49 protein-coding genes, 2 tRNA genes and 1 pseudogene (1 of these 52 cut by a window edge) are annotated in these 55,543 nt (G+C 74.8%); 22 read left to right on the top strand and 30 right to left on the bottom strand.

What is annotated here, in order from left to right; all coding sequences use genetic code 11:
* Positions 1-685, top strand: the 3' portion of a protein-coding gene (locus ACIQBJ_RS10530; RefSeq protein ID WP_400706849.1) for a DUF3152 domain-containing protein. Its footprint begins 245 nt before the window's first position; only the last 685 of its 930 coding nucleotides appear in the window; its start codon lies beyond the left edge, outside the window; it ends in the stop codon at positions 683-685.
* A gap of 73 nt (positions 686-758) precedes the next feature.
* Here the strand turns inward: ACIQBJ_RS10530 and ACIQBJ_RS10525 are convergent, their stop codons facing one another.
* Together ACIQBJ_RS10525 and ACIQBJ_RS10520 are read right to left on the bottom strand one after the other, a co-directional pair.
* Positions 759-1,463, bottom strand: coding sequence for a maleylpyruvate isomerase N-terminal domain-containing protein (locus tag ACIQBJ_RS10525; protein ID WP_400706846.1), 705 nt, complete (start codon positions 1,461-1,463; stop codon positions 759-761).
* Between the two features lie 79 nt (positions 1,464-1,542).
* Entirely contained in the window at positions 1,543-3,270 is a 1,728-nt protein-coding gene (locus ACIQBJ_RS10520; RefSeq protein ID WP_400706843.1) for a WD40 repeat domain-containing protein, read from the bottom strand.
* A gap of 135 nt (positions 3,271-3,405) precedes the next feature.
* Here ACIQBJ_RS10520 and ACIQBJ_RS10515 point away from each other — a divergent pair, with 135 nt between their 5' ends.
* From ACIQBJ_RS10515 to ACIQBJ_RS10495, 5 genes are read left to right on the top strand one after another with little or no spacing between them, the layout of a single operon-like run.
* A complete protein-coding gene (locus ACIQBJ_RS10515; RefSeq protein ID WP_400706840.1) occupies positions 3,406-4,215 on the top strand; it encodes a hypothetical protein in 810 nt (269 codons plus the stop codon).
* On the top strand, positions 4,212-5,159 hold the full coding sequence (locus tag ACIQBJ_RS10510; RefSeq protein ID WP_400706837.1) for a nucleic acid/nucleotide deaminase domain-containing protein: 948 nt from the start codon (positions 4,212-4,214) through the stop codon (positions 5,157-5,159). Before ACIQBJ_RS10515 ends, ACIQBJ_RS10510 begins: the two co-directional genes overlap by 4 nt.
* A gap of 37 nt (positions 5,160-5,196) precedes the next feature.
* Positions 5,197-5,889 (top strand): SUKH-4 family immunity protein, encoded by a 693-nt coding sequence (locus tag ACIQBJ_RS10505; RefSeq protein WP_400706833.1) that lies wholly within the window; start codon positions 5,197-5,199, stop codon positions 5,887-5,889.
* 4 nt (positions 5,890-5,893) lie between these two features.
* On the top strand, positions 5,894-6,568 hold the full coding sequence (locus ACIQBJ_RS10500) for an SUKH-4 family immunity protein (RefSeq protein ID WP_400706830.1): 675 nt from the start codon (positions 5,894-5,896) through the stop codon (positions 6,566-6,568).
* Positions 6,569-6,585: 17 nt separating this feature from the next.
* On the top strand, positions 6,586-7,452 hold the full coding sequence (locus tag ACIQBJ_RS10495; RefSeq protein ID WP_400706827.1) for a nucleic acid/nucleotide deaminase domain-containing protein: 867 nt from the start codon (positions 6,586-6,588) through the stop codon (positions 7,450-7,452).
* 3 nt (positions 7,453-7,455) lie between these two features.
* Here ACIQBJ_RS10495 and ACIQBJ_RS10490 read toward each other — a convergent pair whose 3' ends face one another.
* From ACIQBJ_RS10490 to purS, 4 genes are all read right to left on the bottom strand, one after another.
* Entirely contained in the window at positions 7,456-8,268 is an 813-nt protein-coding gene (locus ACIQBJ_RS10490) for a sterol carrier family protein (protein WP_400706824.1), read from the bottom strand.
* A gap of 78 nt (positions 8,269-8,346) precedes the next feature.
* Complete coding sequence (gene purL, locus ACIQBJ_RS10485; RefSeq protein ID WP_400706821.1) at positions 8,347-10,602, bottom strand: phosphoribosylformylglycinamidine synthase subunit PurL; 2,256 nt, start codon at positions 10,600-10,602, stop codon at positions 8,347-8,349.
* Positions 10,602-11,279: a phosphoribosylformylglycinamidine synthase subunit PurQ gene (purQ, locus tag ACIQBJ_RS10480; protein WP_400706818.1), complete on the bottom strand. Its 678-nt coding sequence runs from the start codon at positions 11,277-11,279 to the stop codon at positions 10,602-10,604. Before purQ ends, purL begins: the two co-directional genes overlap by 1 nt.
* Positions 11,276-11,530: a phosphoribosylformylglycinamidine synthase subunit PurS gene (purS, locus tag ACIQBJ_RS10475; RefSeq protein WP_033250393.1), complete on the bottom strand. Its 255-nt coding sequence runs from the start codon at positions 11,528-11,530 to the stop codon at positions 11,276-11,278. Before purS ends, purQ begins: the two co-directional genes overlap by 4 nt.
* A gap of 421 nt (positions 11,531-11,951) precedes the next feature.
* Between purS and ACIQBJ_RS10470 the strand changes: the two genes are divergently transcribed.
* The 7 genes from ACIQBJ_RS10470 to ACIQBJ_RS10440 all read left to right on the top strand — a co-directional run bounded on the left by ACIQBJ_RS10470 (position 11,952) and on the right by ACIQBJ_RS10440 (position 16,531).
* Positions 11,952-12,269 (top strand): Lsr2 family protein, encoded by a 318-nt coding sequence (locus ACIQBJ_RS10470; protein ID WP_033214256.1) that lies wholly within the window; start codon positions 11,952-11,954, stop codon positions 12,267-12,269.
* Between the two features lie 151 nt (positions 12,270-12,420).
* Positions 12,421-12,493: transfer RNA gene (locus ACIQBJ_RS10465), tRNA-Gly, on the top strand.
* Between the two features lie 43 nt (positions 12,494-12,536).
* Positions 12,537-12,612 (top strand) — tRNA-Gly (locus tag ACIQBJ_RS10460).
* Between the two features lie 202 nt (positions 12,613-12,814).
* Positions 12,815-13,816, top strand: a complete 1,002-nt coding sequence (locus ACIQBJ_RS10455; protein WP_400706814.1) for an ABC transporter ATP-binding protein — start codon at positions 12,815-12,817, stop codon at positions 13,814-13,816.
* Positions 13,813-14,634, top strand: a complete 822-nt coding sequence (locus ACIQBJ_RS10450; protein WP_400706811.1) for an ABC transporter permease — start codon at positions 13,813-13,815, stop codon at positions 14,632-14,634. The genes ACIQBJ_RS10455 and ACIQBJ_RS10450 overlap by 4 nt, the downstream gene beginning before the upstream one ends.
* A 41-nt stretch (positions 14,635-14,675) precedes the next feature.
* Complete coding sequence (locus tag ACIQBJ_RS10445) at positions 14,676-15,920, top strand: sensor histidine kinase (RefSeq protein WP_400706808.1); 1,245 nt, start codon at positions 14,676-14,678, stop codon at positions 15,918-15,920.
* Positions 15,917-16,531 (top strand): response regulator, encoded by a 615-nt coding sequence (locus tag ACIQBJ_RS10440; RefSeq protein ID WP_400706805.1) that lies wholly within the window; start codon positions 15,917-15,919, stop codon positions 16,529-16,531. Before ACIQBJ_RS10445 ends, ACIQBJ_RS10440 begins: the two co-directional genes overlap by 4 nt.
* Positions 16,532-16,572: 41 nt before the next feature.
* Here ACIQBJ_RS10440 and ACIQBJ_RS10435 read toward each other — a convergent pair whose 3' ends face one another.
* From ACIQBJ_RS10435 to purD, 4 genes are all read right to left on the bottom strand, one after another.
* Positions 16,573-17,472, bottom strand: coding sequence for a phosphoribosylaminoimidazolesuccinocarboxamide synthase (locus tag ACIQBJ_RS10435; RefSeq protein WP_400706802.1), 900 nt, complete (start codon positions 17,470-17,472; stop codon positions 16,573-16,575).
* Positions 17,473-17,532: 60 nt separating this feature from the next.
* A complete protein-coding gene (locus ACIQBJ_RS10430; RefSeq protein ID WP_400706799.1) occupies positions 17,533-19,071 on the bottom strand; it encodes a N,N-dimethylformamidase beta subunit family domain-containing protein in 1,539 nt (512 codons plus the stop codon).
* Between the two features lie 152 nt (positions 19,072-19,223).
* Positions 19,224-20,708, bottom strand: coding sequence for a hypothetical protein (locus ACIQBJ_RS10425; RefSeq protein ID WP_400706796.1), 1,485 nt, complete (start codon positions 20,706-20,708; stop codon positions 19,224-19,226).
* Between the two features lie 437 nt (positions 20,709-21,145).
* A complete protein-coding gene (gene purD / locus ACIQBJ_RS10420; RefSeq protein ID WP_400706793.1) occupies positions 21,146-22,420 on the bottom strand; it encodes a phosphoribosylamine--glycine ligase in 1,275 nt (424 codons plus the stop codon).
* Between the two features lie 448 nt (positions 22,421-22,868).
* On the opposite strand from purD, the gene ACIQBJ_RS10415 reads away from it, so the two are divergent.
* A complete protein-coding gene (locus ACIQBJ_RS10415; protein ID WP_400706790.1) occupies positions 22,869-23,654 on the top strand; it encodes an SLATT domain-containing protein in 786 nt (261 codons plus the stop codon).
* Between the two features lie 48 nt (positions 23,655-23,702).
* Here ACIQBJ_RS10415 and ACIQBJ_RS10410 read toward each other — a convergent pair whose 3' ends face one another.
* The 3 genes from ACIQBJ_RS10410 to ACIQBJ_RS10400 form a co-directional block, all read right to left on the bottom strand.
* Positions 23,703-24,350 carry a hypothetical protein gene (locus ACIQBJ_RS10410; RefSeq protein ID WP_400706787.1) on the bottom strand — a complete coding sequence of 216 codons (648 nt, stop codon included), beginning with the start codon at positions 24,348-24,350 and terminating at the stop codon, positions 23,703-23,705.
* Between the two features lie 44 nt (positions 24,351-24,394).
* Positions 24,395-25,279 (bottom strand): GntR family transcriptional regulator, encoded by an 885-nt coding sequence (locus tag ACIQBJ_RS10405; protein WP_400706784.1) that lies wholly within the window; start codon positions 25,277-25,279, stop codon positions 24,395-24,397.
* Positions 25,280-25,410: 131 nt separating this feature from the next.
* On the bottom strand, positions 25,411-26,208 hold the full coding sequence (locus tag ACIQBJ_RS10400) for a carbon-nitrogen family hydrolase (protein ID WP_400706781.1): 798 nt from the start codon (positions 26,206-26,208) through the stop codon (positions 25,411-25,413).
* Positions 26,209-26,366: 158 nt separating this feature from the next.
* Between ACIQBJ_RS10400 and ACIQBJ_RS10395 the strand changes: the two genes are divergently transcribed.
* On the top strand, positions 26,367-27,194 hold the full coding sequence (locus ACIQBJ_RS10395; protein ID WP_400706778.1) for a maleylpyruvate isomerase family mycothiol-dependent enzyme: 828 nt from the start codon (positions 26,367-26,369) through the stop codon (positions 27,192-27,194).
* 7 nt (positions 27,195-27,201) lie between these two features.
* On the opposite strand, the gene ACIQBJ_RS10390 is transcribed toward ACIQBJ_RS10395, so the two are convergent.
* Positions 27,202-28,542 carry a nitrate/nitrite transporter gene (locus tag ACIQBJ_RS10390; protein WP_400706775.1) on the bottom strand — a complete coding sequence of 447 codons (1,341 nt, stop codon included), beginning with the start codon at positions 28,540-28,542 and terminating at the stop codon, positions 27,202-27,204.
* 76 nt (positions 28,543-28,618) lie between these two features.
* Positions 28,619-29,839 carry a M64 family metallopeptidase gene (locus tag ACIQBJ_RS10385; RefSeq protein ID WP_400706772.1) on the bottom strand — a complete coding sequence of 407 codons (1,221 nt, stop codon included), beginning with the start codon at positions 29,837-29,839 and terminating at the stop codon, positions 28,619-28,621.
* A 266-nt stretch (positions 29,840-30,105) separates the two neighbouring features.
* Here ACIQBJ_RS10385 and ACIQBJ_RS10380 point away from each other — a divergent pair, with 266 nt between their 5' ends.
* The gene (locus tag ACIQBJ_RS10380) at positions 30,106-30,390 is read left to right on the top strand and encodes a helix-turn-helix domain-containing protein (protein ID WP_400706769.1); all 285 of its coding nucleotides are present in this window, start codon (positions 30,106-30,108) and stop codon (positions 30,388-30,390) included.
* Between the two features lie 63 nt (positions 30,391-30,453).
* Here ACIQBJ_RS10380 and ACIQBJ_RS10375 read toward each other — a convergent pair whose 3' ends face one another.
* The 3 genes from ACIQBJ_RS10375 to pdhA are packed head-to-tail and all read right to left on the bottom strand — an operon-like array spanning position 30,454 to position 34,006.
* Positions 30,454-31,869 (bottom strand): dihydrolipoamide acetyltransferase family protein, encoded by a 1,416-nt coding sequence (locus tag ACIQBJ_RS10375; RefSeq protein WP_400706766.1) that lies wholly within the window; start codon positions 31,867-31,869, stop codon positions 30,454-30,456.
* A 14-nt stretch (positions 31,870-31,883) separates the two neighbouring features.
* Positions 31,884-32,858: an alpha-ketoacid dehydrogenase subunit beta gene (locus ACIQBJ_RS10370; RefSeq protein WP_400706763.1), complete on the bottom strand. Its 975-nt coding sequence runs from the start codon at positions 32,856-32,858 to the stop codon at positions 31,884-31,886.
* Complete coding sequence (gene pdhA / locus ACIQBJ_RS10365) at positions 32,858-34,006, bottom strand: pyruvate dehydrogenase (acetyl-transferring) E1 component subunit alpha (protein WP_400706761.1); 1,149 nt, start codon at positions 34,004-34,006, stop codon at positions 32,858-32,860. Before pdhA ends, ACIQBJ_RS10370 begins: the two co-directional genes overlap by 1 nt.
* 312 nt (positions 34,007-34,318) lie before the next feature.
* Between pdhA and ACIQBJ_RS10360 the strand changes: the two genes are divergently transcribed.
* Both ACIQBJ_RS10360 and ACIQBJ_RS10355 read left to right on the top strand, forming a co-directional pair.
* Positions 34,319-34,978: a response regulator gene (locus ACIQBJ_RS10360; protein WP_400706758.1), complete on the top strand. Its 660-nt coding sequence runs from the start codon at positions 34,319-34,321 to the stop codon at positions 34,976-34,978.
* Positions 34,979-35,044: 66 nt separating this feature from the next.
* Positions 35,045-36,130 carry a phosphotransferase enzyme family protein gene (locus ACIQBJ_RS10355; RefSeq protein ID WP_400706755.1) on the top strand — a complete coding sequence of 362 codons (1,086 nt, stop codon included), beginning with the start codon at positions 35,045-35,047 and terminating at the stop codon, positions 36,128-36,130.
* A gap of 14 nt (positions 36,131-36,144) precedes the next feature.
* Here the strand turns inward: ACIQBJ_RS10355 and ACIQBJ_RS10350 are convergent, their stop codons facing one another.
* From ACIQBJ_RS10350 to ACIQBJ_RS10330, 5 genes are all read right to left on the bottom strand, one after another.
* Positions 36,145-37,839, bottom strand: coding sequence for a protein kinase (locus ACIQBJ_RS10350; RefSeq protein ID WP_400706752.1), 1,695 nt, complete (start codon positions 37,837-37,839; stop codon positions 36,145-36,147).
* Between the two features lie 179 nt (positions 37,840-38,018).
* The gene (locus ACIQBJ_RS10345; protein WP_400706749.1) at positions 38,019-39,416 is read right to left on the bottom strand and encodes a protein kinase; all 1,398 of its coding nucleotides are present in this window, start codon (positions 39,414-39,416) and stop codon (positions 38,019-38,021) included.
* 111 nt (positions 39,417-39,527) lie between these two features.
* Entirely contained in the window at positions 39,528-40,136 is a 609-nt protein-coding gene (locus ACIQBJ_RS10340; RefSeq protein ID WP_400706746.1) for a bacterial proteasome activator family protein, read from the bottom strand.
* A 100-nt stretch (positions 40,137-40,236) separates the two neighbouring features.
* Positions 40,237-41,268 (bottom strand): hypothetical protein, encoded by a 1,032-nt coding sequence (locus ACIQBJ_RS10335; protein ID WP_400706743.1) that lies wholly within the window; start codon positions 41,266-41,268, stop codon positions 40,237-40,239.
* 162 nt (positions 41,269-41,430) lie between these two features.
* On the bottom strand, positions 41,431-42,399 hold the full coding sequence (locus ACIQBJ_RS10330; protein ID WP_400706740.1) for an NAD(P)H-quinone oxidoreductase: 969 nt from the start codon (positions 42,397-42,399) through the stop codon (positions 41,431-41,433).
* A 203-nt stretch (positions 42,400-42,602) separates the two neighbouring features.
* On the opposite strand from ACIQBJ_RS10330, the gene ACIQBJ_RS10325 reads away from it, so the two are divergent.
* The gene (locus ACIQBJ_RS10325) at positions 42,603-43,661 is read left to right on the top strand and encodes a potassium channel family protein (protein WP_400708121.1); all 1,059 of its coding nucleotides are present in this window, start codon (positions 42,603-42,605) and stop codon (positions 43,659-43,661) included.
* Positions 43,662-43,707: 46 nt separating this feature from the next.
* Here ACIQBJ_RS10325 and ACIQBJ_RS10320 read toward each other — a convergent pair whose 3' ends face one another.
* The 4 genes and pseudogenes from ACIQBJ_RS10320 to ACIQBJ_RS10305 all read right to left on the bottom strand — a co-directional run bounded on the left by ACIQBJ_RS10320 (position 43,708) and on the right by ACIQBJ_RS10305 (position 47,007).
* Positions 43,708-44,928, bottom strand: a complete 1,221-nt coding sequence (locus ACIQBJ_RS10320) for a molybdopterin molybdotransferase MoeA (protein WP_400706737.1) — start codon at positions 44,926-44,928, stop codon at positions 43,708-43,710.
* Positions 44,925-45,197 (bottom strand): DUF6457 domain-containing protein, encoded by a 273-nt coding sequence (locus ACIQBJ_RS10315; RefSeq protein ID WP_400706734.1) that lies wholly within the window; start codon positions 45,195-45,197, stop codon positions 44,925-44,927. The genes ACIQBJ_RS10320 and ACIQBJ_RS10315 overlap by 4 nt, the downstream gene beginning before the upstream one ends.
* Before the next feature lie 276 nt (positions 45,198-45,473).
* Positions 45,474-46,055, bottom strand: a pseudogene (locus tag ACIQBJ_RS10310) (molybdenum cofactor guanylyltransferase); the annotation flags it as partial.
* A 13-nt stretch (positions 46,056-46,068) separates the two neighbouring features.
* A complete protein-coding gene (locus ACIQBJ_RS10305; protein ID WP_400706731.1) occupies positions 46,069-47,007 on the bottom strand; it encodes an MBL fold metallo-hydrolase in 939 nt (312 codons plus the stop codon).
* Between the two features lie 209 nt (positions 47,008-47,216).
* On the opposite strand from ACIQBJ_RS10305, the gene manA reads away from it, so the two are divergent.
* The gene (gene manA / locus ACIQBJ_RS10300) at positions 47,217-48,407 is read left to right on the top strand and encodes a mannose-6-phosphate isomerase, class I (RefSeq protein ID WP_400706728.1); all 1,191 of its coding nucleotides are present in this window, start codon (positions 47,217-47,219) and stop codon (positions 48,405-48,407) included.
* On the opposite strand, the gene ACIQBJ_RS10295 is transcribed toward manA, so the two are convergent.
* Positions 48,397-48,972 carry an HD domain-containing protein gene (locus tag ACIQBJ_RS10295; RefSeq protein WP_400706725.1) on the bottom strand — a complete coding sequence of 192 codons (576 nt, stop codon included), beginning with the start codon at positions 48,970-48,972 and terminating at the stop codon, positions 48,397-48,399. The genes manA and ACIQBJ_RS10295 overlap by 11 nt on opposite strands.
* A gap of 113 nt (positions 48,973-49,085) precedes the next feature.
* On the opposite strand from ACIQBJ_RS10295, the gene ACIQBJ_RS10290 reads away from it, so the two are divergent.
* Complete coding sequence (locus tag ACIQBJ_RS10290) at positions 49,086-50,297, top strand: GNAT family N-acetyltransferase (protein ID WP_400708119.1); 1,212 nt, start codon at positions 49,086-49,088, stop codon at positions 50,295-50,297.
* 24 nt (positions 50,298-50,321) lie between these two features.
* On the opposite strand, the gene dnaB is transcribed toward ACIQBJ_RS10290, so the two are convergent.
* A complete protein-coding gene (gene dnaB / locus ACIQBJ_RS10285; protein ID WP_400706722.1) occupies positions 50,322-53,177 on the bottom strand; it encodes a replicative DNA helicase in 2,856 nt (951 codons plus the stop codon).
* 441 nt (positions 53,178-53,618) lie between these two features.
* Here dnaB and ACIQBJ_RS10280 point away from each other — a divergent pair, with 441 nt between their 5' ends.
* Entirely contained in the window at positions 53,619-54,968 is a 1,350-nt protein-coding gene (locus tag ACIQBJ_RS10280) for an MATE family efflux transporter (RefSeq protein ID WP_400706719.1), read from the top strand.
* Positions 54,969-55,094: 126 nt separating this feature from the next.
* On the opposite strand, the gene rplI is transcribed toward ACIQBJ_RS10280, so the two are convergent.
* Complete coding sequence (rplI, locus tag ACIQBJ_RS10275; protein WP_400706716.1) at positions 55,095-55,541, bottom strand: 50S ribosomal protein L9; 447 nt, start codon at positions 55,539-55,541, stop codon at positions 55,095-55,097.
* Positions 55,542-55,543: the final 2 nt, after the last annotated feature.

The following is a 55,543-nucleotide window of genomic DNA, read 5'->3' as shown; positions in this document are numbered from 1 at the left end:
GCTCACCGAACCGGGCGGCGGGACGTCAGCCCCGCCCGCCGGCACCGCCGCGTCCACACCGCCCGCACCGACCACACCGACCGCCCCACCGGCACCGACCGACGGCACCCCGCAGATCGTCGTGCACGGCGGCGGCGAGTTCACCGTGGCCGCCGCCTCGGGCCGCGCCGTCGGGACGGGCAGCACGCTGCGCCGCTACCGGGTGGAGGTCGAGGACGGCATCGGCATCGACCCGAAGACCGCCGCGGACGTCGTCGAGGGCGTGCTGTCCGACCGGCGCGGCTGGATCGCCGACCGCCGCAACAGCTTCCAGCTGGTCTCCTCCGGCAGCTACGACTTCACCGTCAAGATCGCCTCCCCCGACACGGTGGACCGGATCTGCGGCGAGGGCGGCCTGAACACCAAGGGCGAGGTGAACTGCGACGTCGGCCGCCAGGTGATGGTCAACTCCAAGCGCTGGCTCACGGGTTCGCCGCAGTTCGACGGCAGCCTGGCGGACTACCGGGCCCTGATCGTCAACCACGAGGTCGGCCACCGGATCGGCCACGGCCACGAGGGCTGCCCGGGACGGGGGAAACCCGCGCCCGCGATGATGCAGCAGATCTACGGCCTGAACGGCTGCACCGCCAACGCCTGGCCGTACGACGGCGCGGGCGGCTACCTGGGCGGCCCGGCCGTCCCCTGACCGGCCGTCCTGCGGCTGTCCGCCCGCCGAGAACCGTCCGCTCGCCGAGAACCGTCCGTCCCCCGAGCGACCGTCAGGAGAGCACCGGCAGCCGCTCGTCCAGGCCGGTGCCGTCCGCCCGCTCCCGCCCGGTCGCCAGCCGGACCCAGCGGACCGGGTCGGCCGCCGCCAGCTCCGCCGCCCGGGCCCGCCACGGCTCCCCGACGGAGTCCGCCAGCAGGTCCGCGACCGCGGCCACCGCCCCCGCGTCGTGCGGGAAGCCGTCGAGGCCCAGCGCGTCCGCCAGGTCGTCGGCGTGCACCACGGTCTCGACCAGCCGGGTCACCAGGAAGTCGCCGAGGCCGATCACCCCGAACGGCAGCGGGAACGGCCGGTCGGTCCGGGCCGCCGCGGGCCCGGCCAGGAAGTCCGCCAACTGCCCGCAGACCGCGTCGAACCGGGCCGCCGCCCCGGTCGCCGAACCGGCGTAGTGGGCCGCCGCCTGCTCCCGGGTGCCGCGGTCCAGCGCGTCCGCGAAGGCACCCACCGCCGCCACCCAGGCGGTCAGCGTCAGCCCGGGCAGCCCGGCCCGCACCGGATCGTCCAGGTGCTCGGGCGTCCAGCCGATCTGCCGGTCCAGGTGCGCCACCAACTCCCGCACCCGCCAGGCCCCGAGCCTGGTCGGCAGCTCCAACTCCCGCTCCCCCAGGCCCCGCACCACCCCCCGGAGCGCCCCGGTCTGCCCGGCCAGCGCCGCGCGGACCGCCGAAGGATCATGCGCGCCAAGGGAGTTCGTCACAGCCGGTGATCCTATCCCGTGCCCCGCCACCGGCGGGGCCCCGGGCCGAGAGGCCGGGCGGCCGGGCGGCCGACGGGCCTCAGAGCCGGTGCAGATCGACCGCGAGCAGACCGTCGTCGAGGGCGGCCAGCAGGGCCCCGCCGTGGAAGTCGAGGGCGCGGGCGGGCGACCCGAGGCGGAGGTCGAGCGGGCCACCCGGATGCTCGGGACGGCGGACCCGGACCAGGCCGTCGGCCCAGGCGGCGGCCAGCAGCAGGCCGTCGGGGCCGGTGGCGAGGGCGACGGCGTTCACGGGGGCGGGGCGGCGGTCGGCGGGGGCGGCCATCGGCTCCTCGCCCGGCCCCCAGAGCCGGACGGTGCCGTCGTAGCCGCCGCCGGCCAGCAGCGGCACCCCCTCCGGGCCGAGGGCGAGGGCCGCGAGGGCGGTGACCGGGCCGGTGTGCAGCGAGGCGCTGTGGACCTCGCCCGCCCCGTACCAGTGGACCGCGCCGACCGCGTCGCCGAGGGCGGGCGCGTCCTCGGCGAGGGCGGTGGCGGCCACCGCGGTGGGCACGGCGGCGACCGCGCCCAGCCGGGCGAGCGCCTCGTCCAGGGCGTACGGTTCGAGGCCGGGCGCCGGGTGGACGGGGGCGAGGAGTTCGGTGCCGCCCCAGGTGTCGAGCAGGACCAGGGTGCCGCCCGCCGTGACGGTGAGCGCCTGGAGCGGCCGGGGTTCGGCCACCGGGACCAGGCCGACCACGGCACCGGTGGCGGCGGAGTACCGGCGGACGGTGCCGTTGCGGTCGGCGACCAGCCACTCGTCGCCCCGGGTGGTGCCGATGGCCGCGCCCGGCTCCCAGCGGGCCCAGCGGGCCGACCAGGGGGCGGGCACGGTGGCGAGCCGGGCGGCGGCGTCGGGGGCGGTGGTGAGCAGCCGGGCCCGCAGGGTGTGGGCCCGGCCCGCGACGTCGGGGAGGTCGATCAGGGCCGGTCCGGCGGCGTCCCACGCGGTGGCGACCGGGTCGGTGCGGCCGGTGAGCGCGGCGGTGACGGCGGCGGGCCGGGCGCGTACGTGGAGCAGCGGGTCGGCGGCGAGCGGGCCGAGGTCGCCGGCCCGGGCGGCGGCGATCCACAGGCCGGTGAGCACGTCCTCGTCGGCGGCGGGCAGGTCGAGCGTGCCGTCGCCGGCGCGCGGCACCCGGGCCAGCAGGTCGGCGGGGTCCGTCGGCCGCCCCGCCGGGAGGCCGACGGCCCGACCGGGGCTGGGGTAGCCGGCCGGATCGTGGTCCGCGCGGGCGCACCAGGCGTCGAAGCGTTCGCGGTCGGTCCAGCGCGGGTCGTCCAGGTCGAGGACGGCCGGCTCGGCGACGCCGGCGAACGACACCTCCGCGCCGCCGTCCACCACCAGCCGGAAGTGCGGCAGTCCGAGCAGCGGGTCGAGGAGTTCGGCGGCCAGCCGGGCCGGGTCCGGGGCCAGGTCCAGTTCGGGCACGCAGATGACGGTCCGTCGGCCGTCCTCGTCGAGGGCGGCGCACAGCTCCTCGGGGGTGCGGGCGACGTAGCCGAGCTGGCTGCCGAGCAGCCAGAGCGCGCCGCGCACGTCGAGGCCCTCGGCCGGCAGCGCGGCGTGCACCCGCCGCCCGGGCGGGGTGTCCGGGGCGGTGCCGAGCGCCAGCAGCCAGGCCAGCAGGTGGCTCTTGCCGGACCCCGGGCCGCCGGTGATCCGGCACAGGCGCGGCGCGCGCGGGTCGTCCAGCCAGCCGAGCAGCGCCGTTCCGGCCATCCGGCGTCCGGCGTTCAGCGCCGGTGCTCGACCGTCCGTACTCATGCCCTGCCCCCCGTTTCCGAACGACTGTCCGCCGAGAGCGTACCCAGCCGGTAACGGTCACCGGCCAGGAGTTGACCGACTCTCACGTATCAACTGATAGTCGTACGAGCAGAATTCGGGGGAAGGATATTCGACATGGGCGTGGTACTGCCCGACGAACTCGCCTGGGTGCTCGACCTGATCGGCATCAACTGGCCCAACGTCGACGAGGACGAGTACCGCGAGATGGCGGACGAACTCCGCGACCTCGCCGCCTCGCTGGCCTCCGACGGCCGGCAGATCGAAGGCGCGGCCCAGGAGTTCCTCGGCATCACCGAGGGCGCCGGCGCCGAGGCGTTCCAGGCGCACTGGGACAAGGTCATCGGCACCCACATGCCCCAGGTCGGCCAGGCGATCGAACTGTTCGCCACCGGCCTGGACGGCGCGGCCCTGGTGATCACCGGCGCGAAGATCGCCGCCGTGGTCCAACTCGGCATCCTGGCCGCCGAGGTGATCGCCGCGCAGGCCGCCGCCCCGTTCACCTTCGGCCTGTCCGAGGCAGGCGCGCTCGGCGCCACCCAGGCCACCCGCGTCATCGTCCGGCGCCTGCTCAAGGAGGCCGAGCAGCAGCTGCTCTCCGAACTGCTCTCCCTCGTCGAGGGCCCGGTCTTCGCCGCCCTCGGCAGCATCGCCCAGGACCTCGTCGTCCAACTCGCCCGCAACGCCCTCGGCGCCCAGCAGGGCATCAACTGGGGCGAGGCCGCCAACGCCGGCAAGTCCGGCTTCAAGGACGGCGTCCACCAGTCCGTCGACCAGGTCAAGGGCTACGCGGACGACCCGCTCGGCGCGGCGAAGCAGTTCGGCGAGAACACCCTCATGGGCGCCGCCCAGAACGCCGGCCGACCGAACCAGGCCCCCGCTCACACCCCGAGCCACACCCCGAGCACCCACCGGAGCGGGCGATGAGCGACACCGTCAAGCACGACTTCGACGCCGCCGAGACCCTGTCCCGCCAGTTCGACGCGCACTTCACCACCATGAAGGACCACCACGCCCGCACCACCCGGGCCAGGACCCGGGCGGTCAGCGGGCGCGGCGGCGACAAGCTGGGCCAGATCGTCTCCGACATGGCGGACCGGGCCCTCGGCGCGATCGAGACCGCGCTCGACAGCCTGGCCGACCACGCCAAGGACGTCTCCAAGGGCCTCAAGAAGATGAACGAGAACCACCAGGCCCTGGAGAAGAAGCTCGCCGACGACTACAAGAAGATCATCAGCGGCCACGACACCACCCCGGTGTACCTCCTCGACCACAAGGGCGACCTGCACCGCCTGCACCCCGACGGCTCCAAGACCCGGGTCGACAAGGACACCCAGGACGACAGCGGCATCAAGGACTTCATCCCGAACGGCAACCACCCGCGGTTCAAGGTCGACCCGAAGAGCGTCCCGCCGGTCGGCTCGCCCGCGGTGAACTCCCGCAAGGTCCGCACCGGCGGCTCCGAACTGGCCCGGGCCACCGAACGGGCCCGGCAGGCCCAGGGCGACTACGGCACCCCCGTCTCCAAGCGGGCCCCCGTGGACAAGGCCCGGAGCAACTACGCCTCGCTCCACTACCAGGACGGCGATCGGAACTTCATCCTGGTCGCCCGCAGCGACTTCATGAAGGCGCACTCCGAGCAACGGATCGCCGCTCCGATCCTGGACCAGCTCCAAGGCCCCAACATCCGCTCCCTGTACACCGAGAGAGCCCCCTGCAACGCGAAGGGCTCCAACTGCGGCGCCTGGATCCACACGACGTTCCCGGGCCTCACGGACGTCAGTCACAGCTTCGACTACAGCGACGACCACACCGACCACACGAACTACCTGGCCCGCCTCAAGCAGCGCCGACGCCAGCTCCACCCATGACGCCCTGGCCCCGGGGCACCCGAGTTAGGGTGGCCACATGACCTCCGCCGTGCCCCTGCCTCCGGTTCGACCCGTCACCCGCGCCGAACTGGAGCAGGTCTACGGCGTCGACGGGCTCCGCCGCGTCCCCGAGGCCGAGCTGCCCGCCGTCATCACCGACCCGGCCGCCCGCGCCTTCCTCAGCGGGATCGGCCTGCCGGACGCGCCCAGCGCGATCGTCTACCCCGTGGAGCCGCTGCTCGTCGGCCTGCCCGAGGCGTGCGCGCCGGAGAGCCCCGCCCAGCACTGGCCCGGCCTGCCGGACGACGGCGCCGCCATGGTGGTGATCGGCTCCTCCATCGCGGGCACCTTCGCCCTCGACGGCGCCACCGGCGAGGTGTACGCCCTCGGCGCGCACCAGCCGCCGACCGTCGACGGCCGCCCCGCCCACCGCAGCCTGCACTCGCTGGCCCGCTGCCAACTCGCCTTCGGCGGACGGGAGATGTGGACGGCCGTCGCCCGGCTGGACCCGGAGGACATCGACTGGTGCCGGGCCCACCTGCCGGAATTCGCCGAGCTGTACCCCGCCGCCCTGGACGAGGACGGGTACGAGGAGGACCCCGACCTCGAACTGCCGAGCGACGACGAGGTCTTCGACGAACTGTCCGCCAAACTGCGCGCGGTCGAACCCGGCCTGCTCGACCAGCCGGTCTGGCAGAACATCCTGCACGAATTCCGCTACGGCTACTGACCCGATGACGCCACCACCCGTCAGCCGCGCCGAGCTGGAGCAGGTCTACGGCGCCGACGGGCTCCGCCGCGTCCCCGAGACGGAACTGCCCGCCGCCGTCGCCGACCCCGCCGCCCGCGCCTTCCTCAGCGGAATCGGCCTGATCGACGCGCCCGGCGCCATGATCCGGCCGCACGGCCCACTGCTGCGCGGCCTGCCCGAGGACTGCGCGCCGGAAGGCCCCACCCACTACTGGCCCGGCCTGCCGGACGACGGCGCCGGCATGGTGGTGGTCGGCCACTACGGCTCGGGCACCTTCGCCCTCGACGGCGCCACCGGCGAGGTGTACGCCCTCGGCGTGCACCGGCCGCCGACCGTCGACGGCCGCCCTGCCCACCGCAGCCTGCACTCGCTGGCCCGCTGCCAACTCGCTTTCGGCGGGCGGGAACTGGCGGTCATGGCGGACCAGATGGACCCGGACACCATCGAATGGTGCCGCGCCCACCTCCCGGAGTTCGCCGAACTGCACCCCCCGGTCTTCGACACCGGGGAGGACGTGGACCCCGAGTTCCTGGACCGGCTGCCGGCGCTGGAGGACGTCCTCGCCGGACTGACCGCCGGACTGCGCGCCATCGAACCCGACCTGCTCGACCAACCGGTCTGGCAGGACATCCTGCACGACTTCCAGCACGGCTACTGAACCGAAACGACGGAGCCATGACCACCGACCTCACCCAGCGCCTGCTCGACCGCTTCGGCCCGTCCGGCCTGCGTCGCCCCGCACCCGCCGAGTTCGCCGGCACCGCCGCGCCGGCGGAGGCGGTCGCGCTGCTGGCCTCCGCCGGAGTGCCGCTGCAGGTGGGGCCGTACTTCAGTGCCGCCCGTGAGGAGGAGCCGCTGCGGCTCGCCGACTGGGCCCGCGGGGTGGGCCTCGCGGTGGACGACCGGCCGGAGGCGGGGTGGGCGAGGCTCGGCAACGACCGGGGCGCGGAGCTGTGCCTGGACGGGCAGGGCCGGGTCTGGGCGGTGTACGTGACCTTCCAGGGGCCGTCGGTGCCGGTGAACGGCGGCCTGGCCGCGTTCCTCGACAACCTGTGCGAACTGGACGACAACCTGCGGGCGTTGGGCGCGGCCGGGAACCCGGACGAGGTCTTCCGGCTGTTCTCGGCGGCGGAGAGCCGGATGCGCGGCACCGACCTGCGCGCGTTCGAGAGCGACGAGCAGTGGTGGCCGCGGGTGCTGGAGGACGTCCGGCACACCCGGGGCGTGCCCGGGTACGCGGCGTTCAAGGTGCGCGGCCGGGACGGCGAGCCGCAGATCGTCACCGCCGACGGCTCGCTCGCCCTGCACGCCGAGGAGGCGCTGTGGCACCGGCTCTCGGCGGCCGGCCTCGCCCCGGAGGACGTGCTGGAGGTCTACACCGAGCTGCAGGCCTGCTTCATGCCGGGCCACTACTGCAGCGTGTGGATGGCCCGGACCTTCCCGGCCGCCGAGTTCAGCCACAGCTACGACTACGGTGACACGGCGGCCGAACGCGAGGCGGGCGTCCGCGAGTTGGCCGCCGCGCTCACCGAGGGGAAGTAGCGCTCAGCCCAGCACCGGCAGGTACCCGGAGAGGTCGCTGCGCTCGCCGCTCGCGCTGAGCGCGACGTCCAGCACCGAGGCCCAGGCCACCCGCCCGGTGGCGAGCCGGACCCAGGTCAGCGGGTCGGTCTCCACCACGTTCGGCGGGGTGCCCCGGGTGTGCCGGGGGCCCTCGACGGCCTGCACCACCGCGTACGGCGGGACCCGCAGCTCGACGGCGCCTCCCGGCGCCTGGGCGGCGAAGGCGTCGGCGAGCAGCCGGGCCGCGGAGGCCAGCGCGAACCTGTCGTGCGGGAACTCGGCGAGGCCCAGCGCGTCGGCCAGGTCGTCGGCGTGCACCACGGTCTCCACCAGCCGGGTGACCAGGAAGTCGGCCAGCGGCATCGGCCCGAACCGCATCGGGATCACCCGGCCCGGCTCCCGGCCCTCCGGGCCGTCCAGCGCCTTCCACAACTCGCCGATCTGCCGGTCGAGTTCGCCGGACACCTGGGCGGCGTCCCCGGCGAACTGCTCGACCACCAGCTCGACCGCGGTGGCGTCGATGACGGCGGCCGCGGTGCGGGTCTGCGAGGCCCAGTACAGCGGCGTGATCGGGGCCCGCGGCGGCAGCGGGTCGTGCAGGTGCAGCGGCACCCAGCTGGCCACCATGCCGAGGTGGGCGACGAGTTCGCGCACCCGCCACTCCCCCAGCCGGGTGGGCCGGGCCAGTTGCCCGTCGTCCAGGTCCCGGACGGCGGCGGAGATCGCGTCGAGCTGCCCGGTGAGCGCGGCGCGCACCTTCACCGGGTCGTAGGTTCGGGGCTTCGCGGTAGGCATGCCCGCAGCGTACAAAACACCGGCGGGCGGCGGCTCCGGGTTTCACCGGAACCGGCCGCCCGCCGGGTTGACGGACCGTCAGGCGAGCAGCGCCTCGATGACGCCGGTGTGGGCGTCGCGCAGCTCGGCCAGGGTGGCGGTGAACTGGCCCTGGACCTCCAGCACGTCGCCGTCGACCACGCCGATCCGGGTGGCCGGCAGGCCGCGGGCGCCGCACATGTCGTTGAACCGGAGCTCCTCGCTGCGCGGGACGGCCACCACGGCGCGACCGGCGGACTCGGAGAACAGGAACACGAACGGGTCGAGGCCCTCGGGCACGATCACCCGGGCGCCGTTGCCGCCCTTGAGGCAGCTCTCCACCAGGGCCTGCGCGAGGCCGCCGTCGGAGAGGTCGTGCGCGGCGTCGACCATGCCGTCGCGGGAGGCGGCGATCAGGATCTCGCCGAGCAGCCGCTCGCGCTCCAGGTCCACCTTGGGCGGCAGGCCGCCGAGGTGGTCGTGCACGACCTGCGACCAGGCGGAGCCGCCCAGTTCGTCGGCGGTGTCGCCGAGCAGGTAGAGCAGCTGGCCCTCTTCGGCGAAGCCGACCGGGGTGCGCCGGGTGACGTCGTCGATGACGCCGAGCACCGCGACCACGGGGGTCGGGTGGATGGCGACGTCGCCGGTCTGGTTGTACAGCGAGACGTTGCCGCCGGTGACCGGGGTGCCGAGCACCTGGCAGGCGTCGGCCAGGCCGCGGGTGGCCTCGGCGAACTGCCACATCACGTCCGGGTCCTCGGGGGAGCCGAAGTTGAGGCAGTCGGAGACCGCGAGCGGCTTGGCGCCGCCTGCCGCGACGTTGCGGTACGCCTCGGCGAGGGCCAGCTGGGCGCCGGTGTACGGGTCCAGCTTGGTGTAGCGGCCGTTGCCGTCGGTGGCGACCGAGACGCCGAGGTTGGTCTCCTCGTCGATCCGGATCATGCCGGAGTCCTCGGGGGTGGCGAGCACCGTGTTGCCCAGCACGTAGCGGTCGTACTGGTCGGTGATCCACGCCTTGGAGGCTTGGTTCGGCGAGCCGGCGACCTTCAGCAGCGCGTCCTTCAGCTCCGCGCCGTTCGCCGGGCGGGCGAGGCGGTCGGCGGTCGGCGCGTCGGCCTGCAGGGCGTCCTGCCAGGACGGGCGGGCGAACGGACGGTGGTACGTCGGGCCCTCGTGGGCGACGGTGCGCGGCGGCACGTCGACGACCAGCTCACCGTGCCAGAAGATCTCCAGGCGCTCGCCGTCGGTCACCTCGCCGATGACGGTGGCGATGACGTCCCACTTCTCGCAGATCTCCAGGAAGCGGTCGACCTTGCCGGGCTCGACGATGGCGCACATGCGCTCCTGCGACTCGCTCATGAGGATCTCCTCGGGCGAGAGCGTGTGGTCGCGCAGCGGCACGGTGTCCAGCTCGATCCGCATGCCGCCGGTGCCGGCCGAGGCCAGCTCCGAGGTGGCGCAGGAGAGGCCGGCGCCGCCGAGGTCCTGGATGCCCGCGACGAGGTCTTCCTTGAAGATCTCCAGCGTGCACTCGATCAGGAGCTTCTCCTGGAACGGGTCGCCGACCTGGACGGCGGGGCGCTTGGCCGGGCCGGTCGCGTCGAAGGTCTCCGAGGCGAGCACCGAGACGCCGCCGATGCCGTCGCCACCGGTGCGGGCTCCGTACAGGATGACCTTGTTGCCGGGGCCGGAGGCCTGCGCGAGGTGGATGTCCTCGTGCTTCATCACGCCCACGCAGAGCGCGTTGACCAGCGGGTTGCCCTGGTAGCAGGAGTCGAAGACGACCTCGCCGCCGATGTTCGGCAGGCCCAGGCAGTTGCCGTAGCCGCCGATGCCCGCGACGATCCCGGGCAGCACCCGGCGGGTGTCGGGGTGGTCCGGGGCGCCGAAGCGCAGCGGGTCCATCACGGCGACCGGGCGGGCGCCCATCGCCAGGATGTCGCGCACGATGCCGCCGATGCCGGTGGCCGCGCCCTGGTAGGGCTCGATGTAGGACGGGTGGTTGTGCGACTCGACCTTGAAGGTGACCGCGTAGCCCTGGCCGACGTCGACCACACCGGCGTTCTCGCCGATGCCGACGAGCATGGCGTCGTTCTCGGGCGCCTTCTCGCCGAACTGCTTGAGGTGCACCTTGGAGCTCTTGTAGGAGCAGTGCTCCGACCACATCACGGAGTACATGGCCAGTTCGGCGCCGGTCGGACGGCGGCCCAGGATCTCCCGGATGCGCGCGTACTCGTCCTGCTTGAGGCCGAGTTCGGCCCAGGGCTGCTCGGAGTCCGGGGTCTGCTCGGCGTTCTTGACGGTGTCGAGGCTCATCAGGCGTTCACCAGCTGCTTCAGGACGGAAGTGAAGAAGCCCAGGCCCTCGGTGGTCGGACCGGTGAGCGGCTCCACGGCGTGCTCCGGGTGCGGCATCAGGCCGACGACATTGCCGGCCGCGTTGGTGATGCCGGCGATGTCGCGGTACGAACCGTTCGGGTTCAGATCGAGGTACCGGGCCACCACGCGGCCCTCCGCCTCCAGCTCGTCGAGCACGTGCTCGTCGGCGACGAAGCGGCCTTCGCCGTTCTTCAGCGGAACGACGATTTCCTGGCCGGCCGAGTAATCCCGGGTCCAGGCGGTCTCCGCGTTCTCGATCCGCAGCTTCTGGTCGCGGCAGATGAAGTGCAGCGAGTCGTTGCGGGTGAGCGCGCCGGGCAGCAGGTGCGATTCGCACAGCACCTGGAAGCCGTTGCAGATACCGAGGACCGGCATTCCCAGCTTCGCCTGCTCGATGACGGTGTCCATCACCGGGGAGAAGCGGGAGATCGCACCGCAGCGCAGATAGTCCCCGTAGGAGAATCCGCCGGGGAGGACCACGGCGTCGACCTGGTGGAGGTCCTTGTCGCGGTGCCAGAGGGCGACCGGCTCGGCGCCGGCCAGGCGGACCGCGCGCTGGGCGTCGCGGTCGTCGAGGGAGCCGGGGAAAGTGACGACGCCTACCCGGGTGGTCACTTCCCCTCCTCCTCGACGCGGACGGTGAAGTCCTCGATCACGGTGTTGGCCAGGAAGGTCTCGGCGGCCTCGCGGATACGGGCGAGCGCGGCGTCGTCGACCGGGCCCTCCAGCTCCAGTTCGAAACGCTTGCCCTGGCGGACGTCGGCGATCCCGGCGAATCCGAGGCGCGGCAGTGCACGCTGCACCGCCTGGCCCTGGGGGTCGAGGATCTCCGGCTTGAGCATGACGTCGACTACGACGCGTGCCACTGGCACTCCCGGTGGTGATTGCGTTCAGGCGGGGGACCTTCAGACTACCCGGACGGGAGGGGCGTTCTGCGGGCCGGGAAGGGTAACGCGCGTAGACCAACGCCCCTTACGCGGCAGGGGTTCCGACCCCGTCCGGGCCGGCGGCGACCGGCCGGCCGTATCCGATTTCGCCGGTTTAATCCCGTCTGCAACGGGCCGGTTTTCGGGTTCGGAGGGAGGCCCGTGAATATCCGGAAAAAAGAAATCCCCAAGTCTTCGATTTCACCTGCCTCCGGGTGCAGAATAGGGCGACCGGCAGCCGAACGCGCCGCATCTCGGCGTGGGGCTCCCCTGCCCGCCGGCGGATGCCGCGGTCCCTGCCCAGCCGGCCGCAGGCATCCGAGACCCCGACGGCCGAAATTGCCCGAGAGGATTGACACCCATGGCTCAGCGTGTAGTCGTCACGCTCTCCGACGATCTGGACGGCGGCACCGCCGCAGAAACCGTCCACTTCGGTGTGGACGGGAAGTCCTACGAGATCGACCTGTCCGCCGACAACGCGGAAAAGCTGCGGGAGGCCCTCGCCCCGTTCGTCGCCGCCGGCCGCCGGCAGAGCCGCAGCGGGAAGTCCTTCCGCCGCACGGCGCTCACTCCGGACCCGGCCGCGGTGCGCGCCTGGGCCCAGTCGAACGGGCACGAGCTCCCCGCCCGCGGCCGCATCCCGAAGCACGTGTACGAGGCTTTCGCCGAGAACAACTGACGTACGCCGGCGGGCTGTTGCCGCCCCACCGACCTTCCCCGGCCGCACCGCCGGGGAAGGGTGGGGCGAACATCCCGATCGATGTTGTAGAGTTCTTCTTGTCGCCGCAACCGGGGAAACCCGAACGGGGCGGCCGGTGTGCAAGCACCGTGCGGACGTGGCTCAGTTGGTAGAGCATCACCTTGCCAAGGTGAGGGTCGCGAGTTCGAATCTCGTCGTCCGCTCGCAGCTAGCGTGAACAGCTGTTTTCCATAAGTGCATATGCGTGCGGACGTGGCTCAGTTGGTAGAGCATCACCTTGCCAAGGTGAGGGTCGCGAGTTCGAATCTCGTCGTCCGCTCCAGGACCGAAGGCCCCCTCGACCGAGGGGGCCTTCGGCGTTTCCGGGCTCCTGCGGTGCTCCCCGACGGCGCTTCCCCGACCCCGCTGTCCCGATGCCGCTCCCCCGACCCCTGACATTTGTCACCGCCGACCCGTGGCACCGCACCGGTGCCCGGTGACGGTCCGCACTACTGGCGGGCCCCGGCCGCCGGGAGGCTGGAGTCATGACCGACACCAGCCGTTCCCGCCCCGCCGTCGAGGCCCGCGGGCTGCACCGCCGCTACGGGCCGTCCGGCGCCGCCGGGTTCGAGGCCGTCCGCGGCCTGGACCTCACCGTCGCCCGCGGCGAGCTGTTCGCCCTGCTGGGCACCAACGGGGCCGGCAAGACCTCCACCCTGGAGGTGCTGGAGGGCCTGGCCGCGCCGACCGCGGGCGAGGTCCGGGTGCTCGGCCTCGACCCGGCCCGGGAGCGGGCGGCGCTCCGCCCGCGGATCGGCATCATGCTGCAGGAGGGCGGCTTCCCCGGGGAGCTGACCGTCGCCGAGACCGGCCGCTGCTGGGCCGGGCTGACCTCCGGCGCCCGCGAGGTCGACCGGGCGCTCGACCTGGTCGGCCTGCTGCCCCGGCGCGGGGTGCGGGTCAAGCAGCTGTCCGGCGGCGAGCGCCGCCGCCTCGACCTGGCGATGGCCCTGCTCGGCCGGCCCGAGGTGCTGTTCCTGGACGAGCCCAGCACCGGCCTGGACCCGGAGGCCCGGGCCGCGGTCTGGCGGCTGATCCGCGAACTGCGGGCGGGCGGCACCACCGTGCTGCTCACCACGCACTACCTGGAGGAGGCCGAGGAGCTCGCCGACCGGCTGGCGATCATGCACCACGGCCGGGTCCGGGTGACCGGCACGGTCGCCGAGGTGCTGGCCGGCCACCCGGCCCGGATCGGCTTCGAACTGCCCGAGCGCACCGGCCCGCACGCCGGCCTGGACCTCCCGGTGCTGCCCGGCGCCGAGCCGGTGATCGACGGCCGCCGGGTCACCCTGCACACCGCCGACCTGCAGGGCACCCTGACCGAGCTGCTCGGCTGGGCCGCCCGCCACCGGGTCGTGCTGGACCGGCTGGACGCCCGCAGCGCCTCGCTGGAGGAAGCCTTCCTGGCCATCGCGGCCGACTCCGGCACCGACACCGGAGCCGGCAGCACCCCCGTCCGCCCCACGACCCTCGGAAGTGCCGCATGAGCACCGCGACCACCGCCCCCGCCACCACCACGCCGCTGGGCCGCCTGCTCGCCCTCGGCCGGGCCGAGACCACCCTGCTGCGCCGCAACCGCACTGCCGTGTTCGTCGCCCTGGTGCTGCCGTTCGTCCTGGTCGGCTCGCTCCGCTCGATCCTGCGGGCCGCCGCCGAGCACACCCCCGGCCTGGACGTGGACACCAACCTGGTCACCGGCTCGATGGGCATCGTGCTGCTGGTCGTCGTCTACACCAACCTGACCAGCGCCTACACCGCCCGCCGCAACGACCTGGTGCTCAAGCGGCTGCGGACCGGCGAGGCCACCGACACCGAGATCCTGTTCGGCACCGCCGTCCCGTCGATCCTGCTGGCCCTGGTCCAGTGCCTGCTGCTCGGGGCCGTCGGCGCCGCCGTGCTGAACCTGCGCACCCCCGCCAACCCGCTGCTGGTGCTGCTCGGCCTGGCGCTGTCCGGCGTCCTGCTGACCGCGCTCGCCGCGCTGTCCAGCGCGGTCACCCGGACCGTCGAGACGGCCGGCATCACCACCCTGCCGCTGATGCTGGCGGCCCAGTTCGGCTCCGGCCTGCTGGTCCCGCTGGAGTCGATGCCGGACGGCGTGGCGGACCTCTGCCGGCTGCTGCCGACCACCCCGGCGCTCCAACTGGTGCGGATCGGCTGGTTCGGCACCGACGGCGTCGGCCCGTCCGAGGGCTTCGCCGCGACCTGGTCGACGGCCGGTCCGGCGCTGCTGCTGGCCGTCGGCTGGGGCGCCGCCGCGCTCTGGGCCACCCGCCGCTGGTTCCGCTGGGAGCCCCGGCGCTAGATTCGCCGGAGTCGTCAGGAGGCAGGAAGGGGGACCCGGACGTGCGGGTGAACAGGCCGGGGCCGCTGCGGCGCTGGCGGGCGCTGTCCAAGCCGCAGCGCACCGAGCTGTACGTGCGCTGGTCGCTGTACCTGGTGGCGGCGGTGCAGCCGCTGCTCCTGCTCGGCGGGGTGGTCGGGCAGGCCGGGCGGCCGGGGCCCTCGGCGGGACGCTGGCTGCTGATGGCGGGCGTGCTGGTGGCCTCGGCCCTGAACGCGGTGCTGTACCGGGTGGGTCTGGCGGCCTTCCTGGGCCGCCGCCCCCGCCCGGACCGCTGGCTGCTGTCCTCGGGGGCGTTCGCGGTGGGGCTGGCGCTGGCCGCGATGTCCACCTCGCCGCCGCTGTCGGAGCAGGGCTCGGTCTTCCCGGTGACGGTGGCGGTGACGACGGTGACCTTCTGGATCACGGCGGCCTCCCTCGGCGCCACGATCCGCGAGGCGGCACTGGGCGCGCTGGGCGTGCTGGCGCTGCTCGCGGTGCCGCTGCTGCTGACGGGCGTCCCCCCGGCCGGGGTGGCGGGGATGGCGGCGGGCTGCCTGATCGGCGGGGGCACGGCCTGCACGACGGTGCGCTGCTCGGCCTGGACCGCGAAGGTGGTCTGGGAGCTGGACGAGGCCCGGGAGGCCCAGGCCCGCCTCGCGGTCGCCGAGGAGCGGCTGCGGTTCTCCCGCGACCTGCACGACGTGCTGGGCCGCAACCTGGCGACCATCGCGCTGAAGAGCGAGCTGGCGGTGCAGCTGGCGCGCCGTCAGCGGCCCGAGGCGGTGGACCAGATGACCGAGGTGCAGCGGATCGCCCAGGACTCGCAGCGCGAGGTCCGCGAAGTGGTGCGCGGCTACCGGACGGTGGAGCTGCACACCGAGCTGATCGGCGCGGCCGCGGTGCTGCGGGCCGCGAACGTGGACTGCCGCACCGAGCTGTCCGGCGCGGACACGCTGCCCGCCGGGGCGCAGGCGGTGCTGGGCTGGGTGGTCCGGGAGGCGGCGACCAACGTGCTGCGCCACTCGGAGGCCGCGAACTGCCGGTTCCGGCTGCGGGTGTCGGGCGGCACGGCGGTGCTGGAGGTGGAGAACGACGGCGTGCCCGCCGTCCCGGCGCCGCGCGCGGAGGGCGCGGGCAGCGGCCTGCGCGGCCTGGGCGAGCGGCTGGCCGCCCACGGCGGCACCCTGGCCACCGCCGGCCACGACCCCGGGCGGTTCCGACTGACCGCCGAACTTCCTCTCACGGCAAGGGAATTCACTTCATGACCGACCGGGTGCGGGTACTGCTCGCCGACGACGAGCACCTGATCCGCGGCGCGCTGGCCGCCCTGCTGGCGCTGGAGGACGACCTCGCGGTGGTGGCCGAGGCGGCGTCCGGCCCGGAGGCGCTGGCGATGGCGGCCGCGCACCGCCCGGACGTCGCGGTGCTGGACCTGCAGATGCCGGGCCTGGACGGCCTGGAGGTGGCCGCCGAGCTGCGCCACCGGCTGCCGGAGTGCCGGGTGATGATCGTGACCGGGCACGGCCGCCCGGGCTACCTGAAGCGGGCCCTGGAGGTCGGGGTGCGCGGCTTCCTGCCGAAGACGGTCTCCGCCTCCGACCTGGCCGGGATCATCCGCACCGTCCGGGCGGGCGGCCGCTACGTGGACCCGGAGCTGGCCGCGGAGGCGATCAGCGCGGGCGACTCCCCGCTGACGCCGCGCGAGACGGACGTGCTGGAGCTGGCCGCGGACGGCTCCCCGATCGCCGAGATCGCCGAGCGGGCCGCGCTCTCGCCGGGCACGGTGCGCAACTACCTGTCCGCGGCGGCGGGCAAGCTCGGCGCGGAGAACCGCCACGCGGCGGTCCGGATCGCCCGCGAGCACGGCTGGCTGTGACGGCCCGTCACAGCCGGCCGGGCGCGGTCACGGCCGGCCGGTCACTGCCAGCTCAGGCCGGTGAGCTTCTCGTACGCCTCGATGTAGCGCTGCCGGGTGTGCTCGACGATCTCGGCGGGCAGCTCCGGCGGCGGGTTCTCGCTCCTGCGGTCCCAACCGGAGGCGGGCGAGGTCAGCCAGTCGCGGATGATCTGCTTGTCGAAGGACGGCTGGTCGCGGCCGGGCTCCCAGGCGTCGGCGGGCCAGAAGCGCGAGGAGTCGGGGGTGAGCACCTCGTCGCCGATCACCAGCTCGCCGTCCAGCAGGCCGAACTCGAACTTGGTGTCGGCCAGGATCAGGCCGCGCTCGCGGGCGATGTCGCGGGCCCGGGAGTACACCGCGAGGGTGGTCTGCCGCAGGGTGGCGGCGAGTTCGGCGCCGACCCGGCGGGCGGTCTCCTCGTAGGGCACGTTCTCGTCGTGCTCGCCGACCTCGGCCTTGAGCGCCGGGGTGTAGATCGGCGCGGGCAGCTCCGAGCTGTTGTCCAGGCCCTCGGGCAGCGCGATCCCGCACACGGTGCGGGAGACCCGGTACTCCTCCAGGCCGGAGCCGGCCAGGTAGCCGCGGGCCACGCACTCCACCGGCACCATGTCGAGGCTGCGGCAGATCAGCGTCCGGCCGGCCCAGTCGGCGGGCGCGCCGGCCGGCAGCTCGGTGGAGAGCACGTGGTTGGGGACGATGTCGGCGATCCGGTCGAACCACCAGAGCGACAGCTGGGTGAGGACCCGGCCCTTGTCCGGGATCTCGTTGGGCAGCACCCAGTCGTAGGCGGAGGTCCGGTCGCTGGCCACCATCACCAGGTCGCCGTTGCTGGCCCGGTACAGGTCGCGCACCTTGCCGGTGTGCAGGTGGACCAGGCCGGGCACCTGGACCGGCTCGGGCTTGGTGACGAATCCGCTCACGGTCGTTAAGTCCTCACAGCTGGGGGCTCTGCCGCGGGGAAGTCTTTCATGCCGGGCCGGTCAGGCCCCGGCGCGCCCCTCCTTGCACAGGTGGTCCAGCAGGTTCGCGGTGGCCCGCTGGATGCGCTCGTCGGTGTGCCCGGGCCGGTCCAGCGCGGGTGACCAGGCGAACGTCCCGGCGGCGAACACGTACGCCCCGCTGGGCGCCCGGTACAGCGAGGTCTCCTGGTGGGTGAGCCGCCCGGCGGCGTCCCGGTACGGGGAGTGCGCGAGCAGCGTCCGCTCCCGGTAGGCGGGCAGCGCGACCTTCGGGTAGTAGCGGTCGGCCTCGCCGGCCACCAGCCCGGGCAGCCCCTCGCCCTCGGCCAGGCCGGTGCCCTGCCAGAGCCAGTGCCCGGTGTTGCGGGCGACCAGCGGCACCGGCGCGGGCACGCTGCCCGCGTACTGGATGCCCAGCAGGTGCTGCTCGGGCTCCCCGGCGTCCCGCCACAGCGCGGAGGCCGCGCCGGGCACCCCGGCCGCCGGGTGGTCGGCGGCCGTCCGCTGCCGCTTGCGGCAGTTCAGCAGCCGGTACGGCTCGCCGTTCGGCCCCGACGACAGCTCGACCCGCCAGTACACGCTGTTCGCGGAGAGGAACACCAGCGAGGTGCCGCCGTCCCGGGCCCGCTCGACGGCCCGGCGCATCGGCTCCGACCAGTACTCGTCGTGCCCGGGGAAGACCAGCGCCTTGTACCGGGAGGTGTCGACCAGCCCGGCGTGCAGGTCGGTGGCGGTGGCGTAGCCCAGGTCGTAGCCGTAGCGCTCGGCCCACCGGATGAAGTCGTAGGCGTGGCCGACGTGCAGCGGCAGCCCGGCCCCGGCGTGCGGCCGGTCGAAGGAGACGGTGACCGCCGCCTGCGCCTCGCCGACCAGCCGGCCCGCGTCGTCCCAGGCGTGGTAGAGGCTGGCCCCGAGGTGCCCGTCCTCGGGGAACAGGTTGTACGCCTGCCAGGTCACGTCGGGCAGCACCAGCAGCAGGTCGGCCGGGGCGAAGTCCCGCACCGTGAACGGGATGTGGCTGCGGTGCCCGCCGTCGGCGGTGGTCAGCACGGCGACGTACGCGCCGGGGCGCCAGTCGGCCGGGACCTGCAGCCGCCAGGACTGCCACCAGTGGTGGCAGGAGACCGTCCGGTCGGCGACCATCGGCGCGGGCTGGGCCAGGCCGGAGATCAGCGGGCTGGAGGAGACCTGCCGGGCGCCGTCGCCGCCGTCGTGGCCGATCCGGTAGACGTCGACCTGGAACTCCTGCGGCGGGTTCACCGTGACCCGGAAGTCCACCGCGCCGCCGGGCCGCACCACACAGGCCGAGGCGAAGCCCTTGATCTGCCGGCGGACGTCGTCCGCGTTGCGCGGCCCGCTCACCGCGGGCCGCGGCGGCCGGGCGTCGATCGGCCGCTGCCCGGGGGCGTCCACGCTGACGTACCAGGGCACCGCGCCCTCGCCGTCCGCCAGGTAGTGGTCCGGGCTGCGCAGCCAGGGCAGCGGGCCCTGCCCGAACGGGTCGGAGACCCCGTGCGCCAGCGTGCCGGACTCCCACCGGCGGTTGGACTCCGTCCCCACACGCCCTCCCCACCCTTCGCACCCCCGCCGAGGGTTTGGCATTTGCCATGCGGATGTGCGTGTCGTCCAGCACACCACAGTTTGCTGGCGGAGCGTCACCCCACCGTAGCAATTGGTACCGGTGGCCCCCGGTTTCCCGGAACGGCCCCCGATCAGCCCGAGAGCCGGACCGGACGCTCCAGCCGGACCCCGGCCCGCTCCAGCCAGGCGAGCAGCGGACCGTCCTGCCCGTCCTCCACCGCGAGGGCCACCGCGGGGGCGAGTTCGGCCCGCGGCGCCGTCCGGGACAGCAGCACCGGGCCGTCCAGCCAGTCCAGGCCGGGGGCGGCGGTGCCGGCGTCCACCGCGGCGCAGCAGACGGTGGCGACCAGGTGCTCGACCAGCAGGTCGCGGCCGCTGCGCACGGGGGGCAGCGGGGGCGCGACCCGGGCCCCGCGCGCCACCTGGCCGGCCAGCGCGGCGGCCAGCGTCTCGGCCTCGCCGGCCGCCAGCCGGGCCAGCACCTGGTCCAGGGCCGGGCCGGTGTGCTTCCGGTCCCCGCCGAGCGCGGCCTGCAGGGCGGCGGCCTGCTCCCGCCAGCCGCGGTCGACCACCTCGCCCGGGTAGTCGGCCCAGTCGAGCGGCCGCCAGCCCTCGGCGGGCTCCTCGTGTAGCAGCCCGGCGGCCAGCCGGGAGACCCGGGCGTCCACCGCGCCGGGCTCCTCCAGCAGGTCGCAGGCGGGGCGGTCGCCGAGCCGGTTGCCGTAGCCGTCGGCGGCCAGCCGGTCGCGGCGGGACAGTTCGGTGAGCGCGGAGACCACGCCCGCGTTCAGGTGCTCGGGGTGCCGGCCGAGCCGCCAGGCGGGCAGCGCGACCCGGGTGAGCAGCCGGTCCCAGCCCGCGTAGGCGAGGCCGACCTGCTCCTGGGCGGCGATCCGCAGCCCGTGGTCGACGGCCCGGGCCTGCTCGGAGGACCAGGCTGCGGCGGCCTGCTCCAGTTCGGCGGCGTGCTCGCGGCAGGCGCCCAGCAGCCACCGGTCGACCCGCGCGACGGGGCCGCGGCGGCGCTCGCCCAGCGCGGCGTCCAGGGCGCGCAGCCAGCGGCGGGCGTCGGCGATGTCCGGGTCGGCGGCGGCCGCGGTGCCGGCCACCACCGGGGCGAGCAGGGCGCGCAGTTCGCCGGCCCGCATCCACCACAGGAAGGGGGAGCCGATCACCAGCACGGGGGCGGACGGCCGGCGGGCGGGGCCGCGGGCGGGCGGCTCCTCCAGCCAGCTGTCGCAGTCGGGGGTGAGCGCGATGGCGGCGGGCGCGGGCACGTCCAGCCGCTCGGCCAGTTCCTCGATCAGGCGGTACAGCTCGGGGGCGTCGGACCGCTCCAGCGGCACCGCCGGGGTGACCGGCGGGACGGCCCGCCGGTGCGCGCGGGCCACCAGGGCGGCCAGCAGCAGGGTCAGCGCGGCGACCGCGCCGACCGCCCAGCGGATGCCGTCCCACAGGGCGGCGTCCGGCGCCCCCGGGGCGCCTATCCGCCCGGTGAACCGCCCGGCGAGCAGGACCGCCGCGCAGGCGGCGGGCAGCGCGGCGGCGGCCACGGCCCGTCCGCGCAGACGCAGGACGGCCCGGGCCCGGGCGCGTGCGGTGTCCACTGCAGCCATTGCCGCGGCACCCCCTTCGCAGCCGACTCGACTCGATCAATTCCGGTACGGGAAGCGGCGGATGCCGAACCCGGTGGTACGACTCGCGTGGCGCTCTCCTGCCCAGTCTCGACGCCCCGATACGGGCGGACGTTCCGGAACCTCCCGGATTCCACCCGTCCTGGTGACGCCGCGGCGGAGCGCCGATGCTCCCAGCATCGCCCCGGCGCACTCCGGCGACGAGCCGCGTCCGTGCCTGGGCCCCCGCCCCTGCGCGATGCAGCGCACCCTACGGCGCGGGCCCGCGCCCCGTCAGCAGGATGACCGGGGGATCACCCGAAGGACTGGTTTTCCACCCCTGTCGCTGACGGTGGCGACCTCGGGAAATGCCGCGGGGCGCTGCGTCCGGACGGGTCGGTCCGGGCCCAGCGCCCCGCGGGGAGGCGGCTCGCGGTCTGCTATCGGGCGGCCTTCAGCGCGATGTCGGTGCGGTGCTGGGCGCCCTTGAAGGAGATCTTCGCGACGCCCGCGTACGCCTTGGCCCGGGCCTCGGCGAGGTCGGCGCCGGTGGCGGTGACGGACAGCACCCGGCCGCCCGCGGTCAGCACCTCGCCGTCCGCGCCGACCCTGGTGCCGGCGTGCAGCACGAAGGCGGTGCCGTCGGCCTCCGCCGCGTCCAGGCCCTCGATCGGGTCGCCGGTGCGCGGGTCGGCCGGGTAGCCCTCGGAGGCCAGCACCACGGTGACCGCGGCCTCCTCGGACCAGCGCAGCGGCTCCAGCTCGTCCAGGGTGCCGTTGGCGGCGGCCAGCAGGACGCCCGCCAGCGGGGTGCGCAGCCGGGCCAGCACGACCTGGGTCTCCGGGTCGCCGAACCGGGCGTTGAACTCGATCACCCGGGTGCCGCGCGAGGTCAGCGCGAGGCCCGCGTACAGCAGGCCGGAGAACGGGGTGCCGCGGCGGCGCAGCTCGTCGACGGTGGGCTGCAGGACGGTCTCCAGCACCTCCGCGACCAGGCCCTCGGGGGCCCACGGCAGCGGGGTGTAGGCGCCCATGCCGCCGGTGTTCGGGCCCCGGTCGTCGTCCAGGGCGCGCTTGAAGTCCTGCGCGGGGACCAGCGGGAGCACCGTGGTGCCGTCGGTGATCGCGAACAGCGACACCTCGGGCCCGTCCAGGTACTCCTCGATCACCACCCGCCCCCGGCCCCGGGAGCCGGGAGGTGCCCCCACGCAGGCCTCGGCGTGCGCCAGCGCGGCGGCGCGGTCCTCGGTGACCACGACGCCCTTGCCGGCCGCCAGGCCGTCGTCCTTCACCACGTACGGGGCGCCGAAGGCGTCCAGCGCCTCGGCGGCCTCGGCGACGGTGGTGCAGACGTAGGAGCGCGCGGTGGGGACGGCGGCGCCGGCCATCACGTCCTTGGCGAAGGCCTTGGAGCCCTCCAGCTGGGCCGCCTCCTTCCCGGGGCCGAAGACCGGGATGCCGGCCGCCCGGAGCGGCTCGGCGACACCGGCCACCAGCGGGGCCTCCGGGCCGATCACGACCAGGTCGGCGCCGAGCCGGACGGCCAGCGCGGTGACCGCGGCGCCGTCCAACTGGTCGACCGGGTGCAGCGTGGCGAGGCGGGCGATCCCGGCGTTGCCGGGGGCGCAGTGCAGTTCGCCGACTGCGGGGTCTTGGGACAGTGAGCGGCACAGGGCGTGTTCGCGGGCGCCGGTTCCGATGACGAGGACCTTCACGCCTGCCAAGCCTAGTCGGTGGCCGGTTCCGGCCCGTCGCCGGGACGGCGGCGGGCCGGAAGCGGGGAGGCAGCCGGACAGCGACGGGTCCGGGCCACCCGGAAGGGTGACCTCGAACGGCCGTACCGTCAGGGCGGCACCCCCCGTTCACCCCGCCCGGACGGGTGAAATCCGGCCACCCGCCGCAACCCTCCGACCTCGGCTTCCGGAGTCGGAATCACATAACGATCACTGCGGAAGCGCCCCCACGGTCAGCCATTTGGCGGTAAGAAGTGCTGTTGGGCGAGGACCCGGCCGCACACCGGGCACGACATCCTGGGCGGCTCCGACCCGCGCGGGCGCCACGGGTCCGCGCACCGTCAAGTTCCACCAGTTCCACCGTTCCACGCAGGAGGGCCCGGTTCCCCGCCGGGCCTCCGCAGTCACCCCGCCACAGGGAGCGCCACAGGTGAGCCAGCCGGAAATGCAGCCCGAGGAGAGCCCCTGGGGCAAGGAGGTCGCCGACGACGACCAGCCCGTCCCGGGTTCCGGCGGGCGGACCCCCACCCGCCGCCGGACCGACCTGAGCGCCCGTCAGTTCCCGCTCGGCGACTGGGGCGAGCCCGCCGAGCGGCTGGAGGAGCTCTACCGCTGGTCGGAGGAGCGCGCCGTCGAGGCGATCGACTGGTACCGCCGGGACCGGCTCTGGAAGCGCCGCTGGGCCCGCCTGTTGCGGTTCTCCTCCGGCGTGTTCGCGCTCGGCGGCGTCGGCGCGCCGCTGGTCTCGCCGACCGGCGTGCTGCCGCACGCCCTGGAGTGGGGCTACACCGGCCTGGCGCTGGCGGCCGCCGCGCTGTTCGCCGACCGGGCCTTCGGCCTGACCTCCGGCTGGATGCGGGACGTCTCCACCGCGCAGGCGCTGCAGCGCCGGCTGGAGGCCTTCCAGTTCGACTGGGCCTCGGAGTGCGTCCGCGAGGTGCTCGGCCCGACCGAGGGCACCGCGGGCGAGGCCGCCGAGCGCTGCCTCGGCGTGCTGCGGCGCTTCTGCGAGGACGTCTCGGACATGGTCCGCTCCGAGACCTCGGAGTGGATGCTGGAGTTCCGGGCCGGCATGAGCCAGCTGCCGACCCAGGCACCGGGCGCCTGGGGCGGCCGCAACGAGGGCGGGACGGGCGCCCAGGTGCGGGTCCTGCCGCCGCCCGGCACCCGGCCGACCATGCCGCGGCAGCGGCCGCCGGAGGGCCCGCTGCGCTGAGCGCGCGGCCGGGCAGGGCCGCCCGGCCGGGCACCGGTCAGGCACCGGTCAGGCGAAGACGATCATCGAGCCCTGGGTGACGCTGCGGGTGGCGGCCGAGTAGAGGCCGGACCAGGCGTGGCGCTCCCGGGCGTAGGGGTGGAAGTCGTCGATCGGGGGGCCGAAGGGCTGTTCCAGCCGGGTGGGGCCCAGCGGACGGGTGGGCAGCGGGGGGTTGACCGGATCGATGCCCAACAGCGGTGCCACCGCCTGGAGTTCGCGGACCAGCCCGTACGAGGAGCCCAACGGCCCACCGGCGGCCAGCAGTTCGTCGGCGACCAGCGGCAGCGCGAAGTCCACCGGCACGTAGGCCCCGGCGTGGTCGAAGTGCCAGACCAGGTGCGACTGCTCGGCCGTGGACTCGAACATCTCCAGCAGCTGCTCGTAGTCGCTGCCGAGCGCGTCCACCGGGGTCACCTCGAAGCCGGTGAGCCCCAGCAGGTAGGCGCGGCGCAGGAAGTGCAGCGAGTCGTAGTCGAAGGCGGCTATCGTCTCGACCTCCCCGGAGAACCCCGAGACGTAGGGATGGACCGGGACGGGCGGCAGCCCGTGCTGGGCCAGCACCGCGTTGTAGCGGTCCAGGTCCTCGCGGAAGGGGTTCTCGGGACTGTGGGCGAGCACGTCCACGAGCGGGACGAGCCAGAGGTCGCAGGCCATGGGCCGGCTCGTCCTCTCGGGTCGGCGGGCAACGGGCCCCAACCCTACCGGCCCGCGGCGGGCTCCCCGCTCCCCGGTCGGGAGGGCCGGGCGAACCGGCCGGGCGGGACGAACCTGGGCATCGGGACCCGGCCGGGACCGGCCGCGGCGGGCCCCGGGTCGGCGGGTTCGGGGACGGCGGCCCCGGGGCCGGCCGGGGGCGGCGGGTCGCGCAGCAGCCGCAGCACGGCGACCCCTTCGAGCGGTTCGCCGAGCAGCCGGGCCAGCAGCTCGACGGTGAACAGGTTGTAGTCGTTGACGATCCGGTGCGCGCCGACCCGGTCCCGGGCCTCGATCCGGTCGACCAGTTCGCCGTGCCGGTCCCAGCCGAGCCCGGCCAGCTCGCCGCCGCGCAGGTGCGGGGCGGCGAACATCCAGGACTGCACCCGCAGCCGGCCCAGGTAGTCGGCGATCCGGTCGTTGCAGAGCAGCGCGGCGGCCTCCTGCCAGAACCGCAGGTCGCAGCCGACCAGCACGTCGAGCTGCCCGGTCCGGGCGGCCCGGGCGGCGGCGTCGGCCCGGCGGCGCAGCGAGGCCAGCCGGGACCAGTCGTAGCGCTCCACCCGGTCGTCGAGGTGGCGCAGCGCGTTGTCGGTGAGCAGGGTGCGGGCCTCGAAGATCTCCAGGAAGTCCCGCCAGCCGAACTCGGGCACGGTGAAGCCCCGGTGGGGTTCGCTGACCAGCAGGCCCTGCGCGGCCAGGTCGACCAGCGCCTCCCGGGCCGGGGTGGCGGAGACGCCGTAGACGTCGGCGATCTCCTTGACGGTGAAGTTCCGGCCGGCGGGCAGCCGGCCGGCCGTCATCTCGTCCCGGAGGGCGTCGGCGATCTGCTCGCGGAGGCTGTTGCGCCGGATCTGGGCGCGCCCGCCCCCGGCTCCCGCAGCGGTCATGGCCGCGTCCCCTCTCCGGGCCGGGCCGCGACGCGGCGGCCCCGCACACAAAACGCGCACAGACTACCCCGGAATGGTCAATCCGGGCCAAGGTCCGCAGAGTTGCGCGCGGGCGGTGCGGGGCCGGCGGTTCAGCGCTGGACGGGGGCCGGGATGCCGAGCAGGCGGTCCCGGTGGACCGGGAACTCGGCCCGGCACTTCGCGACCTCGGCGGGGTCGAACTCGACGGCGAGCACCTGCTCGTCCGGCCCGGCCTCGGCCAGCACCCGGCCCCAGGGGTCGACCACCAGGCTGCGCCCGGCCTGCTCGACGCCGCCGTGGGTGCCGGCGGTGTTGCAGGCCAGCACGTACGCCTGCTCCTCGACGGCCCGGGCCCGGGCCAGCAGGTTCCAGTGCTCGGCCCGCCGGGCCGGCCAGGCGGCCGGAACCACCAGCAGTTCCGCGCCGGCGTCCAGCAGGGCCCGGAACAGCTCGGGGAAGCGCAGGTCGTAGCAGGTGGCCAGGCCGAGGGCGGCGAAGCCGGCGTCGGCGGTGACGATCTCCTGGCCGGCGCCCATCGCGACGGCCTCGCCGCTGTCGAAGCCGAAGCGGTGGATCTTGCGGTAGGTGGCGGCGAGCTCGCCGTCGGGGGCGAACAGCAGCGAGGTGTTGTAGATCGGCCCGTCGGGATCGCGCTCGACGATCGAACCGGCGTGCAGCCAGCAGCCGACGGCCTGCGCGGCCGCCGACATCGCCTCGGCGGTCGGCCCGTCCAGCGGTTCGGCGCCGGCCGCCCAGGCGTCGTACGCGAAGCCGCCGACCGCCCAGAGTTCGGGCAGCACCACCAGGTCGGCGCCCTCCTGGGCCCTGACCAGCGCCGCGGCCCTGGCCCGCCGCTCGGCGACCGGTTCGGCGTCCGAGACCGCGAGTTGGATCAATGAAGCGCGCACAGTACCACCGTCCACGACAAGAGTCCTACGATCGTCACCCGAAAGCGCTGCCCCGCTCTCACCGGGCAGCGTAACGTGCCGTATGCGCGTCCGTGCGGAGGTCTCGACAGCCCGGGCGACGTGGGACGACGCAAGCCGACGGAGGGCCGGAGATACCCGTGACGGACAATCAGAGCGTGCAGGCGTACACCGACGCGTGGACGCACTCGATCGAGTCGATATCCGAGCTGCTCGCCCCGCTCCCGACCGACTCCTGGAACCGGGCCACCGAGTGCCCCGGCTGGTCCGTCCGGGACGTGGTCTCGCACGTGATCGGCGTGGAGTCCGAGCTGCTCGGCGACCCGCGGCCGATCCACGCCCTGCCGCGCGACCTGCGGCACGTGACGAACGAGTTCACCCGGTACATGGAGCTGCCGGTCGACAAGCGCCGCTGCTGGACGCCGGTGGAGATCACCAGCGAGCTGGAGTACACCGTCATCCGCCGCTCCCGGGCGCTGCGCAACGCCCGGCAGCAGCCGCAGGACCTGGTCCGCTGGCCGGCCGGCCCGCTGGCCCGGGACGTCCCGTACGCGACGCTGCTGCGGCTGCGGGCCTTCGACGTGTGGGTGCACGAGCAGGACCTGCGGCGCGCCCTGCAGCTGCCGGGCAACCTGGACTCCCCGGCCGCGGTCGTCACCCGGGACCTGCTGATCTCCTCGCTGCCGAAGCAGGTCGCCAAGGAGGCGGGCGCGCCGATCGGCTCGACGGTGGTCTTCGACGTCGCGGGCGCGCTGCCGTTCCGGTGCACCGTCCGGGTCGCCGCGGACGGCCGCGGCAGCGTCGACGAGTCGGTGGAGCCGGCCCCGGACGTGCGGCTGTCGATGGACTGGCAGACCTTCGTCCGGCTGTGCTGCGGCCGGGTCCGCCCGGAGACCGCGCTGGTCGCCGTGGTCGGCGACCAGGAGCTGGGCAGCCGGGTGCTCGCCCACCTGGTGAGCACCCCCTGAGGACCCCTCAGCGGGCGGCGGGGAGCTTCCGCCGCAGCCGGAGGATCATCGTGGTGCCGAGCAGCAGCGGCAGCAGCTGGAAGCAGAACGCCAGCCGGTAGTCGGAGGTGCGGTAGCCGTCCGCGCCCGGCGCGGCCAGCGCGTCCAGCAGCACGCCGATGCCGAGCAGCGTGACCATGGCGGCCAGGAAGCCGCCCATGTTGGCGATGCCGGTGGCGGTGCCCAGCCGCTCGACGGGGTTGTGGGCCCGGGCGTAGTCCAGGCCGATCAGCGAGGCCGGGCCGTTGCTGCCCATCACCAGCACCAGCACCACCAGCAGCCACAGCGGGGGGCGGCCGCCCGGCCAGGCCAGCGCGGCGGTCCAGCAGAGTGCGGTGGCGGCGAGCACCGTGAAGGTGATCGGCAGCCGGGAGCCGGCGGAGCGCGAGACCAGTCGGCCGAACAGCAGGCCGAAGGCCATCCCGCTGAGCACCAGGAGGCTGAGCAGGCCGCTCGCCCCGGCCCGGCTCATGCCCTGGCCCTCGACCAGGTAGGGCAGGCCCCAGAGCAGGCCGAACGCGGACGCCGGGAAGGCCGTGGTGAAGTGCACCCACAGGCCGAGCCGGGTGCCGGGCTCGGACCAGGCGGCCCGGATCTGCCGACCGACCGGCAGCCGGTCGGCCGCGGGCCGCGCCGGGGCGGCCGGACCGGGCGGGGCCTCCTTCAGCAGGGCGAACACCGCCGCGAAGACCACGGCGCCGGTCAGCGCGATCACGCCGAAGGTGGTGCTCCACCCGGCGGTGTGCAGGGCCTGCGCGAGCACCACGGTGGTGACCAGGTTGCCGCCGGTGCCGACCAGCCCGGTGAGCTGGGCGACGAACGGGTTGCGGGCGGCCGGGAACCAGCGGGCGGCGACCCTCAGCACGCTGATGAAGGTCATCGCGTCGCCGCAGCCGATCACCGCCCGGGAGGCCAGCGCGGGCCCGAACGCGGTGGAGAAGGCGAACGCCAGCTGCCCGGCGCTCATCAGCGCCACGCCCAGCAGCAGCACCCGGCGCGGGCCGATCCGGTCGACCAGCAGGCCGACCGGGATCTGCATCCCGGCGTACACCAGGACCTGGAGGATGGAGAAGGTGGAGAGGGCGGAGGCGCCGATGCCGAACCGGGCGGCGGCGTCCAGTCCGGCCACGCCGAGGCTGGTGCGGTGCACCACGGCGAGGGCGTAGACGGTGACGCCGACCGACCAGGCGAACCAGGCGGCCCGGCCGCCGGGCGGGTGGAGGACGGCCGGGCCGGGGGCCCGGGGGACGCCGGCGGGGCGGTGCGGAGCGGACAGGGACGGTGCGGTGGGGGCGGGGTCCACGCTCATAGTGCGACCAGGCTAGTCATCCCATCACCTGATCTTTCCCCCGGGGCCCGGACCGGGGCCGCCGGGGCGGCGGTTCTCAGCCGCCGAGCGTCCAGCTCACCGCCCGGGTCATGTAGCGGTCGCGGAACGCCTCGTCGCGCACCCAGTCGGTGCTGTCCCGGACGGTCGCGGTGACGGTGTGCCGGTGTCCGGCCGACAGCGCGAGCGCCCCGGTGTCCAGCCAGGTGCCGTCCGCGCTGGCCGCCTCCACCGGCTTCCCGTCCACCGTCCAGCTGATCAGCAGCTGCCGCGGGCCGGTCAGCGCCAGCGGCCGGACGTGCAGCTTCGGCCGGCCGGAGACCTGGCCGGGGGCCGGTTCGGGCGGGTCGGCGGGCTGCACCCGGCGGTAGAGCTGCTCGACGATCGCCTCCCGGGAGGGCAGGTTGTAGCTGCCGCCGAGGGTCCGCATCACCGAGTCCGAAGTCGGCCGGTACAGGCCGTTGGCGCTGCGGTAGGCCCCGACCGGGCCGCCGCCGTCCGGCGACTGGGCGCCCAGCCAGCGCCACCACTTGGTCCGGCCGCGCTTCATCTCCTCGGCGTCCACCGCGGACAGGTTGGGGTAGTCCGGGTCGTTCGGCGCGCTGTCGTACTCGTCGCCCAGGGTGCCCAGGGTGTGGCCGATCTCGTGCTGGATGATCCGCCCGGCGTCCGGGCTGCCGCCGGCCAGCGTGGTGACCCCGGTGCCGCCGGCCCCGCCGTACTCGGTGGAGTTGGCCAGCGCGATCAGGTACTGCGGCCCCTCGCCCTGCCCGGCCAGCCGGGCGGTGGCGGTCTCGTCCGCGCACAGCAGCCGGGCGGTGCCCTCGCACCAGAAGTGCATGCCCAGCGGGGTGGCGGTGGACTTCCCGGCGTTCTCGCTCTCCGCGATGCCCGCCACCGGGGAGACCACGTCCACCCGCCGTATGTTGAAGAACCCCTGGTAGGTGCGGAACGGCTCGATCTCCAGCAGGGCCCGCCAGGCCCGGTCCGCCTGGTCGTGGAAGAGCTGCTGCTGGTCGGCGGTGTAGCCGTCGCCGAGCAGCACCAGGGTGACCCGGTTGCCGGGCTCGCCGGTCAGCCGCAGGTCGACGCCGGGGGCCCCGGGGGTGCGCAGGTCGGCCCGGGCGGGCGGGGCCGGGCGGTCGGGGCCGGGCGGCGGCCCTATCGCGGTGGAGGGCGCGGGCGAGGCCAGTTCCACCACGGCGGGCAGCACGGCGGCCGCGACCAGGATCAGGGCGGCCGCGGACCGCATCAGGGGGCCGGGAGCACCGGTCGGCATACGGGGAGTCCTCGCTGCGACGGTCACCCGGCCTGACTGCGCGGGTGCTTCGGTCGCACACACGTACCCATCGGATGCCCCGGCGCAGGCCGGGGCGGCGCGAAACTCCCTCGGGCGGCCCAATGCCGGGACCGCCCCGGCGGCCCGGCGGAAATCCGCCGGAATTCCCAATTCCGAATTCCCGCAATGCCGTTGGCCCGACAACCGGCCGCCGCTCCGGGGGATATCCTGCGGACGGGGGACCACTGGGGGGAAAGGGAATCGGAATGGGGATCGATCAGGACTCCGACCTGCGCGGAGCCTTCGGCCGGGCGCTGCGGGAGCAGCGGCGGCTCGCCCGGCTGACGCAGCAGGAACTCGCGGTCAAAGCCGGCCTGGGCATTCGTACGCTGTCGGACCTGGAGCGCGGCGTCGCCGGCCCGCGCCCGGCCACCGCGGAGCTGCTCTGCACCGCCCTCGGGCTGGACCGGCCCGCCGCCGAGGACTTCCACGCGCTGGCCCTGGCCAGCTGGCGGACCGCCCGCGGCGGCACCCCCCGCCCGGGCAGCTAGCGAACGGCGCGGGGCCCCGCTCCGCCGGAGCGGAACGGGGCCCCGCGGGGGCGGATCGGCGGATCAGCCCCAGGTGATCAGGCGCTTCGGGTACTCCAGGATCGCGGCGGTGTCCGCCAGCACCTTGGAGCCCAGCTCGCCGTCGACCAGCCGGTGGTCGAAGGAGAGCGCCAGCGTGGTGACCTGACGCGGCACCACCTTGCCCTTGTGCACCCAGGGCAGCTCCCGGACCGCGCCGAAGGCCAGGATGGCGGCCTCGCCGGGGTTGAGGATCGGGGTGCCGGTGTCGACGCCGAACACGCCGACGTTGGTGATCGTGATGCTGCCGCCCGACATGTCCGCCGGAGCGGTCTTGCCCTGCCGCGCGGTCTCCACCAACTCGCCGAGGCCGATCGCCAGTTGGGCGAGGGTCCGGGAGCCGGCGTCCTTGATGTTCGGGACGATCAGGCCGCGCGGGGTGGCCGCGGCGATGCCGAGGTTGACCGCGCCCCGCAGGACGATCTCCTGGGCCGCCTCGTCCCAGGAGGCGTTGATCTCCGGGTGCCGCTTGACGGCGGTGAGCAGCGCCTTGGCGACCAGCAGCAGCGGGCTGACCCGGACCCCGGCCCCGAGCTCGCCGGTCTCCTTGAGCTTGCGCACCAGCTTCATCGTGCGGGTTACGTCGACCTGCACGAACTCGGTGACGTGCGGCGCGGTGAACGCCGAGGCCACCATCGCCTGCGCGGTGGCCTTCCGGACGCCCTTGACCGGCACCCGGACGTCGCCGGCCGCGGTCGGCACCGGCAGCGCGGGCGCGGCCTCGACGACCGGGGCCGGCGCGGGGGCCGCCACCGGCTCGACGATCGCGGCGGCGGCCGCGGCGTGCACGTCCTCACGGGTGATCACGCCGTTCGGGCCGGTCGGCAGCACGGCGCGCAGGTCGACCCCGAGGTCCTTGGCGAGCTTGCGCACCGGCGGCTTGGCCAGCGGGCGCTCCCCCTCCGGCAGCACCGGAGCCGGCGGCACGACCGGCGCGGCCGGGGCGACCGGCACGGCGGCCGGAACAGCGGGCGCGGCGACCGGCGCGGCGACGGCCGCCCCGTTGGCGCGCCGGGCCCGGCGCTGCGCCGAACCGGTGCGCGGACCGTAGCCGACCAGCACCTCGCGGCGCTCCGGCTCCACCTCGGCGGGCGCGGCCGCGGCCGCCGGAACGGCAGCGGGCGCCGCCGGGGCGGGCGCGGCGCCGGCCACGGCGACCGCGATGATCGAGGTGCCGACGTCGACGGTGGTGCCCGCCGGGAAGTGCAGCGCCTCGACCACGCCGGTGAACGGGATGGGCAGCTCGACGGCGGCCTTGGCGGTCTCGACCTCGCACACCACCTGCCCGTCGGTGACGGTGTCGCCCGGCTTGACGTACCAGGTGAGGATCTCGGCCTCGGTCAGGCCCTCGCCCACGTCGGGCATCTTGAACTCGCGGAGCGAGCGAACGTCAGTGGTCATCTTCGCTCCCCCGTTCAGAACGCGAGCGCGCGGTCGACGGCGTCGAGCACGCGGTCCAGGTCGGGGAGGTAGGTCTCCTCGACACGCGACGGCGGGTAGGGGGCGTGGTAGCCGCCGACCCGCAGGATCGGCGCCTCCAGGTGGTAGAAGCAGCGCTCGGTGAGCCGGGCGGCGAGCTCCGCGCCGAGGCCCAGAAAGACCGGGGCCTCGTGCACCACGATGCCGCGGCCGGTGCGCTTGACGGACTCCTCCACGGTGGCGAAGTCGATCGGCGACAGCGAGCGCAGGTCGACCACCTCCAGCCGGCGGCCGTCCTCCTCGGCGGCCTGCGCGGCCTCCTGGCAGACCTTCACCATCGGCCCGTAGGCGATCAGCGTGGCGTCGGTGCCGGACCGGACGACGCGCGCCGAGTGCAGCGGCAGCATCGGGTCCTCGCCGACCTCGCCCTTGTCCCAGTAGCGGCGCTTGGGCTCCAGGAAGATCACCGGGTCGTCCGACTCGATGGCCTGGCGCAGCATCCAGTGCGCGTCGTGGGCGTTGGACGGGCTGACCACCCGCAGGCCCGCGGTGTGCGCGAAGTACGCCTCGTGCGACTCGCTGTGGTGCTCGACCGCGCCGATGCCGCCGCCGAACGGGATGCGCACGGTGATCGGCATCTTGACGTGGCCGAGCGCGCGGGCGTGCATCTTGGCGAGCTGGGAGACGATCTGGTCGAAGGCCGGGTAGACGAAGCCGTCGAACTGGATCTCCACCACCGGGCGGTAGCCGCGCAGGGCGAGGCCGATCGCGGTGCCGACGATGCCGGACTCGGCGAGCGGGGTGTCGATCACCCGGTCGTCGCCGAAGTCCTTCTGCAGGCCGTCGGTGATCCGGAAGACGCCGCCGAGCTTGCCGATGTCCTCGCCCATCAGGACGGTCTTCTGGTCGCTCTCCAGCGACTTGCGCAGGGCCTCGTTGAGGGCCTTGGCGATGCTGAGCTGACCGGCCATCAGTGGTGCTCCCCACCCTCGAAGGAGGCGGCGTACGCCTCGTACTCGGCGCGTTCCTCGTCGACCAGCGGGTGCGGCTCGCTGTAGGCGTGGTCGAAGATCAGGGTCGGGTCCGGGTCGGGCATCGAGCGGACGCCCTCCCGCACGCGCAGGCCCAGCTTCTCGCTCTCGGCCTCGACCTCGGCGAAGAACGCCTCGTCGGCCAGGCCCTCGGCCTCCAGGTGGGCCTTCAGCCGCAGGATCGGGTCCTTGGCCTTCCAGGCCTCGGTCTCCTCGGACTGCCGGTAGCGGGTCGGGTCGTCGGAGGTGGTGTGCGCGCCCATCCGGTAGGTGAACGCCTCGACCAGGACCGGGCCCTGGCCGGTGCGGGCGTGGTCGAGCGCCCAGCGGGTGACCGCGAGGACGGCGAGCACGTCGTTGCCGTCGACCCGGACGCCGGGGAAGCCGAAGCCGGAGGCCCGGCGGTACAGCGGGATGCGGGTCTGCACGGTGGTGGGCTCGGAGATCGCCCACTGGTTGTTCTGGCAGAAGAACACCACGGGCGAGTTGTAGACCGAGGCGAAGGTGAAGGCCTCGCTGACGTCGCCCTGGCTGGAGGCGCCGTCGCCGAAGTAGGCGATCACCGCGTCGTCCGCGCCGTCCTTGGTGATGCCCATCGCGTAACCGGTGGCGTGCAGGGTCTGCGCGCCGATCACGATGGTGTAGAGGTGGAAGTTCTTCTCGTTCGGGTCCCAGCCGCCGTTGTTCACGCCGCGGAACATGCCGAGCAGGTTCAACGGGTCGACGTCGCGGCACCAGGCCACGCCGTGCTCGCGGTAGGTCGGGAAGGCGTAGTCGCCGGGGCGCATCGCGCGGCCGGAGCCGACCTGGGCCGCCTCCTGGCCGAGCAGCGAGGCCCACAGGCCGAGTTCGCCCTGCCGCTGGAGCGAAGTGGCCTCCGCGTCGAAGCGCCGCACCAGGACCAGGTCACGGTAGAGCGAGCGGAGCTCCTCCGTCGTGACGGTCAGCGGGAAGTCCGGGTGCTCGACCCGGACGCCCTCCGGGGTGAGCAGTTGGACGAGCTGCGGCTCGGCCGGGTTTGCGGAAGGCTTGTCAGGGACGCCGGGGGCGGCCTTCTTGCGCGCCCTCGCCGTGCTTTTGACGGTCACGTTCACTCCTCGGTCTGTCCGGCCGCCCGGGGTCGCCGGTGGCCGGTCCGGTCGTCCCCCGGCTCGTGCGCGTGGGTGTGCGCACAGGTGCGGGCGAACGGTGTTCCCTTTCCGACGGCGTCCCTCACGAGAACGTTACCCAGCGCCGCCCTGCAGCGCCCTTGCGCTAGGACGTCCTAGTTGTTCTCGGGGAGGGGAAACCGCCGGTGTGACGCGGCTTACCCGTTCCGCTCAGGACACCTGCGCACGGTATCCGGGCATGGGCCGCTGCGAAAGGGGGTAACGGACATCGATTTGTGCGACCCTTTGCAAATGACTGATAACGGACAAATCCGGGTCTTTCTTCTCGATGATCACGAAGTGGTCCGACGCGGCGTGCACGACCTGCTGTCGATGGAGGGCGACATCGCGGTGGTGGGCGAGGCCGGAACGGCCGCCGAGGCGCTCAACCGGATCCCCGCGGTCCACCCGGACGTGGCCGTGCTGGACGTCCGGCTGCCGGACGGGAACGGCGTCGAGGTGTGCCGGGAGATCCGTTCGCAGGACCCCTCGGTGAAGTGCCTGATGCTCACCTCCTTCTCCGACGACGAGGCGCTGTTCGACTCGATCATGGCCGGGGCCTCCGGGTACGTCCTGAAGGCGATCCGCGGCACCGACCTGCTCTCCGCGGTGCGCGACGTGGCGGCCGGCAAGTCGCTGCTCGACCCGGTGGCCACCAGCCGGGTGCTGGCCCGGCTGCGCGACGGCGGCGAGAAGGAGGACGAGCGGATCGCGCAGTTGACGAAGCAGGAGCGCCGGATCCTCGACCTGATCGGCGAGGGGATGACCAACCGGCAGATCGGCAACGAGCTGCACCTGGCCGAGAAGACGGTGAAGAACTACGTCAGCAGCCTGCTGGCCAAGATGGGCATGGAGCGCCGGACCCAGGCCGCCGCCTACGTGGCCCGGCGGCAGGCCGACCACCAGCACTGAACCGGCGAGAGCAGAATCGCATACGCTGTGTCAAGTCACCATCACGCCGAGTAATAGGCTCTGCTGGTGACGGACGGTCAGACCATCTCCCTCGCGCCGGCCCGCCCGGACGCCACCGCTCCCCCCGTCGGCACCCTGAGCCCTCCGGTACCGCGCTCCGCCGTGGCCGAGGTGCTGCGGGCCCACCGCACCGCACCGCCCACCGCGGTGGTCCCGGTCGCGGAGGGCCTGCTCAACCGGGGCTACCGGGTCTCCACCGCCGACGGCGACTGGTTCCTCAAGTGCTACGTGGACCGGGCCACCGCCGGCCGGCCCGCGATCACCGCCCAGCACCGCGCCACCACCGCGCTGGCCGCCCGCGGCCTGCCGGTCCCCGCGCCGGTGCCCGACCGGGACGGCCGGACCGTGACGGCGTACCGCGGACGGCTGTTCGCGCTCTACCCGTGGGTGGCCGGAAGCCATCGGCACGGCACCGGGCTCGACCTCGTCCGGTGCGGCGAACTCGGCACGCTGCTGGGGGCACTGCACGGCGCGCTGGCCGAGGTGTGCGCCCCGCTGCGACAGCCCGACGGGGTGCTCAGCGCCGAGGTCGAGGAGACCGAGCGGATCATCGGCGACCTGCGGGCACTGGCCCGGGCCCACCGCCCCTACGGGCCCTTCGACCGGCTCGCGGAACAGCACCTGACGGAACGTCTGGACCTGCTCGCCGCCCACCGGCACCGGCGCCCCGGCCCGACCGCGGCGCCGCCCACCGGCTGGACCCACGGCGACTTCCACGGCCTCAACGTGCTGCACCGGGGCGACACCGTCTCCGCCGTCCTGGACTGGGACAAGCTCGCGCCGCACCCGATCGCCGAGGAGGCGGTCCGGGCCGCCACCCTGCTGTTCAACGACCGGGCCACCGGCGTGCTGGACCTGGTCCGGGTCCGGCACTGGGCCCGCGCCTACCGGGCCACCGGGGCCGCGGACGCCGAACAGGTCGCCCGCGCCGTCCACCGGGTCTGGTGGGAGCGGCTGAACGACCTGTGGATGCTGCAGTGGCACTACCAGCGCGGCGACCACCGGGCCGACCCGCTGTTCCCGGCCGCCGCCGGCCAGCTCGCCCGCTGGTGCCAGGACTACGAGCAGGTCATGGACGCCTTCGCCAACTGACCTGCCCGCGGCGGCTACTGACCGATCTCGAACGGCGGCAGCGGCCCCCCGGCATTGGTGCCCTTGGGCGGCGGGGCGGCCGTGCCGGTCGGCTGGCCGCCCGTACCGGTGGTCGGCGGCGCGGTGGTCGGTGGCGCGGTGGCGCTCGTGGACGCCGTGGGGGTCGGCGAGTGCGAGGAACTGGCCGAGGCCGAGGGCGACGCGGAGGCGCTGGCCGAACGGGACGGCGTCGGGGGCGGGGTGCTGGGCGCCTCGGTCTGGTGGCCGGTGCCCTGGCTGCGGGTCGCGGTCGGGGCGCTGGGCCGCTCCGCCGGCACCGTGGCCGGGGCGGTCGCCGTGGAGGTCGGCTTCGGCGTCTGCGTCTCGTCGTCCTTCTTCTTGCCGCCGTTGGCCGTCAGCGCCACCGCCACCCCGATGGTGGCGGCCAGCACCAGGGCGACCGCGCCCAGCACCCAGCCCCACGGGTTGCGGCCGTCCGGCGGCCGCTCGTCCGGGCCGTCCCCGCCCGCGCCGCCGCCCGCCGCCGGGTAGGGCTGCGCGGGCGTCGCGTACGGCGAGGTGACCTGGTACGGCAGCGCCTCGGTCGGACCGGTCCCGGTGACCGGGTTCAGCGGCGCGGTCAGCGCGCCGGAGCCGCTCGGCGGGTCGGTGTCCCAGCCCCCGGCCGCGGCGGCGGCCGCCAGGCCCGCCGCGCCGGTCGGGAAGCCCGCGCCGGCCGCGCCGTGCATCTGCCGCAGCGCGTGCTGCACGTGGGCGCGGAACTCGTCGGCGCTCTGGAACCGGTCCTCCGGGTTCTTCTCCAGCGCCCGCAGCACCAGCGCGTCCAGCTGCGGCGGCACCCGGTCGTTCACCCGGGACGGCGGCACCGGGGCGTCCTGGACGTGCTGGTAGACCACCGCCAGCGGGGTCTCGCCGGTGAACGGCGGCCGCAGCGCCAGCAGTTCGTACAGCATGCAGCCGGCCGCGTAGAGGTCCGAGCGGTGGTCGACCGGCTTGCCGAGCGCCTGCTCCGGCGACAGGTACTGCGGAGTGCCCATCACCATGCCGGTCTGCGTCATGGTGGCGGCCGCGCCGGTCAGCGCCCGGGCGATGCCGAAGTCCATCACCTTCACCGCGCCGCCGGTGGTGATGATGACGTTGGCCGGCTTGATGTCCCGGTGCACGATGCCGTGCCGGTGGCTGTACGCCAGCGCCTCCAGCACCCCGGCGGTGATGATCAGCGCCTGGTCGACCGGCGGCGCCTCCTCGTCCACCAGCAGCTCGCGCACGGTCCGGCCCTCGACCAGCTCCATCACGATGTACGGGGTGGACTCCCCGCCGTGCTGCTCCTCGCCGGTGTCGTAGACCGCGACGATCGAGTGGTGGTTGAGCCCCGCGACCGCGTGCGCCTCGCGGGTGAAGCGCAGTCGGGCGGTGTCGTCCTCGGCCAGATCCGAGCGCAGCAGCTTGACCGCGACCGTGCGGCCGAGCCGGACGTCCTGCGCGGCGAACACCTCGGCCATCCCGCCGCGGCCCAGCCGCCGGGTCAGCCGGTAGCGGCCGTCGCCGACCGCGGCGAACGGAACGGCGCTGCCCCGGGCGGGAGTTGCGGGCCCGGTCGGGGCCGTTCCGGCCGGGCCGTCGGTGTGCGCGGGCCGACCCGCGTCGCCCTCGGCGGGCACGTCCCCGTGCTCCGCCCCGTCGTCGTCCGGTCGTTCGCTCTGACCCATCGCTCCTCGCCCCGGGCACTCGCTCGGCGCGCGTTCGCCCTGTCGGTTCCTCCCCGCACGCTACCGTCTCGCACGACCCGGCGTGGCACGGGACGGCGTGCGCGGGGCGCGGGAGGACCGCCGCGAGCCCGCCCGGCGGGCCGGTCCGGCCCCGGTCCGCCCCGGGGCCGGCCGCCCGGTCAGTACCCGGAGGAGCCGGTGCCGCCGGACACCGCGATCGCCACGATGATGATCGCCAGGATGATCACGCCGAACACCACGCCGACCACGATCAGCGCGGTCGAGCAGCCGTTGCTGTTGCCGGCCGGCGGCCGGTACGGCAGCGGGCCCGGGACGTGCGGCTGCTGCGGGAACGGCGGCGGCGTGTTCTGCGGGAACTGCGGCTGCGGGAAGGCGGGCTGCGGGAACGGCTGCGGCGTGTTCTGCGGGAACGGCTTCGGGGTCTGCGGCGCCTGCGGGAAGGGCTGCGGCGCCTGCGGGAACGGCCGGGGCGTCTGCGGGGCCTGCGGGTAGGGCGGCGGGGTCTGCGCGTACGGCGGCGGGGTCTGCGGCCCCGGCGCGTACGGCTGCTGCACGGACGGCGGCGGGGTGCGCAGGTCCCCGGGGACCGGCGGGAAGTTGGTCAGCGACGGCGCGGCGTGCACCGAGCGCGGCCCCTCGCCGATCACCAGCGGGGTGGACGCCTGCAGCGGCGTGTTGCCGCCGCCCTGCCCGGCGGACAGGACCCGCTCCACCTCCTCGCGCATCGCCTCCGCGGTCGGGAACCGGTGCGCCGGGTCCTTCCGCAGCGCCCGCTCGACCAGCGCGTCGATCCCCGGGGTGACCGCCCGGTTCAGCGTGGACGGCGCCGGCGGGGTCTCCTGCACGTGCTTGTAGGCGATCGAGAACGCCGAGTCCCCGTCGAACGGCAGCTGCCCGCTGAGCAGTTCGAACAGCATGCAGCCGACCGAGTACAGGTCGGACCGGGCGTCCACGCTCTTGCCGAGCGCCTGCTCCGGCGACAGGTACTGCGGGGTGCCCACCACCATGCCGGTCTGCGTCATCGAGGTGACGCCCGACTGCAGGGCCCGGGCGATGCCGAAGTCCATCACCTTGACGACGCCCTTGGCGGACACCATCACGTTGGCCGGCTTGATGTCGCGGTGCACCAGCCCCTGGTCGTGCGAGGCCTCCAGCGCGGACAGCACCGCCGCGGTGATCTTCAGCGCCTGCTCGTTGGGCATCGCCCCGAGCGTGGTCACCTGCTCGTCCAGCACGTCCTTCAGCGAACGGCCCTCGACGAACTCCATCACGATGTACGGGGTGGTCGTCCCGTCCGGCGCGACGTCCTCGCCGGAGTCGAACACCGAGACGATGTTGGTGTGCTGGAGCCGCGCCACGGCCTGCGCCTCGCGCCGGAACCGCTCCTTGAACGAGGCCTCCCGGCCCAGTTCGGTGTGCAGGGTCTTCACCGCGACCTGACGGTCCAGCACCGTGTCGTGGGCGAGGTGGACGGACGCCATGCCGCCCTGCCCGAGCATCCGCTGCAGCACGTACCTGCCGTGGCCGAGCGAGTGGCCCTCGGTGCCCTCTGTCATGTCCCAGCTCCCCCTCGGCACGCCGCACGTCCGGACTACCGGACTAGGGGTCAGGGTAGCGGGTCGGGGCCGCGCCGAGGCGCGGCCCCCGCAAGGCCACCGAGGGTACGGCTACAGGTACGGACCGGAGCGGATGCCGCGGCCGGGACCGGCCTCCTCGCCGTCCCCCTCCATCCCCTGCAGACCGGGGGGCAACGCCCGCCGCATCTGCTCCAACTGGGCCCGGGCCGCCATCTGCTGGGCGAACAGCGCGGTCTGGATGCCGTGGAACAGGCCCTCCAGCCAGCCCACCAACTGCGCCTGGGCGATCCGCAGTTCGGCCTCGGTCGGGATCACGTCCTCGGCGAACGGCAGCGACAGCCGCTCCAGCTCCTCGACCAGCTCGGGCGCCAGGCCCAGCTCCAGCTCCTTGATCGAGCTGGCGTGGATCTCCTTCAGCCGGGCCCGGCTCGCCTCGTCCAGGGGCGCCGCCCGGACCTCCTCCAGCAGCTGCTTGATCATGCTGCCGATCCGCATCACCTTGGCGGGCTGCTCGACCATCTCGGTCACCGGCAGCTCGCGCGGCTCGCCGTCCTCGCTCCGCCCGAACCCGCCGGCCGACGCGGTGCCGACCGGCATCCCGTCCGGGCCGACGATCAGCACCTTCGGGCTGTCCTCGGAATCCCCGCTCGACGCCTGGTAGGGCTCCTGCTGCGACCGCTCGTTCATCGGGTAGGTCATGGCTCCTTCATATGCTTCGTCCACCGCAGAGGTCAACGAACCCGCCCACCGGAAAGTCCCGCAACCGGCCACGACCGGCGGCACCCGGCCGCCCCGCCGCTCACTTGCGGCGCAGCTTCAGGCCCACCAGCCCGAACCCCAGCCCCATCATCCCCAGGCCGACCCCCAGCGGGAGCTGGAGCGCCGACGGGTCGCTCCAGTGGGCCGGCGCCGCGGGCACCAGCGGGCCGGTCGCCAGCTCCTCCCCCGCCACCGCCGGCTGCCCGCCGTCGAGCGGGGCGGCCGGCACCGCCGCGTCCTCGTCCCCGCCCCACGCGGGGGCCTCCGGCGCCACCGGCACCGACCGACCGCCGACCACCGCCGAGGGCACGGGCGCGGGCGGCTGCGGGGACGGCTCCACCGACTGCGAGGACTCCGGGGAGACCGGTACCGCGGGCACCGGCTGCTGGTGCCCGTGCTCGTGCTCGCGCTCGGCCGACGGGGACTCCGAGGACTCCGAGGACGCCGAGGGCTCCGAGGGCTCCGAGGGCTCCGAGGGCTCCGAGGGCTCCGAGGGCCGCCCGCTCGGCGCGGCCGGGGCGGACGACGCGACGGACGGGGCGGAGGACATGGCGGAGGGCGACGCGGCCGACGGGACGGCGGACGGCACCGGCACGGGAACGGGCCCGGCCGGGGCCGCGGTCCCGGTGGTGGTCGCGGTCGTGGCCACGGAAGAAGGGGACGGGGACGGCGACGGCGCGGCCGGGGCGGCGGGCGAGGCGGCCGTCCGGCTCGCGGTGGCCCGGGCGGGCGTGCTGGGCGCCTCGACCGGGACGGACCCGCCGGTGGGCTCCCCGGATATCGCGCTGTCGGTCGGCAGCCCCGAAGTGGACGCCGGGCCGCCCGGCAGCGGCGGGGCCGTGACCTGCTGCCGCGCGGCGTCCAGCTGCTCCCGGGCCTGCTGCCGGGCGGCGTCCAACTGGGCCTGCGCCTGCTCGCGCGCCCCGGCGGCCGGGTCGGCGGCCAGCGCGGGCAGCGGCAGCAGCAGCGGCAGGGCCGCACCGGTCAGCACGGCCCAACGGCGCAGCGGGAGCGGACGGTCAACGCCCCGGGACGGCACCGGGGGCACGGCGGAGCGGCGGCGAGCAGGCATCGACGGCGGGTCCTCCCGACGGCCGCCCGCACCGGGGCGCGGGCGGCGGCGGAACAGCTTGTGACCAGACTCACATACTCGGACACTCAGGGCATTTCCACCGCCGCCCCGTTGCCCCGCCCGGCCCCGCCGAACGGGTGCCGACCGGGTACTGGCCCGGTGCTAGAAGGCCAGGACCACCTTGCCGACCTGCTCGCCCGCCTCGACCACCCGGTGCGCCTCGGCGGCCTCGGCGATCGGGAGGACCCGGTCGACCACGGGCCGGACCACGCCCGCCTCGACCAGCGGCCAGACGTGCTCGCGGACGGCGGCCACGATCGCGGCCTTCTCGCCGAGCGGGCGGCCGCGCAGGTTGGTGGCGATCACGGCGGCGCGCTTGCCCAGCAGGGTGGAGAGGTTCAGCTCGGCCTTGACGCCGCCCTGCAGGCCGATCACCACCAGGCGGCCGTTGACCGCCAGGGCGTCGACGTTCCGCTGCAGGTACTTGGCGCCGATGATGTCGAGGATCACGTCCGCGCCGCCGAGCGCGGCGAGTTCGGCGACGAAGTCCTGCTGCCGGTAGTCGATCAGCACGTCGGCGCCCAGCTCGGCGCAGCGGGCGAGCTTCTCCGCGCTGCCGGCGGTGACGGCGACCCGGGCGCCGACCGCCTTGGCCAGCTGGATCGCCATGGTGCCGATGCCGCTGGCCCCACCGTGCAGCAGGACGGTCTCGCCGGGGCGCAGGTGTGCGACCTGGAAGACGTTCGACCAGACCGTGCAGGCCACCTCGGGCAGCGCCGCGGCCTGCTGCGGCGTCAACCCCTTGGGCACCGGCAGCAGTTGGCCGACCGGGACGGCGACCTTCGAGCCGTAGCCGCCGCCCGCGAGCAGCGCGCACACCTCGTCGCCGACGGCCCAGCCCGCGACGCCGGGGCCGAGTTCGACGATCCGGCCCGCGCACTCCAGACCGGGGTACGGCGAACTCCCGGGCGGCGGGTCGTAGAAGCCCTGACGCTGCAGCAGGTCGGCCCGGTTGACCGCGGTGGCGGCGACCTCGACCAGCACCTCGCCGGCCGCCGGAACGGGATCGGGCACCTCGGCCAGGACCAGCCGCTCGGGGCCGCCGGGCTCGGGAATCGTGATGGCTCGCATGGCCGCCACGCTACGCCCCCGGGGTCCGCGCACCCCGTCCCCCCGCCGTCAACAGACAGACCGTCAAGGCTTCCGGGAGACACTCCGACAGGGTGGCGACACTCCGCCCCCGGGGTCGGTAGGCGGCGCCCGCACCCCCCATCCTTGTGCCTGTGCCGAACTCGAACCCGCCCGACGACCAGGGTGCCCGGCCGTCCCGTCCGATGCTCAGTCGCTTCCGGGACAGCGGCGCCACCGACACCACCGACCCCACCCGCCGGATCGCGCTGCCCGCCCGGCCGACCCGCCCGCCGCTGCGCCAGGTGGCCCGCCGCCTGCTGCTCGCGCTGGGCGTGCTGATCGCCACCACGCTGATCGTGTACGTCGACCACGCCGGCTACCACGACAACGCGGACGACTCGGTCAGCCTGATCGACGCGGCGTACTACGCCACCGTCACCCTCTCCACCACCGGGTACGGCGACATCACCCCGGTGAGCGACACCGCGCGGCTGGTGAACATCTTCGTGATCACCCCGCTGCGCGTGCTCTTCCTGATCATCCTGGTCGGCACGACTCTCGAAGTGCTCACCGAACGCACCCGCCTGCAGTGGCGGATCGAACGCTGGAGGCAGACCGTGCGGGACCACACCGTCGTCATCGGCTACGGCACCAAGGGCCGCAGCGCCGTCGACACCCTGCTCGGGCAGGGCGTCCCGAAGGACTCGATCGTGGTGGTCGACCCGCAGGCCAGGGCGATCGACCAGGCCACCCACGACGGGCTGGTCGGCGTGCTCGGCGACGCCACCCGGGCCGCGACCCTGGTCCGGGCCGAACTGCCGCGCGCCGCCCAGGTGGTGGTAGCCCCCGAGCGGGACGACACCGCCGCGCTGATCACCCTGACGGCGCGCCAGCTGAACAAGGGCGCCACCGTGGTCGCCGCCGTCCGCGAGGACGAGAACGCCCCGCTGCTGCGGCAGAGCGGCGCGGACGTGGTGGTCACCTCGTCCAGCTCGGCGGGCCGGCTGCTGGGCATGTCGATGCTCAGCCCGAACGCGGGCGCGGTGATGGAGGACCTGCTCACCTACGGCGACGGCCTGGACGTCACCGAGCGGCCCGTCACCAAGGCCGAGGCCGGGCGCAGCCCGCGCGAACTGGACGACCTGGTGGTGGCCGTGGTGCGCGGCCGCCGGGTGCTGAACTACACCGAGCCCGAGGCCGCGGTGCTGCAGCTCACCGACCGGCTGATCGTCATCAAGCCCGGCGTGCCCGCCACGCACTGACCCGGCCCGGCCGGTGTTCCACGTGGAACACCGGCCGGTCGCACGCTCACGGCAGCGCCAGCACCTCGGCCCGCTCCCCCGCCGCCAGACCGCCGGGCGGGACCACCGCCAGCCCCTCGGCCCGGGCCAGCCCGCGCAGCATGGCCGGGCCGTCGTGCGGCAGCGGGGCCAACCCGGCCGCGGTCCGGCGCACCGGGTGCAGCCGGGTATCGGACGGGTGCCCCGGCAGCGCGGCGGCCAGCAGTTCCGACGCCCCGACGGCGGGCGCCTCCCGGCCGGAACGGGCGTGCAGCAGCGGCAGCGCCAGGGTGACCGTCCCGGCCACCGCCGCCAGCGGATTGCCCGGCAGGCCCACCAGGTGGCGCCCGCCCGGCAGCGCCGCCAGCAGCATCGGGTGCCCCGGCCGGACCGCCACCCCGTCCACCAGCGGATGCCCGCCGGTCGCCTCCAGCGCGGCGTGCAGGAAGTCCACCGGCCCGGCGGCGGTGCCGCCGGTGGTCAGCACCAGGTCGGCGGGCGAGTGCCGGATCGCGTCCCGCAGCAGCCCAAAGTCGTCCCGGACGTGCCGGCCGCCGAGCAGTTCCGCCCCCGCCGCGGCCAGCCAGGGCGGCAGCAGCGGGCCCAGCGCGTCCCGCACCCGGCCCGGCCCCGGCAGCCCCGAAGTCAGCAACTCGTCGCCCAGCACCAGCAGTTCGACGGTCGGCCGGCGGTGCACGGCCAGCCGGTCGTGCCCGGCCGCCGCCGCCAGCCCGAGCACCGCCGGGGTCACCGGCACCCCGGCGGGCAGCAACTCCTCGCCCCGACCGCACTCCTGGCCGCGCGGCCTGATGTCCTGCCCGGGACCGACCTCGCCGTGCAGCAGCGGCGCGCCGCCGACGCGTTCGGCCAGCGTCCCGTGCTCGCGGCGGAGCACCCCCGTGGCCCCCCGCGGCAGTTGGGCGCCGGTGGCGATCTCCACCGCCGCGCCGTCCGCCAACGGGGCGCCCGACCCGCCCGCCAGCACCCGGCCGACCACCCGCCACGGGCCCGGACCGGCGACCGCCCAACCGTCCATCGCCGACGTGTCGAAGGCCGGCAGGTCGGTGAGCGCCGCCAGCGGCTCGGCCAGCGTCCGCCCCACCGCCGCCGCGAGCTCCACCCGCTCCACCGGCAGCGGACCGGCCACCGCCCTGGCGGTGCGCCGGGCCACCGGCCACGGGCAGCCGCGCAGCGTCGGCGCCGCCGAGGTCAACCGCAGGCCGTCCACCGTCCCCGCCTCGCCGTTCACCGCTCGGCCGTACCGTCGGCCCCGGCCCGCGCCGCCCAGCGCTCGGCCAGCGCCGTCACCTTCGCGTTCGCCCCGGCCACCGCCGCCGCCCCGCCACCGCTCGCGGCCGCCGCGTACCCCACCAGGAACGCCGTCAACGGCGCGGCCGGCCGCTCGACGCCGTGCGCGACCACCCGGGTCATGTCCAGCAACCCCCGAACATCCACCGCCAGGTCCAGCCCCAGTTCGGCAGCGGCCGCGGCCATCCACTCGTCCAATGTGCGCTCCATGGGCCCCATGCTGCCCGACCCGAACCCCGGACGACCGTTTCCCCGATGAGCGCCACGCTTCGTTTCGCTCACCGGCCCCCGCCGCCCCCGGTGAGACCCGCCGCACGGCGGAGCCGGGGGAGGCACGCGAACCGCCTGCGGCGGGGCACAGCGCCGGAGATGCCAGTACCAGCAGGAGCCCGAGGGCAAGCCGCCTGCGGCACGGGCACGCCCCCGCCTTGCGGAGTGGGACGGGGCGGGGCGGGCCGCTCGTGGCGGCGGGGGTCAGGGGGATTGCGCGCGGCGGCGGGCTTCGGCGAGTTCTTCCCAGGTGTCGCAGTCGAAGGCGGCGCCGGCCCGGTCGGGGACCTCGATCAGGTGCAGCGGGGCGGTCAGGCGGCGCAGGGGGCGGCCCGCCGGGGGGCCGAGGGTGGTGAGGGCGGTGCGGAGGGCGGCGGTGCGGTAGGCGGCGGTGAGCGGCTGGGCGCGGCCGTCGGCGTCGACGAGTTGCGCGCCGTCCGCCGGGCCGACCGCCGCCAGCAGCCGGTGCACCGTCGCGCCGTCCAGGAACGGGAGGTCGGCGGCGAGCAGCAGCACCAGCGGGGCGGTGACCTCCGGCAGCGCGGCCGCGACCGCCGCGACCGGGCCGCCGCCGGGCGGGTCCTCGCGCAGCCAGCGCACCCCGGCCCGCTCGGTGGCCCGCTCGGGGCCGACCACCAGGACCCGGCGGGCGTCCGCGCAGGCGGCGAGCACCCGGTCCAGCAGCGGGCGCCCGCCGACCGTCAGGCCCGGCTTGTCCGCCCCGCCGAGCCGGTCCGCCGCCCCGCCCGCCGCCACCACCGCGTCGTACTCCGCGTACTGCGCGCACTCCGTCCGCATCACTCCGGCAGTATCACTGCTCGCCGTCGACGATCTCGGCATCGATGATCCCGTTGTCCTCGTCGTCCTCGTCGCGCTTCTCCTCGTCCTGCACCGGCACCTCCGCCCGGCGGACGTTCGCGGCCGCGCCGAGCTCCAGGATGGCCGGCAGGGTCAGGCCGCCGTAGCGCCCGTTCATCGCGGCGGCCAGCGCCTCCGGGTCCGCGGGGTGGTCGTGCAGCGCCTCGTCGAAGTCCCGCAGGTAGCCGGCGGTGAAGGAGAGCACCCGGTGCGCCGCGTCGTCCATGCCGGGCGCCCGGTGCCCGGCGACCACCCGGTCGACGCCGAGGTCGGCGATCCGCCCCAGGTTGTGCGACCACTGGTCACGGGCCGCCGGGTCGGTGTCGGCCGTCCACACGTGGGTGCCGTTGTAGACGAAGTCGCCGGCCAGCACGGTGCGGACGCTCGGCAGGTGGACGACGGTCGAGCCCGCGCAGTCGCCCTGGCCCAGCTGCAGCACCCGGATCAGCTGGCCGTCGATCATCAGCGGCTGCGGCAGCAGCGGCGCGGGGAGCAGCGGCTGGTCCGGGATGTCGTCGCCGTACACCGGCTTCCACTCGGCGACCTTCGCCGCCGCCGTCTCCGCGATGCCCTGCACCACCGGGGGCGCGGCCAGCAGCTGCGCGGCGGGGAACAGCCGCAGCACCTCCTCCGCGCCGAAGTAGTGGTCGGGGTGCCGGTGGGTGACGACGATCGCCAGCAGCTGCCGGCCCTTGCCCGCGATCCACTCCGCCAGTTCGCGGCCCGCGCTGCGGGTCAGCTGGGCGTCGACCAGGACCGCCGAGCGCTCGCCCATGATCAGGCCGGAGGTGGCGAAGAAGGCGCTCTCCGGACCGGTGAACACCTCCACCTGCAGCGGGCGGAAGTCCGGTGCGGCGTCCGCGCCGCCGCGGTGGGCGCTCTCCTCGGTCACGGCTGCTCCCCTGGTCGGTGCGGTCGCGGGCCGCACTCGACCCGTCCCGTCCAGCCTGGCCGGAAGGCCCCGGGGCCGCCGGGTGTACGCGCCCAGGAGGGTGACCACCCGTCGACCGGGGAGCGCCCGGAACGTCGGCTATTGTCGGTGGTCCTGCGCACCGGCCCGCGCGGCCCGCACCCCTGCACCGACGCCTCCGGGAGTTCCTGATGGACCGGCTCCACACCATCGTCCGCGACTACGCCTGGGGCTCGACCACGGCCATCCCCGCGCTGCAGGGCCGGCCCGCCGACGGGACGCCGCAGGCCGAGCTGTGGATGGGCGCCCACCCCGGCGCGCCGTCCCGGGTCGACCGCGGGGCCGGGCCGGCCCCGCTGGACCTGGTGATCGCCGCCGACCCGGTCGGCGAGCTCGGCGCGGCGGGCGTCGAACGGTTCGGTCCCACCCTGCCGTTCCTGGTCAAGGTGCTGGCCGCCGCCACCCCGCTCTCGATCCAGGCCCACCCGACCCGCGAGCAGGCCCGCGCCGGGTACGCCGACGAGGAGTCCCGGAGCATCCCCCTCGACGCCCCGCACCGCAACTACAAGGACGACAACCACAAGCCCGAACTGATCTGCGCGCTCAGCGAGTTCGAGGGCCTGTGCGGATTCCGCGCGCCCGCCGAGGCGGCCGACCTGATGGCCTCGCTCGGCGTCCCCGGCCTCGACCCGCTGATCGAGCTGCTGCGCACCAAGCCGGAGTCCGAGGCGCTGTCCGGTGCGCTCGCCGAAGCCCTCGGCATGACCGACGCGCAGGGCCGGGAGACCGTCGAGGCCGTCGCCCGGGCCGTCACCGCCGCCGCCCCGTCCGACCCCACCGGCGCGCTGGCCGGCTACGCCTTCGCCGCCGCCGAGTGCCCCGGCGACCCCGGCCTGATCGCCGCGCTCCTGCTCAACCACGTCCGCCTGCAGCCCGGCGAGGCGCTCTACCTGGGCGCCGGCCTCCCGCACGCCTACCTGCGCGGCCTCGGCGTGGAGATCATGGCCAACTCCGACAACGTGCTGCGCTGCGGCTTCACCCCCAAGCACGTGGACGTCCCCGAGCTGATGAAGGTGGTCACCTTCCGCGGCGGCCGCCCGGAGATCCTCCGCCCCGAGCCGGGGGCCGACGGCGAGCGGCTCTACCCGGTGCCGATCGACGAGTTCCGGCTCTCCCGCTACGACCTCGGCGGGCAGCCCGCCACGCTGCCCGGCGACGCCCCGCAGATCCTGCTCTGCACCGCCGGGACGGTCGAACTCACCTCCGCCGGGCAGACCTTGACGCTCCGACCGGGCGAGTCCGCGTTCCTCGCCGCCGACGGCGCCGCGACGGTGCTCGACGGCCCCGGCGCCACCGTCTTCCGCAGCACCGTCACCCTCTAGCGGCCCCGGGGCCCGTCACCGGGAAGCGCGCCTGGTACGCCAGGCGCGCCCCGGCGCCCTCGCCGATCGCGGTCAACTCCTCGTCCAGCGCGAGGAACCAGGACCAGCGCTCGCCGCCGCCGGCCCGCACCAGGGCGTCCAGCAGCAGGTCCTCCAGCTCCGGCAGCCGCTTGTCCTTCCACACCTTGTCGGCCAGGCTCACCAGCAGGTCCTCCAGCCCGGAGGCCGGGCCCCAGGAGGCGTGGCCGGCCGCGAACCGGGCCCGCTCCGGGGGCGTGCCCGCCGCCAGCAGCAGCTCCCGCCCGGCCGGCTCGTGCGCCGAGCCCGGGCCGGACAGCTCCGAGCGGTGCACCGCCTTGCCGATGTCGTGGGTGGCCGCGCCGAACAGCACCGCCGCCCGGTCGAAGGCCGCCTCCGGGCAGTGCGCCGCCGTCCAGTCCGCCAGCCGGGCCGCCACGTCGTGCACCAGCCGCAGGTGCGCCACCAGCCTCGGCGGCGCGTCCGCCGCCGCCAGCAGTTCCGGCACGCCGTCCGGCAGCGGGCGCAGCCCGGGTTCCTCGTCCACGGCGGGTGAGGCTACCCGGCGGGGCGGGCAGCGGTAAATCGCTTGACCGGCGCGGGGGACGGGGCTGCACTGAAGCCGACAGGGCAGGGGCATCCGGGAGGGCAGTGGCAGTGATCGAGATCCGGCCGACCACCGACGAGGACTTCGACACCTTCGTCGACACCATGCACGGCGCGTTCGCGCTGTTCCGGGAGGCCGGGGAGGGGCGGAGCGGGGCCTGGTGGTCGGCCTTCGAGCTGGACCGCGGGCTGCTCGCGCTGGCCGAGGACGGCCGGCCGGTCGGCACCGCGGGCGCGTACACCCTCGAACTGACCCTGCCGGGCCCGGTGGTCGTCCCGGTCTCCGGGGTGACGGGCGTCGGCGTGCTGCCCTCGCACCGGCGGCGGGGCATCCTGACCGACCTGATGCGCCGTCAACTCACCGAGCTGCGGGCCCGCGGCGAGGTGCTCTCGGTGCTGCTCGCCTCCGAGGCACTGATCTACCGGCGCTTCGGCTACGGCCCCGCCACCTACACCCAGCGCTACACCGTGCCCAAGCACCGGGCCGCGCTCACCCCGTCGCGCGGCGGGGCCCCCGACCCCGGCACCGTCGAACTGCTCCGCCGCGAGGACGCCGTCGAGCTGCTGGAGCAGGTCTACGACCGCTACCGGCGCACCCAGCCCGGCGCGGTCTCCCGCCCGCACCGCTGGTGGGCGCTCGGCGCGGGCCAGCCGCCGGTCTCCTCCGCCAAGCCCCGCTACATCGCCCTGCACCGGGACGCCGACGGCACCCCCGACGGCTACGCCTGCTACGCGATCGAGGACCCGCGCTCGCTGGTCGTCGACGAGACGATCGCCGCCACCGACGCCGCGTACACCGCGCTCGCCTCCTACCTGCTGCAGCACGACCTGGTCCAGGAGGTGGTGTTCAAGCACTTCCCGCCCGAGCACCCGCTGCCCTGGCAGCTCGCCGACTACAACGCCGGGCAGCCCGGCAAGCACACCGACTGGCTCTGGGCCCGGGTGCTGGACGTCCCCGGCGCGCTCACCGCCCGCGGCTGGCAGTCCGACGGCGAACTCGTCCTCGACGTCACCGACCCGTTCCTCGGCGAGCACCACCGCCACCTGCTGACCGTCCGCGACGGCCGGGCCGAGTGCGTCCCCACCGACCGCGAGCCCGACCTCTCGCTCGACATCAGCGACCTCGGCTCGATCCTGCTCGGCGGCACCGCCCCCGGCACCCTCGCCCGGGCCGGCCACCTCCGCGTCCACCGCCCGGACGCCGCCGCCCGCGCCGACGCCCTGTTCCGCGCCGAACGCGCCCCGCACTGCCTGCACTGGTTCTGACGGTCCGCCGGCCCCGACGGCCCGTCAGGTCACGTCCCTGGTCATGTCGACGAAGCGCGAGTAGTGGCCCTGGAAGGCGACCGTGATGGTGGCGGTCGGGCCGTTTCGGTGCTTGGCGACGATCAGGTCGGCCTCGCCCGCGCGCGGGGACTCCTTCTCGTAGGCGTCCTCGCGGTGCAGCAGGATGACCATGTCGGCGTCCTGCTCGATCGAGCCGGACTCGCGCAGGTCGGAGACCATCGGCTTCTTGTCGGTGCGCTGCTCGGGGCCGCGGTTCAGCTGGGAGAGCGCGATCACCGGGATCTCCAGCTCCTTCGCCAGCAGCTTCAGGTTCCGGGACATGTCCGAGACCTCCTGCTGCCGGCTCTCGGCCCGCCGCGAGCCGCCCGCCTGCATCAGCTGCAGGTAGTCGATGACCACCAGCCGCAGGTCGTTGCGCTGCTTCAGCCGCCGGCACTTGGCCCGGATCTCCATCATCGACAGGTTCGGCGAGTCGTCGATGTACAGCGGCGCCGCGCTCACCTCGGGCATCCGCCGGGCCACCCGCGTCCAGTCGTCGTCCGTCATGTTGCCCGACCGCATGTGGTGCAGCGCCACCCGCGCCTCCGCCGACAGCAGGCGCATGGCGATCTCGTTGCGGCCCATTTCGAGCGAGAAGATCACGCTCGGCAGGTTGTTGTGGATCGAGCAGGCCCGCGCGAAGTCCAGCGCGAGCGTGGAGTTGTGGGTGGGCACCATCGAGCGGGTGGCCAGGTACAGGTGGTCGGGGTTGTCGACCTCGACGCACCGGACGGGCACGCTGTCGACCTCGCGGACCTCCACGATGTAGCGCTGCCGCAGCTTCGGCCCGGCCGGACGGCGGCGCTCGGCGTGCACCGCGCGCTTGCGCGACAGTCCGAAGACCTCACCCGTCGGGGTGAAGGTGACGGTGTACAGGATCGAGGACTGCTCCGAGCGGCCGTCCACCCGCCTGGTGGCCAGGCCGCAGCGGTGTCCTAGGCCGACGGCCAACTCCCGGAATCCCTCGGCGAGTTCTCGGCTCGTCACCGCGAACTGCACCGACCCGGTGGCGTTGACGGTGCCGTCGGTGTCCAGCAGCCCGGCCAGCAGGGCCCGCCGCTGGGCGACGGAGCCGCGCAGGTAGGCCGCCGGGATGTGCTTGCGGCCCAGCACCCCGAGATCCCGCAGGGTGGTCAGCAGGCTGCCGTGCCGCCGCGAGCAGTCGGCGCAGCGGGGCTCGGAGAACGGCGAGGAGCACGGGGCTCCGCAGTCCGTGCAGGTGGTCGGCGGGACGGGTGCGGAGACCGGCCGGGCCCGGCCGCCGCAGGAGCGCCCGCAGGTGCGGACGTGGGCGAGCTTCGGGGTGAAGACCGTGCCGCAGACCACGCAGGCCCGTTCGAAGGTCTCGGGCTCCGGCACGTCGTGGCGCAGCGCGTAGGTCGGGGTGTCGCCGATCCGGCGGATCGTCAGGCCGTCCGCGGCGAGGCGCTCCAGCACCTCCGGGTCGGTGGTGGTGATCCGGGCGGCGTCGGTGTGGCCGTCGCCCAGCCAGGCGCCGAGGGCGTACGGCGGGACGGGCAGGTCCTGCTCGGGCAGGTCCAGCGGGGCGGTGGTGCGCACCGAGTGGTTGGCGCGGCCGTCCGAGGTGTCGCAGCGCAGGGTGGCCGCGATCTCCTTCGTGGTGACGACCCGTCCGGGGGCGCCCGTGCGGCGGGCGGCCCGGGTCTCGGTGAGCCACTGGTGGTCGGCGTCGGCGACCACCGCGGTGCCGTCGTCGAAGGTCACTTCGTAGCAGGGACGGTCGGTCATCACCTCGGTGGCCGCGACCACCCGGGTCGGGCGGCCGTCCGCGTCGAGCAGCAGGTCGCCGACCGCCACCTCGCCCATGGTGGTCCAGCCACCGGGGGTGGGCAGCGGAGTGTCGAGGGCGAGCGCCTTGCCCATGGCCGGGCGGGCGGCGATGACGATCATCTGGCCGGGGTGGAGGCCGTTGGTGAGGGCGTCGAAGTCGGCGAAGCCGGTGGGGACGCCGGACATCTGGCCGGAGCGGGAGCCGATGGCCTCGATCTCGTCGAGGGCGCCCTCCATGATGTCGGCGAGCGGGGCGTAGTCCTCGTTGGTGCGCTGCTCGGTGACGGCGTAGATCTCGGCCTGGGCGGCGTTGACGATGTCGTCGACGTCGCCCTCGGCGGCGTAGCCCATGCCGGCGATCCGGGTGCCGGCCTCGACCAGGCGGCGCAGGACGGCGCGCTCGTGGACGATCTCGGCGTAGTACTCGGCGTTGGCCGCGGTGGGGACCGAGTTGACCAGGGTGTGCAGGTAGGAGGCGCCGCCGACGCGGACCAGTTCGCCGCGCTTGGTCAGCTCGCCGGCCACGGTGATCGGGTCGGCGGGCTCGCCGCGGGCGTAGAGGTCGAGGATCGCGCCGTGGATCAGCTCGTGGGCGGGGCGGTAGTAGTCGGCGGGCTTGAGCACCTCGACGACGTCCGCGATGGCGTCCTTGGAGAGCAGCATGCCGCCGAGCACGGACTGCTCGGCCGCGAGGTCCTGCGGGGGCACCCGCTCGAAGCCCTCGCCGCCGCCGAAGCCGGACTCCCGGTCGCCGTCCCGGTCCCGGTCGCGGCCGCCCTTGCCGTCCCGGCCGCCGCCCTTGCCGTCCCGGCGCTGGAAGCCGCCGCCGGAACCACCGCCGGAGCCGCTGCCGGAACCACCGCCGGAGCCGCCGCCCTGGGTGCCGGGCGGGTTCGAACGGCGGGTGACGGGCAGCCGGTCGCCGGGGACGTCGGGGAAGGCGTCCGGCGGGAAGGCGTCGTCCGACGGCTGCCAGTCGTCCTCCGGCGGCGGCGGGGCGTCGTGGTCGTCGTACTGGGGGCCGGTCACGCGTGTTCCCCGTTCAGCGAATGGTGCGAGTCGGTGCGGGCCTCTCCGGTGCGTACCGTCGTCGGCGCCTGTCCTTCTTACGGTACCGATCCGACAGTGTCCGCCTCGCGCGGGTCGGTGCTGAGCGCCCGTCAGGTCCGGCCGCTGCCACGGTACGTGGCGCCGTCGGAGCCGAATGGTTATCCACAGGGTGTGTGGATAACCGTCCCCAGCCTGTGGAGAACCCCGCCAAAGCTGTGCACAACCCTGTGGATAACCATCCAATCGGCCTAACGCCACCCCCATTGAGCTGGGGATAATCACTCTTCGGCCTGTGCATGAGAAATTATTCACACAAGCGGGACTCGATCCGAAGAGGCGTTCGACACACCGTTCGCCCCGCAACAGGTAAGTGTCACAAACCGCTAGCATCCATTACCTGTGGATGAGTAGGCTGGGCCCATGTCCGTACGAGCACCCGCCCCCGCCCGGCCCGCGGCCGACCGCCGCCGGCACGACCGGGAGATCCTCGCCCTGGCCGTCCCGGCCTTCGGCGCCCTGGTCGCCGAGCCGCTGTTCCTGATGGCCGACTCGGCGATCGTCGGGCACCTCGGCACCGCCCAGCTGGCCGGCCTGGGCATCGCCTCGGTCGTGCTCACCACCGTGGTCGGCGTGTTCGCCTTCCTCGCCTACGCCACCACCGCCGCGGTGGCCCGCCGGATCGGGGCCGGCGACCGCCGGGCCGCGATCCAGCAGGGCGTCGACGGGATCTGGCTGTCGCTGCTGCTCTCCGCCGCCCTGGTCGCGCTGACGCTGGCGTTCGCCCCGCAGGCCGCCCGGCTGCTCGGCGCCTCCGCCACCGCCGCCCCGTACGCGGTGGAGTACCTGCGGATCAGCGCCCTCGGGGTGCCCGCGATGCTGCTGGTGCTGGCCGCCACCGGCGTGCTGCGCGGCCTCCAGGACACCCGGACGCCGCTGCTGGTGGCGATCGGCGGGTTCACCGCCAACCTGCTGCTCAACCTCGGCCTGGTCTACGGCGCCGGCCTCGGGGTGGCGGGCTCGGCCTGGGGCACCGTGCTCGCGCAGAACGCGATGGCCGCGGTGTACGTGGCGGTGGTGGTCCGCGGCGCCCGCCGGGAGGGCGCCGCGCTGCGCCCCGACCGGTCCGGCATCCGGGCCTCCGCCCGGGCCGGCGGCCCGCTGCTGGTGCGCACGCTGAGCCTGCGGGCGGTGCTGCTGCTGGCCACCGCGGTGGCCGCGCACCTGGGCGACGCGGAGGTGGCGGCCCATCAGATCACCATGACCGTCTGGTCGTTCGTGGCCTTCGCGCTGGACGCGGTGGCGATCGCCGGCCAGGCGATCATCGGCCGCTACCTCGGCGCGGGCGACCTGCCCGGCACCCGGGGGGCGACCCGGCGGATGGTCGAGTGGGGCGTGGGCGCGGGCGTGCTGTTCGGCCTGCTGATGGTGCTGGGGCGGCCGCTGTACGTCCCGCTGTTCAGCGCCGACCCGGGGGTGCGGGAGCAGCTGTCCACCGCGCTGCTGCTGGCCGCGCTGACCCAGCCGGTGGGCGGGCTGGTGTTCGTGCTGGACGGCGTGCTGATGGGCGCGGGCGACGGCCGCTACCTGGCCCGGGCGATGCTGGTCACCCTGCTGGTGTTCGTCCCGGCGGCGCTGGCGGTGCCGGCGCTGGGCCTGGGGCTGGCCGGGCTGTGGTGGGCGATGAACCTGTTCATGCTGACCCGGGCCGCGTTCCTGGCCGGCCGGGTCCGCACCGGCCACTGGATGGTCACCGGCGCCGTCCGCGCCTGAGCGGCCGGAAGGACGACCGGAAGGACAGCCAGGACGGCCAGGACGGCCGAGAACCGGCCGGGAGAACGCCGGAGGGCCGGACCCCGCGAACGGGGTCCGGCCCTCCGGACTGCGTTACTGCTGCGCTCAGGCGGCGACGACGTTGACGTCGAGGTTGGCCTGGACGTCGGCGTGCAGCTTGACCGAGACCTTGTGGGTGCCCACGGTCTTGATCGGCGAGGCGATCGCGACGGCGCGCTTGTCCACGGACGGGCCGCTGGCGGCCTTGATGGCCTCCACGACGTCGGCCTGGGTCACCGAGCCGAACAGGCGGCCGGCGTCGCCGGAGCGGACGGCCAGCTTGACCTGCAGGCCCTCGAGCTTGGCCTTGACCTCGTTGGCGGCCTCGAGGGTCTGGATGGCGTGGATCTTCCGGGCGCGACGGATGGCGTCGACGTCCTTCTGACCGCCCTTGGTCCAGCGGATGGCGAAGCCGCGCGGGACCAGGAAGTTGCGGGCGTAGCCGTCCTTGACCTCGACGACCTCGCCGGCGCTGCCGAGGCCGGGGACCTCGTGAGTGAGGATGATCTTCATGC

It is taken from the genome of Kitasatospora sp. NPDC088391, from assembly GCF_044753345.1.
Classification (GTDB): domain Bacteria; phylum Actinomycetota; class Actinomycetes; order Streptomycetales; family Streptomycetaceae; genus Kitasatospora.
The sequence above is the reverse complement of the archived record's forward strand: the minus strand, read 5'-3'. Positions and strand labels throughout refer to the sequence as shown.

Bases quoted from the DNA above. Each gene is read 5' to 3' on its own strand.
- ACIQBJ_RS10455 (WP_400706814.1), top strand. From the start codon at position 12,815: ATGACCGACACCAGCCGTTCCCGCCCCGCCGTCGAGGCCCGCGGGCTG.
- ACIQBJ_RS10440 (WP_400706805.1), top strand. From the start codon at position 15,917: ATGACCGACCGGGTGCGGGTACTGCTCGCCGACGACGAGCACCTGATC.
- ACIQBJ_RS10375 (WP_400706766.1), bottom strand. From the start codon at position 31,869: ATGACCACTGACGTTCGCTCGCTCCGCGAGTTCAAGATGCCCGACGTG.
- ACIQBJ_RS10510 (WP_400706837.1), top strand. From the start codon at position 4,212: ATGAGCGACACCGTCAAGCACGACTTCGACGCCGCCGAGACCCTGTCC.
- ACIQBJ_RS10350 (WP_400706752.1), bottom strand. From the start codon at position 37,839: ATGGGTCAGAGCGAACGACCGGACGACGACGGGGCGGAGCACGGGGAC.
- ACIQBJ_RS10470 (WP_033214256.1), top strand. From the start codon at position 11,952: ATGGCTCAGCGTGTAGTCGTCACGCTCTCCGACGATCTGGACGGCGGC.
- ACIQBJ_RS10380 (WP_400706769.1), top strand. From the start codon at position 30,106: ATGGGGATCGATCAGGACTCCGACCTGCGCGGAGCCTTCGGCCGGGCG.
- ACIQBJ_RS10335 (WP_400706743.1), bottom strand. From the start codon at position 41,268: ATGCCTGCTCGCCGCCGCTCCGCCGTGCCCCCGGTGCCGTCCCGGGGC.
- ACIQBJ_RS10390 (WP_400706775.1), bottom strand. From the start codon at position 28,542: ATGAGCGTGGACCCCGCCCCCACCGCACCGTCCCTGTCCGCTCCGCAC.
- manA (WP_400706728.1), top strand. From the start codon at position 47,217: ATGGACCGGCTCCACACCATCGTCCGCGACTACGCCTGGGGCTCGACC.
- ACIQBJ_RS10315 (WP_400706734.1), bottom strand. From the start codon at position 45,197: ATGGAGCGCACATTGGACGAGTGGATGGCCGCGGCCGCTGCCGAACTG.
- ACIQBJ_RS10325 (WP_400708121.1), top strand. From the start codon at position 42,603: ATGCTCAGTCGCTTCCGGGACAGCGGCGCCACCGACACCACCGACCCC.
- ACIQBJ_RS10340 (WP_400706746.1), bottom strand. From the start codon at position 40,136: ATGACCTACCCGATGAACGAGCGGTCGCAGCAGGAGCCCTACCAGGCG.
- purL (WP_400706821.1), bottom strand. From the start codon at position 10,602: ATGAGCCTCGACACCGTCAAGAACGCCGAGCAGACCCCGGACTCCGAG.
- ACIQBJ_RS10345 (WP_400706749.1), bottom strand. From the start codon at position 39,416: ATGACAGAGGGCACCGAGGGCCACTCGCTCGGCCACGGCAGGTACGTG.
- ACIQBJ_RS10385 (WP_400706772.1), bottom strand. From the start codon at position 29,839: ATGCCGACCGGTGCTCCCGGCCCCCTGATGCGGTCCGCGGCCGCCCTG.
- ACIQBJ_RS10360 (WP_400706758.1), top strand. From the start codon at position 34,319: ATGACTGATAACGGACAAATCCGGGTCTTTCTTCTCGATGATCACGAA.
- ACIQBJ_RS10505 (WP_400706833.1), top strand. From the start codon at position 5,197: ATGACCTCCGCCGTGCCCCTGCCTCCGGTTCGACCCGTCACCCGCGCC.
- ACIQBJ_RS10405 (WP_400706784.1), bottom strand. From the start codon at position 25,279: ATGACCGCTGCGGGAGCCGGGGGCGGGCGCGCCCAGATCCGGCGCAAC.
- ACIQBJ_RS10410 (WP_400706787.1), bottom strand. From the start codon at position 24,350: ATGGCCTGCGACCTCTGGCTCGTCCCGCTCGTGGACGTGCTCGCCCAC.
- ACIQBJ_RS10425 (WP_400706796.1), bottom strand. From the start codon at position 20,708: ATGGCTGCAGTGGACACCGCACGCGCCCGGGCCCGGGCCGTCCTGCGT.
- rplI (WP_400706716.1), bottom strand. From the start codon at position 55,541: ATGAAGATCATCCTCACTCACGAGGTCCCCGGCCTCGGCAGCGCCGGC.
- ACIQBJ_RS10330 (WP_400706740.1), bottom strand. From the start codon at position 42,399: ATGCGAGCCATCACGATTCCCGAGCCCGGCGGCCCCGAGCGGCTGGTC.
- ACIQBJ_RS10280 (WP_400706719.1), top strand. From the start codon at position 53,619: ATGTCCGTACGAGCACCCGCCCCCGCCCGGCCCGCGGCCGACCGCCGC.
- ACIQBJ_RS10500 (WP_400706830.1), top strand. From the start codon at position 5,894: ATGACGCCACCACCCGTCAGCCGCGCCGAGCTGGAGCAGGTCTACGGC.
- ACIQBJ_RS10520 (WP_400706843.1), bottom strand. From the start codon at position 3,270: ATGAGTACGGACGGTCGAGCACCGGCGCTGAACGCCGGACGCCGGATG.
- ACIQBJ_RS10515 (WP_400706840.1), top strand. From the start codon at position 3,406: ATGGGCGTGGTACTGCCCGACGAACTCGCCTGGGTGCTCGACCTGATC.
- ACIQBJ_RS10370 (WP_400706763.1), bottom strand. From the start codon at position 32,858: ATGGCCGGTCAGCTCAGCATCGCCAAGGCCCTCAACGAGGCCCTGCGC.
- ACIQBJ_RS10450 (WP_400706811.1), top strand. From the start codon at position 13,813: ATGAGCACCGCGACCACCGCCCCCGCCACCACCACGCCGCTGGGCCGC.
- ACIQBJ_RS10495 (WP_400706827.1), top strand. From the start codon at position 6,586: ATGACCACCGACCTCACCCAGCGCCTGCTCGACCGCTTCGGCCCGTCC.
- ACIQBJ_RS10490 (WP_400706824.1), bottom strand. From the start codon at position 8,268: ATGCCTACCGCGAAGCCCCGAACCTACGACCCGGTGAAGGTGCGCGCC.